The organism is Rhodococcus sp. NPDC078407 (assembly GCF_044542515.1).
Lineage (GTDB): Bacteria > Actinomycetota > Actinomycetes > Mycobacteriales > Mycobacteriaceae > Rhodococcoides.
Genome location: NZ_JBITUQ010000007.1, coordinates 57672 through 114614, shown reverse-complemented (window position 1 = coordinate 114614; position 56943 = coordinate 57672). Strand labels below are relative to the sequence as shown.

58 protein-coding genes, 2 tRNA genes, 1 other RNA gene and 2 pseudogenes (2 of these 63 running past the window's edge) are annotated in these 56943 nt (G+C 64.0%); 41 read left to right on the top strand and 22 right to left on the bottom strand.

Annotated elements, in window-relative coordinates:
- Together ACIGGF_RS10030 and nudC are read left to right on the top strand one after the other, a co-directional pair.
- A protein-coding gene (locus ACIGGF_RS10030; RefSeq protein ID WP_397521272.1) for a potassium channel family protein crosses the window boundary here: on the top strand, positions 1–348 show its end. The gene continues 720 nt to the left of window position 1, outside the view; only the last 348 of its 1068 coding nucleotides appear in the window; the start codon falls outside the window, past its left edge; its stop codon occupies positions 346–348.
- Positions 349–372: 24 nt separating this feature from the next.
- On the top strand, positions 373–1275 hold the full coding sequence (nudC, locus tag ACIGGF_RS10025) for an NAD(+) diphosphatase (protein ID WP_397521271.1): 903 nt from the start codon (positions 373–375) through the stop codon (positions 1273–1275).
- A 7-nt stretch (positions 1276–1282) separates the two neighbouring features.
- Here the strand turns inward: nudC and ACIGGF_RS10020 are convergent, their stop codons facing one another.
- Positions 1283–1552, bottom strand: a complete 270-nt coding sequence (locus ACIGGF_RS10020) for a mycoredoxin (protein ID WP_397521194.1) — start codon at positions 1550–1552, stop codon at positions 1283–1285.
- Between the two features lie 89 nt (positions 1553–1641).
- Between ACIGGF_RS10020 and ACIGGF_RS10015 the strand changes: the two genes are divergently transcribed.
- The 3 genes from ACIGGF_RS10015 (at position 1642) to ACIGGF_RS10005 (ending at position 4709) form a co-directional block, all read left to right on the top strand.
- Positions 1642–3756, top strand: a complete 2115-nt coding sequence (locus ACIGGF_RS10015) for an ATP-dependent DNA helicase UvrD2 (RefSeq protein WP_397521193.1) — start codon at positions 1642–1644, stop codon at positions 3754–3756.
- Between the two features lie 146 nt (positions 3757–3902).
- Positions 3903–4190 (top strand): hypothetical protein, encoded by a 288-nt coding sequence (locus ACIGGF_RS10010; RefSeq protein WP_397521192.1) that lies wholly within the window; start codon positions 3903–3905, stop codon positions 4188–4190.
- 243 nt (positions 4191–4433) lie between these two features.
- On the top strand, positions 4434–4709 hold the full coding sequence (locus tag ACIGGF_RS10005) for a WhiB family transcriptional regulator (protein ID WP_397521270.1): 276 nt from the start codon (positions 4434–4436) through the stop codon (positions 4707–4709).
- A 52-nt stretch (positions 4710–4761) separates the two neighbouring features.
- Here ACIGGF_RS10005 and ACIGGF_RS10000 read toward each other — a convergent pair whose 3' ends face one another.
- From ACIGGF_RS10000 to ACIGGF_RS09990, 3 genes are all read right to left on the bottom strand, one after another.
- The gene (locus ACIGGF_RS10000; RefSeq protein WP_397521191.1) at positions 4762–6072 is read right to left on the bottom strand and encodes an ABC1 kinase family protein; all 1311 of its coding nucleotides are present in this window, start codon (positions 6070–6072) and stop codon (positions 4762–4764) included.
- Between the two features lie 166 nt (positions 6073–6238).
- Positions 6239–7132 carry a hypothetical protein gene (locus ACIGGF_RS09995; protein WP_397521190.1) on the bottom strand — a complete coding sequence of 298 codons (894 nt, stop codon included), beginning with the start codon at positions 7130–7132 and terminating at the stop codon, positions 6239–6241.
- Between the two features lie 123 nt (positions 7133–7255).
- Positions 7256–8683 carry a zinc-dependent metalloprotease gene (locus tag ACIGGF_RS09990; protein WP_397521189.1) on the bottom strand — a complete coding sequence of 476 codons (1428 nt, stop codon included), beginning with the start codon at positions 8681–8683 and terminating at the stop codon, positions 7256–7258.
- A gap of 146 nt (positions 8684–8829) precedes the next feature.
- Here ACIGGF_RS09990 and ACIGGF_RS09985 point away from each other — a divergent pair, with 146 nt between their 5' ends.
- Positions 8830–9855, top strand: a complete 1026-nt coding sequence (locus ACIGGF_RS09985) for a PDZ domain-containing protein (protein ID WP_397521188.1) — start codon at positions 8830–8832, stop codon at positions 9853–9855.
- A gap of 13 nt (positions 9856–9868) precedes the next feature.
- Here the strand turns inward: ACIGGF_RS09985 and ACIGGF_RS09980 are convergent, their stop codons facing one another.
- Positions 9869–10438 carry a PPA1309 family protein gene (locus ACIGGF_RS09980; RefSeq protein WP_397521269.1) on the bottom strand — a complete coding sequence of 190 codons (570 nt, stop codon included), beginning with the start codon at positions 10436–10438 and terminating at the stop codon, positions 9869–9871.
- A 287-nt stretch (positions 10439–10725) separates the two neighbouring features.
- On the opposite strand from ACIGGF_RS09980, the gene ACIGGF_RS09975 reads away from it, so the two are divergent.
- On the top strand, positions 10726–13710 hold the full coding sequence (locus ACIGGF_RS09975; protein WP_397521187.1) for a UPF0182 family protein: 2985 nt from the start codon (positions 10726–10728) through the stop codon (positions 13708–13710).
- Between the two features lie 104 nt (positions 13711–13814).
- On the opposite strand, the gene ACIGGF_RS09970 is transcribed toward ACIGGF_RS09975, so the two are convergent.
- Entirely contained in the window at positions 13815–14399 is a 585-nt protein-coding gene (locus ACIGGF_RS09970) for a transglycosylase family protein (RefSeq protein WP_397521186.1), read from the bottom strand.
- A gap of 490 nt (positions 14400–14889) precedes the next feature.
- Here ACIGGF_RS09970 and ACIGGF_RS09965 point away from each other — a divergent pair.
- A tRNA-Met gene (locus tag ACIGGF_RS09965) sits at positions 14890–14966 on the top strand.
- A 105-nt stretch (positions 14967–15071) separates the two neighbouring features.
- Entirely contained in the window at positions 15072–15605 is a 534-nt protein-coding gene (locus ACIGGF_RS09960) for a putative immunity protein (protein ID WP_397521185.1), read from the top strand.
- Between the two features lie 105 nt (positions 15606–15710).
- Here ACIGGF_RS09960 and ACIGGF_RS09955 read toward each other — a convergent pair whose 3' ends face one another.
- From ACIGGF_RS09955 to ACIGGF_RS09935, 5 genes are all read right to left on the bottom strand, one after another.
- Positions 15711–15896, bottom strand: coding sequence for a hypothetical protein (locus ACIGGF_RS09955; protein WP_397521184.1), 186 nt, complete (start codon positions 15894–15896; stop codon positions 15711–15713).
- A 64-nt stretch (positions 15897–15960) separates the two neighbouring features.
- Complete coding sequence (locus tag ACIGGF_RS09950; RefSeq protein WP_397521183.1) at positions 15961–17256, bottom strand: RNA polymerase sigma factor; 1296 nt, start codon at positions 17254–17256, stop codon at positions 15961–15963.
- A 16-nt stretch (positions 17257–17272) separates the two neighbouring features.
- Positions 17273–17617: a YciI family protein gene (locus ACIGGF_RS09945; protein WP_397521182.1), complete on the bottom strand. Its 345-nt coding sequence runs from the start codon at positions 17615–17617 to the stop codon at positions 17273–17275.
- 184 nt (positions 17618–17801) lie between these two features.
- Entirely contained in the window at positions 17802–19022 is a 1221-nt protein-coding gene (locus ACIGGF_RS09940) for an acyl-CoA dehydrogenase family protein (RefSeq protein ID WP_397521181.1), read from the bottom strand.
- A 44-nt stretch (positions 19023–19066) separates the two neighbouring features.
- A complete protein-coding gene (locus tag ACIGGF_RS09935; RefSeq protein ID WP_397521268.1) occupies positions 19067–20476 on the bottom strand; it encodes an acyl-CoA dehydrogenase family protein in 1410 nt (469 codons plus the stop codon).
- 142 nt (positions 20477–20618) lie between these two features.
- Here ACIGGF_RS09935 and ACIGGF_RS09930 point away from each other — a divergent pair, with 142 nt between their 5' ends.
- A complete protein-coding gene (locus tag ACIGGF_RS09930; RefSeq protein WP_397521180.1) occupies positions 20619–20987 on the top strand; it encodes a DUF1304 domain-containing protein in 369 nt (122 codons plus the stop codon).
- A gap of 53 nt (positions 20988–21040) precedes the next feature.
- Here ACIGGF_RS09930 and hisN read toward each other — a convergent pair whose 3' ends face one another.
- On the bottom strand, positions 21041–21844 hold the full coding sequence (hisN, locus tag ACIGGF_RS09925) for a histidinol-phosphatase (RefSeq protein ID WP_397521179.1): 804 nt from the start codon (positions 21842–21844) through the stop codon (positions 21041–21043).
- 92 nt (positions 21845–21936) lie between these two features.
- On the opposite strand from hisN, the gene prfB reads away from it, so the two are divergent.
- From prfB to ACIGGF_RS09830, 19 genes and pseudogenes are all read left to right on the top strand, one after another.
- Entirely contained in the window at positions 21937–23049 is a 1113-nt protein-coding gene (prfB, locus tag ACIGGF_RS09920) for a peptide chain release factor 2 (protein WP_068045939.1), read from the top strand.
- A 38-nt stretch (positions 23050–23087) separates the two neighbouring features.
- Positions 23088–23987 (top strand): mechanosensitive ion channel family protein, encoded by a 900-nt coding sequence (locus ACIGGF_RS09915; protein WP_397521178.1) that lies wholly within the window; start codon positions 23088–23090, stop codon positions 23985–23987.
- Positions 23984–24424, top strand: coding sequence for a hypothetical protein (locus tag ACIGGF_RS09910; protein ID WP_397521177.1), 441 nt, complete (start codon positions 23984–23986; stop codon positions 24422–24424). Before ACIGGF_RS09915 ends, ACIGGF_RS09910 begins: the two co-directional genes overlap by 4 nt.
- 86 nt (positions 24425–24510) lie before the next feature.
- Positions 24511–25200 (top strand): cell division ATP-binding protein FtsE, encoded by a 690-nt coding sequence (gene ftsE, locus ACIGGF_RS09905; RefSeq protein WP_008717614.1) that lies wholly within the window; start codon positions 24511–24513, stop codon positions 25198–25200.
- A gap of 66 nt (positions 25201–25266) precedes the next feature.
- Positions 25267–26172 (top strand): permease-like cell division protein FtsX, encoded by a 906-nt coding sequence (gene ftsX, locus ACIGGF_RS09900; RefSeq protein ID WP_397521176.1) that lies wholly within the window; start codon positions 25267–25269, stop codon positions 26170–26172.
- Between the two features lie 84 nt (positions 26173–26256).
- Positions 26257–26730: an SsrA-binding protein SmpB gene (gene smpB, locus ACIGGF_RS09895; protein ID WP_027496576.1), complete on the top strand. Its 474-nt coding sequence runs from the start codon at positions 26257–26259 to the stop codon at positions 26728–26730.
- Between the two features lie 8 nt (positions 26731–26738).
- Positions 26739–27593 carry an EamA family transporter gene (locus ACIGGF_RS09890; protein WP_397521267.1) on the top strand — a complete coding sequence of 285 codons (855 nt, stop codon included), beginning with the start codon at positions 26739–26741 and terminating at the stop codon, positions 27591–27593.
- 49 nt (positions 27594–27642) lie between these two features.
- The gene (locus tag ACIGGF_RS09885; RefSeq protein ID WP_397521175.1) at positions 27643–29094 is read left to right on the top strand and encodes an SDR family NAD(P)-dependent oxidoreductase; all 1452 of its coding nucleotides are present in this window, start codon (positions 27643–27645) and stop codon (positions 29092–29094) included.
- Between the two features lie 65 nt (positions 29095–29159).
- Positions 29160–29530: a transfer-messenger RNA gene (gene ssrA, locus ACIGGF_RS09880) on the top strand.
- A 119-nt stretch (positions 29531–29649) separates the two neighbouring features.
- On the top strand, positions 29650–30342 hold the full coding sequence (locus tag ACIGGF_RS09875; protein ID WP_397521174.1) for an alpha/beta hydrolase family protein: 693 nt from the start codon (positions 29650–29652) through the stop codon (positions 30340–30342).
- On the top strand, positions 30321–31610 hold the full coding sequence (locus tag ACIGGF_RS09870) for an NAD(P)/FAD-dependent oxidoreductase (protein WP_397521266.1): 1290 nt from the start codon (positions 30321–30323) through the stop codon (positions 31608–31610). The genes ACIGGF_RS09875 and ACIGGF_RS09870 overlap by 22 nt, the downstream gene beginning before the upstream one ends.
- On the top strand, positions 31601–32380 hold the full coding sequence (locus ACIGGF_RS09865) for a DUF1365 domain-containing protein (protein WP_397521173.1): 780 nt from the start codon (positions 31601–31603) through the stop codon (positions 32378–32380). Before ACIGGF_RS09870 ends, ACIGGF_RS09865 begins: the two co-directional genes overlap by 10 nt.
- A pseudogene (locus ACIGGF_RS09860) lies at positions 32377–33162 on the top strand (class I SAM-dependent methyltransferase). The gene ACIGGF_RS09865 and the pseudogene ACIGGF_RS09860 overlap by 4 nt, the downstream one beginning before the upstream one ends.
- Positions 33159–34484 carry a class I SAM-dependent methyltransferase gene (locus ACIGGF_RS09855; RefSeq protein ID WP_397521172.1) on the top strand — a complete coding sequence of 442 codons (1326 nt, stop codon included), beginning with the start codon at positions 33159–33161 and terminating at the stop codon, positions 34482–34484. The pseudogene ACIGGF_RS09860 and the gene ACIGGF_RS09855 overlap by 4 nt, the downstream one beginning before the upstream one ends.
- Positions 34485–34540: 56 nt before the next feature.
- Complete coding sequence (locus tag ACIGGF_RS09850; RefSeq protein WP_397521265.1) at positions 34541–35272, top strand: DUF1295 domain-containing protein; 732 nt, start codon at positions 34541–34543, stop codon at positions 35270–35272.
- Positions 35273–35358: 86 nt separating this feature from the next.
- The gene (gene pgm, locus ACIGGF_RS09845) at positions 35359–36999 is read left to right on the top strand and encodes a phosphoglucomutase (alpha-D-glucose-1,6-bisphosphate-dependent) (RefSeq protein ID WP_397521171.1); all 1641 of its coding nucleotides are present in this window, start codon (positions 35359–35361) and stop codon (positions 36997–36999) included.
- Positions 36996–38249 carry an MFS transporter gene (locus ACIGGF_RS09840; protein WP_397521170.1) on the top strand — a complete coding sequence of 418 codons (1254 nt, stop codon included), beginning with the start codon at positions 36996–36998 and terminating at the stop codon, positions 38247–38249. Before pgm ends, ACIGGF_RS09840 begins: the two co-directional genes overlap by 4 nt.
- Positions 38250–38316: 67 nt before the next feature.
- On the top strand, positions 38317–39006 hold the full coding sequence (locus ACIGGF_RS09835; RefSeq protein WP_397521169.1) for a DsbA family protein: 690 nt from the start codon (positions 38317–38319) through the stop codon (positions 39004–39006).
- 127 nt (positions 39007–39133) lie between these two features.
- Positions 39134–39206 (top strand) — tRNA-Ala (locus ACIGGF_RS09830).
- Positions 39207–39340: 134 nt separating this feature from the next.
- Here the strand turns inward: ACIGGF_RS09830 and ACIGGF_RS09825 are convergent.
- Entirely contained in the window at positions 39341–39685 is a 345-nt protein-coding gene (locus tag ACIGGF_RS09825) for an Lsr2 family protein (RefSeq protein WP_037190211.1), read from the bottom strand.
- A 531-nt stretch (positions 39686–40216) separates the two neighbouring features.
- On the opposite strand from ACIGGF_RS09825, the pseudogene ACIGGF_RS09820 reads away from it, so the two are divergent.
- Positions 40217–41047: pseudogene (locus tag ACIGGF_RS09820) on the top strand (N-acetylmuramoyl-L-alanine amidase); the annotation flags it as partial.
- 56 nt (positions 41048–41103) lie between these two features.
- Positions 41104–42156, top strand: coding sequence for a CobW family GTP-binding protein (locus ACIGGF_RS09815; RefSeq protein ID WP_397521168.1), 1053 nt, complete (start codon positions 41104–41106; stop codon positions 42154–42156).
- A gap of 5 nt (positions 42157–42161) precedes the next feature.
- Here the strand turns inward: ACIGGF_RS09815 and ACIGGF_RS09810 are convergent, their stop codons facing one another.
- Genes ACIGGF_RS09810 through glp form a run of 3 tightly spaced genes read right to left on the bottom strand, consistent with a single transcriptional unit; the run spans position 42162 to position 44765 of the window.
- Entirely contained in the window at positions 42162–42575 is a 414-nt protein-coding gene (locus tag ACIGGF_RS09810) for a molybdenum cofactor biosynthesis protein MoaE (protein WP_397521167.1), read from the bottom strand.
- Positions 42568–43587, bottom strand: a complete 1020-nt coding sequence (gene moaCB, locus ACIGGF_RS09805; protein WP_397521166.1) for a bifunctional molybdenum cofactor biosynthesis protein MoaC/MoaB — start codon at positions 43585–43587, stop codon at positions 42568–42570. Before moaCB ends, ACIGGF_RS09810 begins: the two co-directional genes overlap by 8 nt.
- Positions 43575–44765 (bottom strand): gephyrin-like molybdotransferase Glp, encoded by a 1191-nt coding sequence (gene glp / locus ACIGGF_RS09800; protein ID WP_397521264.1) that lies wholly within the window; start codon positions 44763–44765, stop codon positions 43575–43577. Before glp ends, moaCB begins: the two co-directional genes overlap by 13 nt.
- Positions 44766–44945: 180 nt before the next feature.
- Between glp and moaA the strand changes: the two genes are divergently transcribed.
- Both moaA and ACIGGF_RS09790 read left to right on the top strand, forming a co-directional pair.
- Complete coding sequence (gene moaA / locus ACIGGF_RS09795) at positions 44946–45995, top strand: GTP 3',8-cyclase MoaA (protein ID WP_397521263.1); 1050 nt, start codon at positions 44946–44948, stop codon at positions 45993–45995.
- Positions 45988–46272, top strand: a complete 285-nt coding sequence (locus tag ACIGGF_RS09790; protein ID WP_397521165.1) for a MoaD/ThiS family protein — start codon at positions 45988–45990, stop codon at positions 46270–46272. Before moaA ends, ACIGGF_RS09790 begins: the two co-directional genes overlap by 8 nt.
- A 22-nt stretch (positions 46273–46294) precedes the next feature.
- Here the strand turns inward: ACIGGF_RS09790 and nadE are convergent, their stop codons facing one another.
- Positions 46295–47140: an ammonia-dependent NAD(+) synthetase gene (gene nadE / locus ACIGGF_RS09785; protein WP_397521164.1), complete on the bottom strand. Its 846-nt coding sequence runs from the start codon at positions 47138–47140 to the stop codon at positions 46295–46297.
- Positions 47141–47201: 61 nt separating this feature from the next.
- Here nadE and ACIGGF_RS09780 point away from each other — a divergent pair, with 61 nt between their 5' ends.
- Positions 47202–47990: a fructosamine kinase family protein gene (locus ACIGGF_RS09780; RefSeq protein WP_397521262.1), complete on the top strand. Its 789-nt coding sequence runs from the start codon at positions 47202–47204 to the stop codon at positions 47988–47990.
- 7 nt (positions 47991–47997) lie between these two features.
- Here ACIGGF_RS09780 and ACIGGF_RS09775 read toward each other — a convergent pair whose 3' ends face one another.
- Entirely contained in the window at positions 47998–48597 is a 600-nt protein-coding gene (locus ACIGGF_RS09775; protein WP_397521163.1) for a TetR/AcrR family transcriptional regulator, read from the bottom strand.
- 102 nt (positions 48598–48699) lie between these two features.
- Between ACIGGF_RS09775 and ACIGGF_RS09770 the strand changes: the two genes are divergently transcribed.
- The 7 genes from ACIGGF_RS09770 to nrdF all read left to right on the top strand — a co-directional run bounded on the left by ACIGGF_RS09770 (position 48700) and on the right by nrdF (position 54546).
- Complete coding sequence (locus tag ACIGGF_RS09770) at positions 48700–49266, top strand: NAD(P)H-dependent oxidoreductase (protein WP_397521162.1); 567 nt, start codon at positions 48700–48702, stop codon at positions 49264–49266.
- Between the two features lie 42 nt (positions 49267–49308).
- Positions 49309–49431, top strand: coding sequence for a type B 50S ribosomal protein L36 (ykgO, locus tag ACIGGF_RS09765; protein ID WP_068421304.1), 123 nt, complete (start codon positions 49309–49311; stop codon positions 49429–49431).
- 403 nt (positions 49432–49834) lie between these two features.
- On the top strand, positions 49835–50068 hold the full coding sequence (locus ACIGGF_RS09760; protein WP_397521161.1) for a redoxin NrdH: 234 nt from the start codon (positions 49835–49837) through the stop codon (positions 50066–50068).
- 24 nt (positions 50069–50092) lie between these two features.
- Positions 50093–50554: a class Ib ribonucleoside-diphosphate reductase assembly flavoprotein NrdI gene (nrdI, locus tag ACIGGF_RS09755; RefSeq protein WP_397521160.1), complete on the top strand. Its 462-nt coding sequence runs from the start codon at positions 50093–50095 to the stop codon at positions 50552–50554.
- A 35-nt stretch (positions 50555–50589) separates the two neighbouring features.
- Entirely contained in the window at positions 50590–52755 is a 2166-nt protein-coding gene (gene nrdE, locus ACIGGF_RS09750) for a class 1b ribonucleoside-diphosphate reductase subunit alpha (RefSeq protein WP_397521159.1), read from the top strand.
- A gap of 33 nt (positions 52756–52788) precedes the next feature.
- On the top strand, positions 52789–53553 hold the full coding sequence (locus ACIGGF_RS09745) for an NUMOD3 domain-containing DNA-binding protein (RefSeq protein ID WP_397521158.1): 765 nt from the start codon (positions 52789–52791) through the stop codon (positions 53551–53553).
- An 18-nt stretch (positions 53554–53571) separates the two neighbouring features.
- Positions 53572–54546, top strand: coding sequence for a class 1b ribonucleoside-diphosphate reductase subunit beta (nrdF, locus tag ACIGGF_RS09740; RefSeq protein ID WP_397521157.1), 975 nt, complete (start codon positions 53572–53574; stop codon positions 54544–54546).
- Between the two features lie 24 nt (positions 54547–54570).
- On the opposite strand, the gene ACIGGF_RS09735 is transcribed toward nrdF, so the two are convergent.
- The 4 genes from ACIGGF_RS09735 to ACIGGF_RS09720 all read right to left on the bottom strand — a co-directional run.
- Complete coding sequence (locus ACIGGF_RS09735; protein WP_397521156.1) at positions 54571–54768, bottom strand: hypothetical protein; 198 nt, start codon at positions 54766–54768, stop codon at positions 54571–54573.
- Positions 54769–54771: 3 nt separating this feature from the next.
- On the bottom strand, positions 54772–55689 hold the full coding sequence (locus ACIGGF_RS09730) for an SPFH domain-containing protein (protein ID WP_222093077.1): 918 nt from the start codon (positions 55687–55689) through the stop codon (positions 54772–54774).
- Between the two features lie 98 nt (positions 55690–55787).
- A complete protein-coding gene (locus ACIGGF_RS09725; RefSeq protein ID WP_397521155.1) occupies positions 55788–56261 on the bottom strand; it encodes an NUDIX hydrolase in 474 nt (157 codons plus the stop codon).
- A 4-nt stretch (positions 56262–56265) separates the two neighbouring features.
- Positions 56266–56943 carry the 3' portion of an ABC transporter substrate-binding protein gene (locus ACIGGF_RS09720; protein ID WP_397521154.1) on the bottom strand. Its footprint extends 423 nt past the window's final position, so 678 of the gene's 1101 nt are visible here — the last part of the coding sequence; its start codon lies beyond the right edge, outside the window; its stop codon occupies positions 56266–56268.

Sequence of the window (56943 nt, the reverse complement as noted above, 5' to 3'; positions counted from 1 at the left end):
GCGAAGATCGTCGCCGCCATCAGGGAAGCGGAGAACACTCATCTGCTGCGTCAGTCCGGTGCCGATTCGGTGGTCGTCTCGTCGGAGACCGCGGGGCGGCTGCTCGGAATCGCCACATCGACTCCGTCGGTGGTGGAGATGATCGAGGACCTGCTGACTCCGGAGGCGGGCTTCGCGATCGCCGAGCGCGAGGTGGAGCGTGACGAGGTGGGTGGATCTCCGCGGCACCTGACCGACATCGTTCTCGGGGTGGTGCGCGGCGGAAAACTGTTCCGAGTCGGTACTCCGGAAGTCGATGCGATCGAGGCAATGGATCGTCTGCTGTACATCCGTCGCGTGGGTGACTAGCCGAGGACCAGTAGGGTCGTGAGCGTGCCGAAATTTCAGCTCGCTCAACCGCCTCGACTGTCCCGATCACCCCTGAACAGGGCAGAGGAGTTGCGGCGAGACACCGCCGCTCTGACGGCAGGTTGGTCGACGGGTCGCATCCTGAGCGTGGACGGCAGCGGCAGATTCCCGGTGGACGAGAGCGGCCTGGTTCTCGGCGCGGCCGTGGACGTCGCCGCCGAACCCACCGACGATGCGGTGTTTCTCGGAATTCACGGTGGTCGACACCTGTGGGCGCGCCGAGTGCAGGTCGTCGAGGGAACGCTCGGCGACCTTCGTACCGACGGCGATCGGCTGGACGGCACCGCGCTGTCTATGGTGACCGGTGCGTTGGCGATCCTCAATTGGCATGCGAGCGCGCAGTTCAGCTCGCTCGACGGCTCTCCGTCGGTTCCGTCGAGCGCGGGGTGGTCTCGCACCAGTACCTCCACCGGCCACGAAGAATTTCCCCGCAGCGATCCCGCGGTCATCTGCCTGGTCCACGACGGCGGCGAGAGAGTGCTCCTGGCCCGCGCACCGGCGTGGCCCGAGCGACGATTCTCGGTGCTCGCCGGTTTCGTCGAGGCCGGCGAATCCCTGGAAACATGTGTGACCAGGGAGATCAAGGAAGAAGTCGGCCTCGACGTCTCCGATATCGACTATCTGGGCAGTCAGCCGTGGCCGTTCCCGCGTTCGGTGATGATCGGCTTCTCGGCCGTCGCCGACCCCGAGCAGCCGTTGCACTTTCAGGACGGTGAAATCGCCGAAGCCCACTGGTTCGATCGAGCAGAAGTCCGCGCCGCTCTCGAGCTGGGCGACTGGGGTTCGCAGTCGCCCTCCCGGCTGCTTCTTCCCGGCTCGATCTCCATTGCCCGAGGGATGCTCGAAGCGTGGGCGGCGACAACCTGACGCTCGATCAGAGCGACAGTGCGCGCTTGACCTCGGCGAGACCGGGATTGGTGGCGGTCGAGCCGTCGGCGAACAAGACGGTCGGCACCACGTGGTTGCCGTTGTTGACGCTGCCGACGAACTCGGCGGCCTCCGGATTCTGCTCGATGTCGATTTCGGCGTAGGTGATCCCCGCTTCGTCGAGCTGGGTCTTGAGTCGGCGGCAGTAACCGCACCACGTGGTGGAGTAGACGGTGAGAGCGGCCGGGGTCTGCGAATTGTTCTCGGTAGTGGTCACGACAACAGTCAACAGGAGCGTCGCCGCGATTGTTCCGACAGGCTCAGGCCCGGGAGGACCTGTCGGTGCGCACTGACACAATGGTCCGCATGGCTGACGACGCGATGACCACCGGACTCGATCCGGAGCAATCCGCGGCGGTACTGGCTCCTCGCGGCCCGGTGTGCGTTCTCGCCGGTGCGGGGACGGGCAAAACCCGCACCATCACCCGACGCATCGCGCACCTGGTCTCGGCCGGCCACGTGTCCTCGGGTCAGGTGCTGGCGGTGACGTTCACCGCGCGGGCAGCCGGCGAGATGCGTGGCCGCCTCCGCGAGCTCGGCGTCGGGGGAGACGGCCCGCCGGTGCAGGCTCGCACGTTCCACGCCGCCGCCATGCGTCAGCTCAAGTACTTCTGGCCGCAGGTGGTCGGGGACACCGGATGGCAGCTTCTCGATCGCAAGTTCACCGTCGTCTCGCAGGCGGCGAACCGCGCCGGGGTGTCGACCTCGACGGACGCCATTCGAGATCTCGCGGGCGAGATCGAATGGGCAAAGGGTTCGCTGATCGCACCCGAGGACTACCCGCGCATCGCGGCGAGCAATCGCCGTGACGTTCCGATGGACGCGGCCAAGGTCGCCGCCGTCTACGCCGGCTACGAGGAGCTCAAGTCCCGCGGCGGCGACGGGATGTTGCTCGATTTCGACGACCTGCTGTTGCACACCGCCGCTGCGCTGGAAGAACATTCGTCGGTGGCCGACGAGTTCCGCGAGCGCTACCGCTGCTTCGTCGTCGACGAGTATCAGGACGTGACGCCGTTGCAGCAGCGAGTGCTCGACGCCTGGGTGGGCGAGCGTGACGATCTCACCGTCGTCGGAGACGCGAACCAGACGATCTACTCGTTCACCGGTGCTTCTCCGCGGTATCTGCTCGACTTTTCACGAAAGTACCCGGAAGCCACCGTGGTTCGGCTCGAACGCGACTATCGGTCGACGCCGGAGGTGGTGTCGCTGGCGAACCGTGTCATCGGTGCTGCGCGCGGTCGCATCGCCGGCACGCGGTTGAAATTGATCGGTCAACGCGAGCCCGGACCAGAGCCGGAGTTCTCCGAGTACGACGACGAGCCGGCAGAGGCCGATGGCGTGGCGCGTGCGATCAAGAGATTGATCGCCAAGGGGGTCGAGCCGGCCGAGATCGCGATTCTGTACCGCATCAACGCCCAGTCCGAGGCGCATGAGCAAGCGTTGACCGAGATGAACATTCCGTATCAGGTGCGCGGCGGCGAAGGTTTCTTCACCCGGCCCGAGGTTCGGCAGGGAGTCAACGCGCTGCGACAGGCAGCCGGCCGTGACGATCTACCCGACGGTGCGCAGGCGGGCGAGGGGTTGCCGGCTCTGGTGCGAGCGGTACTGGCTCCACTCGGCCTCACGGCTACCGAGCCGACGGGTGCACAGGCCCGTGAGAAGTGGGCATCGCTCGGCGGTCTGGTGCAGCTGACCGAAGAACTTCTGGTGCACGAGCCGGACCTCACCCTCGCGAAACTGTTGGGGGAGCTCGCCGCACGCGCCGAGGCGCGGCATCCACCGACGGTGCAGGGCGTCACGCTTGCGTCACTGCACGCGGCCAAGGGGCTGGAGTGGGATGCAGTGTTCATCGTCGGTCTCGCAGATGGAACCCTTCCCATCTCGCACGCCATCGGAAACGACCCCAGCGCCAACAACGAGGCCGCGATCGAGGAGGAGCGCCGGCTGCTGTACGTCGGTGTCACCCGCGCCCGAGTTCACCTCCATCTGTCCTGGGCGCTGGCCCGCAACGAGGGTGGGCGCAAGTCGCGCCGACGGTCGAGGTTCTTGATCGGCCTCGTGCCCGACGATTCGCCTGCCTCGCGTATCGCAGCACCCGCGGCCAAGAAGTCCGGACCCAAGTGCCGGTTGTGCGGAAAGCCGCTGATCGGTACATCGGCGACGATGCTCGGTCGATGCGAAAGCTGTCCGTCGAACGTCGACATCGCGCTGCTCGACGCCTTGAAGTCGTGGCGGCTGGACAAATCCCGCGAGTTGAAGGTGCCGGCATACGTGGTCTTCAGCGACAACACATTGACTGCAATCGCGGAGCAGCAGCCGCAGGACGAGCGCGGGCTCGTTGCCATCCCTGGAATCGGTGCCAAGAAATTGGAGCGATTCGGTGACGATGTACTGGCGGTCGTACGCGAATCGGACAGCTGACCGGGCGGAACGAAATCTCTGCAAAACTGCTGGTCAAAAATAACTTGTGCGGATATCCACAGGGGGCTTAGTCTGTTTCACGTGTCGCAGGAGACCGCACACGTGCCCAGACCGCCTTCGAGACCAGAACAGGAGCTGACAGAGAAATGATCGACATTTTCGACGCCGCCGTTGCCGATGCAACCGTCGCGCTCAGCCCTGTCCTCGTCGCTGCGCCCCTCGGCACTTCTGCCGCAGCAGCAGGCTCGGTTGCGCAGACGTGGGTTCGCTCCTCCGCTTTCGGCCCGACGCACCAGACCGCTTCGGCGGCCTTCGGGACGATTTCCGCCCACGACGCCGTGGCACCAGGAGCGAATGCTGTTCCGGCAGCCCGACGTCACCGCGCACCAGGCGCGTCCGTGGTCGACAGCAGACACCGACTCAACAGTCGGTAGACGCTTCGACAAGCCCCACCAGGCCACGGACCCGCTCTCGCGGACCGTGGCCTTTCTCGTTCAGGTAGTTCCTCTACCCGAGCGTGAGGCCGACAGGTTCGCTTCACCCCTCGAACCGATAACGACGCCGCACGAAAAGTAGAGGAGACCGACGTGTCAACCGCCACGATCCGGACGACATGCCGACCGGAGTCCGAAAGTGCCTATGCTGCACGGTATTCGACAGAACGTTATTCGACAGAACTGGGCCCGGCTGGACTGGGCTCGACAGGGTCTGCCGAACTCCAGCTGTCGGTGCCCTGCCGAGCGGCGAACCCCGACATGTGGTTTGCCGACAGCCCGGCCGAGCTCGAGCAGGCGAAGGCCCTGTGCGCCCAGTGCCCCATCCGGCGAACCTGCTTGGATGCTGCATTGGACCGCGCCGAGCCCTGGGGCGTGTGGGGCGGGGAGATCCTCGATCAGGGAGTGGTGATCGCCCAGAAGCGTCCCCGCGGACGGCCGCGCAAGAACGCGGCGTGATCTCAAGTGCCGCACGAACTCCAGAAACCGATGCCCGGTTTCACCGTACGATTCAATCGGTGAAGCCGGGCATCCACTCGGTGAGGATGGCCATGTACGGCGCGTACGCGTCGAGCTGGGCGCAGATTCCGACCAGTCCACCGAGAACTCGGAAGATCATCACGTACTCGGCCGGCATGTTCAACGCTCGTACCGTACGAAACTGCGCGCTGTTGAAATCTGCTGCAGTACCCGCGGCTTTCTGTAGCCACGCGCGGGTGAAGTGGAACGACTCGGTGTGGATCGGATCGGTGAACGGACGCAGGTAGTCCGCAATTTCCTTCTCCGTCACCGTTCTGCCCGGCACCACGAAACCGCTCTCGGTGAACAACACCACCAGTTCGTCGAACTTCTCGTCCCGCGCGAGCGCCACCATCTTGCCGAGTACGGGTGGGAGACCGTCGGGCATCGGAGCGCACGCACCGAAGTCGATGACGCCCATCCGTCCGTCGTCGAGCATCATGAAGTTGCCCGGATGCGGATCCGCGTGCAGCAACTTCGCGCGAGCGGGGGATACGAACGCGAACAGGGCCAGTAGCTCCCCTGCTCGGTTGCGCTCCTCGGCCGTACCGCTGGTAATGACGTCGGCCAGCGGCCTACCCGTCATCCATTCGCTGACAACAACTTTGGGCGCACTAGCAACAATTTTGGGAATGGCGAACTGTGGATCGCCCGCGAACTCCTTGCTGAAGGCCCGCTGATTCGCTGCCTCGATGCGGTAGTCGAGCTCATCCTCGGTGCGGGCAGTCAGTTCCTCGAGCACCGGCTTGACGTCCGTGCCCGCAAGTACGGTGCTGAACAGGTTCGCGAAACGCGACAGTGTCTTGAGGTCGGACCGCAATGCGTCGTCGGCACCCGGGTACTGGATCTTGACGGCCACGTCACGCCCGTCCGACCAGGTGGCCCGGTGCACCTGGCCGATGCTCGCCGAGGCGATCGCGGTGTCGTCGAAATCGAGGAAGCGTGATCGCCATGCTGTACCGAGTTGTTGATCCAACACACGGTGCACCGTCTTGGCAGGCATGGGTGGACCCTGTGCCTGGAGCTTGGTCAGGGCTTCTCGGTACGGTTCGGAATACTCCTCGGGAACGGCGGCTTCCATCACCGAGAGCATCTGCCCCAGCTTCATGGCACCGCCCTTGAGTTCGCCCAGAACGGAGAACAGTTGCTCCGCGGCTTTCGCGGCCATGTCCGCGTCGATCTCGTCGCGATTTCCTCCCGCGAGCTTCTTACCGAAGCCCATGGCAGCACGCCCCGCCATTCCCAAGGGAATGCTGGCCAGTTTTGCGGTTCGGGTCGATCCACGGCGCGGTATGTCAGACACAGCTCCATCATGGCTGAACCTTCCGACAATTGCTTGGACCGTCCCACTTCGACTCGTATCGGTCGAGGTGAGCTCGCTCCCAGCCGCCTCGTAGATGCCAGAATCACAATCGACGTCAGCAGTCACAGTCAGTGCCGGCAATCGCCCGCAGTGCCGGCAATCGCCCTCAGTGCCAGCAATCACAGTGGGGGTGCTTGGACCACAGTCTCTTGTGCACGGTCGTCTCGCGTGCTGCGAGATCGATTTCCATCGTGCAATCGGCGGTCTCCGGCAACGACGCGTCGGAGCGGCCGATGAGTGGTTCGAGCTGTGCGAATGCGAACGCCGCCGTGGCCATGACCGTCGCGCTGCTGGCGTGTCCGACGGTGCCGAGTAGCTGGGCTGACAGATGCGGCCATTCAGGATCGAGGTCGCAGCGCGTCAGATCCGCGCATCGTAGGCAACTCGTTCTGCCGGGCAGTACGAACGGCCCGACCACACCCTTGCCGTCGCGCAGCCGCACCTGCAGGTGTGGGGTGTGCAGGCGCACCAGATCGGTCACCAGCCGAGGTTCGGCGACCAGATCGTCGGCGAGTACGACGATGTCGTAATTCCACGAGTTGACCGCCGACTGTGGGTAACGCGTGGGCGTCAGGCTCGACCGGCTCACCGCGGCGCTCGTCCGGCCCAGACCCGAGGCCAACGCGTCCGAGATCGGACCCCGCCCGACGACGTGGACGGTGCGCACGATTCCGGGTCCGTCCGGCGGATCGTGTTGCGATGTATCGGCCGCGGCGGGACCGCTCGTGCCGTGCATCAGCAACCCGGACTCCTCCAACTCCCCGAGCATCGCCGATGTTCGATTGGCCGAAAGCCCCAATGTCATTGCATGACAGACGATGTGCGGCCTCGAACGGCCGGCGGCGAGAAGCCGGAGAAGCTCGAGTATCGAACCCGGCTCGGTACCGGGAGGCGGAGTGACGACGACGCTGGTCTCGGGGCTCCAGCCCAATTGCACGGTGCCGTCCCGACGCGGCAGTATCGCTACCGCAGGATCGAGTCGAACGGTCGGTGTGATCATGGAACACACTCTGACAGCGGGCGCTCCGGCGGACGCCCGCCCACACCACGTTATCCACAGGGTGGCGGACCCTCTGACCAGCCGTTCTACGGAGAAAGCAGAACTCGTTCGAAATCTCCCGAATCAGCTGGTGGATGACCCCTTGTCGGAATCACCGTCGCCCTTCTCCGCGTCGTCGCCTTTGGATTCACTGCCCTTGGAGTCGCCTGTGTCTGCGGCCTGTTCGGCTTCTGCGCGTTCCTTGGCCTCCATCGCTTCGAGCTGTGCGATCGGGTCGTCGAAGTTCGACGTTCCGCCGCCGACGACCCGGTCGATGAACGCTGCAGGGTTGTCCAGATCCGACGCGTCGGGCAGCAGGTCGGGGTGTGCCCACACCCCGTCACGTCCCTCGATGTCGGCTGCGGCGAGAAGCTGCCGCCAGAGCTCTGCAGCCTCGCGGACCTTGCGGGGACGCAATTCGAGGCCGACCAACGTGGCGAAGGTCTGCTCCGCCGGCCCGCCGGATGCCCTGCGTCGGCGGATTGTTTCGCCGAGTGCGATGGCACCGGGCAGACGATCGCCCAACGCGGCCGCAACCACGGTCTCGACCCACCCTTCGACCAGTGCCAGCAACGTCTCCAGACGCTCTAGTGCGTGCTTCTGTTCCGGCGTCGTCTGTGGTTCGAATGCACCTTGCTGCAGGATCGCTTCGATCTTGGACGGATCGGTCAACGCGGATGGATCGAGACCGGCCGCTGCCTCCTCGATCGCCGAGAAATCCATCCGGATTCCGCGCGCGTACTCCTCGACCGTGGCAAGCACACGTTGGCGCAACCACGGAATGTGGCTGTACAGCCTCTGGTGGGCCGCTTCGCGAGCGGCGAGGAACACCAACACTTCACGGTCCGGTTGCTCGAGCCCCTCACTGAACGACGCGACAGCCGATGGCAGTAGCGCCGCCGTACCCGAAGGTCCCAGTGGCAGACCGATGTCGGTGGAGGTGAGCACCTCCTTGGAGAGTTGTCCGAGTGCTTGGCCGAGTTGAGAACCGAAGGCCATCCCGCCCATCTGAGTCAGCATGCCCATCATCGGCCCGGCCATCTGCTGAGCCTCGGCGGGGAGACCGGATGTCCACATGCCCGAGATCTGCTCGGCGACCGGGTCACACAGTCTTTTCCACGTCTCGATCGTGTTGTCGAGCCAGTCGACGGGCGTCCATGCTGCTGTCTTGGTAGCACCTGCGGGCAGCGTGGTCGCCCCGTCCAACCAGAGCTCGGCCAGGTGTGCGGCGTCTGTGATGGCCTCGCGCTCGCCCGCGGACACCGGGCTGAAATCACCCATCTGCTGACGAGCGAGCTGCTTGGCAAGGTCGTAGTTCACCGGTCCGGAACCGGCTCCACCGGCAGCGCCCATGCCGCTGAGCATCTGACCGAACTGAGTGAGCATCTGGCCCAGCTGTGCGGGGTCGAAGCCCTCGGCACCGAAGCCGAAACCGGCGGGGTTGCCCGAACCGTCCGGATCCTTCTTCTTGTCCGGGTCGTCGTCGGAGGCACCGAAACCAAAATTGCTCATGTCTCAACGGTACAAGCCCGGCGAAGTCGGAGCGTGGCAGATCGTCACGCTGACGGCGAACAACATTGTCCGCCGGTGTCGACGAGTACGCGTCGAGGCAGGGGCGGACTGAACGGTCGACGGTATCCGGATCTAGTGTCTACCGAGTGAACCGAAGGATCGCGACTCTCGTCGCTGCGCTGGTACCGGTGCTGGTGCTGGGCGTCACCGGATCGGTCGTCACCGTTCCGTTCGCCGCCCTCGGCCCCGGCCCCACGTACAACACTCTGGGAGAGGTCGACGGAGTGCCGGTGGTGCAGATCGACGGAACCGACGTCGATCCGACGGCGGGCAACCTGAACATGACGACGGTGGCCGTGCGGGATCAGCTCAATCTGTTCGAGGCACTCGGTTTCTGGGCGAGCGGTCGTCAGGGTCTGGTTCCGCGCGAAGAGGTCTATCCGCCGGACAGGTCGAGAGAAGAAGTGCAGGAAGGCAATCAGGCGGATTTCGAGGAGTCCGAGTCGAGTGCCGAACTTGCCGCCCTGAACCACCTCGATCTGCCGGTGTCGCTGGCGGTGGCCAGCGTGGCCGAGGATGGGCCTGCTGCTGGAGTTCTGAACGTGGGGGACACGTTCGTGTCGGTGGGCGGTAACCCGGTCGACACTGCGTCGGCGGTACGTGAGGCCGTCAGCGCCCGCGCGCCCGGTGACTCACTCGACATCGAGTACGTGCGCAACGGCACTACGCAGACGAGCGCCGTCGTCCTGGGGGCACGGCCCGACGATGCCACCAAGGGTTACCTCGGCGTCACTCCGGAAGAACAGCCCGACGTCCCGTTCAAGGTGAAGTTCAACCTCGCCGACGTCGGTGGCCCGTCGGCCGGATTGATGTTCAGCCTCGCGGTGGTCGACAAGCTCAGTCCCGGTGAGCTGAGCAACGGAGAGTTCGTTGCGGGGACGGGAACCATCGACGCCGAAGGCACCGTCGGTCCCATCGGCGGGATCCCGTACAAACTGATCGCCGCCCGAGAAGCCGGAGCCACCACATTTCTCGTGCCGGACGCGAATTGCGGTGAGGCGACACAGAACGTCCCCGACGGCCTCGACTTGGTACGCGTCGAATCGTTGGACGGTGCAGTCCAAGCGCTGCAGGCACTCGGTTCCGGCGGCGACGCGCCGTCCTGCAGCTGAGCCGGCCCTGTCGCTAGTCGTCGTCGTCGACGACGTCGAATGTCGCGTAGAGCCCGTGCACGACGTTGGGGGCCAGGTCCTCCGCTATGCGAAGGTCGATGGGAGCGAAGGGGTCTGCGTCCTCATCGGGGTGCAATTGCAGCAGCGTCAACGACGGACCGTCCTTGAGGACCGCGACGATCAATCGAGCATCCCGCTTCTCGGGATGGTTCTCGGCGGCAGAGCGCGCGGCCTCGTCGGCTGCATCGGGATCGGCGAGCAGGGGCATCAAGGCATCGTCGAGGGTCGATTCGGCGGCCGGGGGGAGCACCACGATCTCTTGCACCAGCGCGCACCCCACGACACCCTCGGGCCACGTCGAGGTGGCGAGGAACTCGTCGAGGGCCGGTGAGCCGCCAGTGATGTCCTCGGGCAGCGAGTGCTGTTGGATCGGAGTCAGAGCAGCGCCGTCGGCCAGATCGTCGAGCAAACCGGGTTCGGCTGCGGCGAGCGCTGCGGTGGGAACCAACGCGAACATCTGGGGGGATTGCTGCCAACCTCCGGCATCGACGAAATCCGCCACTTCGCGGGCACATCGCGCCAGCGCCTCGGCCGCGTCGTGCCCACCGGACTCTGGGTCGAACTCGCTAGCGAAATCGTCTTCGCCGGGCAGTCCGTTGCTGTCGTTGCTCACCGCACTATCCTCGCATTCGGATGGTTCGGCGGATGTCGACGCTCCTGACCTGCGATCAACAGCGGCCGCAGCACGGGCGTCGCAGCCGTAGGATCACCTACGTACAGTAGGGCGAAACGGACATGCGGTGCACGAACAGTGCATCGTGCAAGTCATCTGCGGCGCCGTCGGCGTCGCCCGAAGTTGGAGTGTGGCTCGTGGGCATGAGGCCCCCCACCGGTATGCCGTCCTTGTCGCGGCGCAGCCGGATCTTACTTGTTCTGGCCTTGGTAGCGGCAGGTCTGCTGCTCATCGGTCCCCGTCTGATCGACGTCTACACGAACTGGCTGTGGTTCGGCGAAGTCGACTTTCGCGGCGTGTACACGACCACTCTGCTGACACGGTTGATCATCTTCTTCGTCGTCGCTCTGGTCGTCGGACTGATCATGTTCGCGGCTCTGGCTGTGGCGTATCGCAATCGTCCGGTGTTCGTTCCGGTCGCCGGCCCCAACGATCCGATCGCGCGGTACCGCACCACGGTGATGAGCCGGTTGCGCCTGTTCGGCATCGGCATTCCGGTGGTGTTCGGCTTCCTCTCCGGCATGATCGCCCAGTCCAGCTGGGTGACGGTGCAACTGTTCCTGAAGGGCGGCGACTTCGGGGTCACCGATCCGCAGTTCGGCCTCGACGTCGGGTTCTACTCTTTCGACCTGCCGTTCTTCCGGTTCATCCTCAACTGGCTGTTCGTTGCCGTCGTACTGGCCTTCCTCGCGAACCTGGTGACTCAGTACGTGTTCGGCGGAATTCGTCTGGCCGGACGCGAAGGCGCTCTCACCCGTGCGGCACGTATTCAACTGGCCGTCATCGCCGGCAGCTTCGTTCTGCTCAAAGCGGTGGCGTACTGGTTGGATCGGTACACACTGCTCTCGAGCAGTCGGAAAGAACCCACGTTCAGCGGTGCCAGCTTCACCGATATCAACGCGGTGCTGCCCGCCAAACTGATCCTGCTCGCGATCGCCGTGATCTGTGCGATCGCCTTCTTCGCGGCAATCTTCCTGCGTGATCTCCGGATTCCGGCCTTGGCCACGGCATTGCTGGTGCTGTCGTCCATCTTGATCGGTGCCGTCTGGCCGCTGGTGATGGAACAGTTCTCGGTGCGCCCCAACGCGGCCGAGAAGGAAAGCACCTACATTCAGCGGAACATCACTGCGACGCGGGATGCGTACGGAATCGGCGACGACGTCGTGGAGTATCAGGACTACTCGGGCGAAAGTTCCCAGAATCCGCGCGAGAGCGAGGCCGACCGCACGACCATCGCCAACACTCGTCTACTGGACCCGAACGTCTTGTCCCGCACGTTCACTCAGCAGCAGCAGCTGAAGAACTTCTTCGGATTCCCCGACACGCTCGACATCGACCGGTACGAAATCGACGGGCAACTGCAGGACTACATCGTTGCCGCTCGCGAGCTTTCGCCCCAGTCTCTGACCGGCAACCAGACGGACTGGATCAACCGGCACACCGTCTACACGCACGGAAACGGATTCGTTGCGGCTCCCGCCAACAGGGTCAACGCAGCCGTCCAGGATCCGACGGCCGAGGGCGCGAACAGCAACAGCGGCTACCCGATCTACACGGTCAGCGACATTGCGTCCCAGGATTCCGAGCAGGTGATTCCGGTCGATCAGCCGCGCATCTACTACGGCGAGGTCATCGCAGCAGCCGATCCGGACTACGCGATCGTGGGAGCCACAGGCACCGGGGATCGCGAGTACGACACCGACGAATCGAACTACACCTACACCGGTTCCGGCGGCGTCTCGGTGGGTAACTGGTTCAACCGCTTGGCGTTCGCTGCCAAGTACGCCGAGCGCAATATTCTCTTCTCCGGAGCCATCGGCGACGATTCCAAGATTCTGTTCGATCGCGATCCTCGCGACCGTGTGCAGAAGGTTGCGCCGTGGCTGACCACCGACACCGATTCGTACCCGGCGGTCGTCGACGGCAAGATCGTTTGGATCGTCGACGGCTACACGACGCTGAAGGACTATCCCTACGCGCAGCGGGCTTCGCTGGACGGTCTCACAGTGGACAGCGTGGAGTCGACGACAGGTCGTCCGCTTCCCCGCGACGAGGTGTCGTACATCCGAAACTCCGTCAAAGCGACGGTCGACGCATACGACGGTTCGGTGACTCTGTATCAGGTCGACGACACGGATCCCGTGCTGAGGGCCTGGATGGGTGTGTTCCCGGATTCGGTTCAGCCCGAGTCCGCGATCACGGACGAGCTCCGCTCGCACTTCCGATATCCGGAGGATCTGTTCAAGGTCCAGCGAGAAATGCTGGCGAAGTACCACGTGGACAACCCCAACGAGTTCTTCACCAACAACGCGTTCTGGTCCGTGCCGAGCGATCCGACCAGCAACAGCGGCGCTGGAAGTGATCTGAATCAGCCCCCGTATTACGTCCTCATCGGCGATCCCGAGACCGGAGAGCCGTCGTTCCGGTTGACCAGCGCCATGGTTGGGTTCAACCGAGAATTGCTGGCCTCGTACATCTCGGTACGTTCCGATCCCGAGAACTACGGCAAGTTCACGGTGCTGCAGTTGCCGACGCAGACTCAGACCCAGGGTCCGCAGCAGGCACAGAACTCGATGACCTCCGACGCGCGGGTGGCATCGGACAGAACGCTGCTCGAGCAGTCCAACGAGCTGCAGTACGGCAACTTGCTGACGCTCCCGATTGCCGATGGCGGGATTTTGTACGTGGAACCGCTGTACACCTCTCGTAAGAACGCATCGACCTCGACCTTCCCGCAGCTGACCAAAGTTCTGGTGAGTTATCGGGAGCCGGGGCCGGAGGGCGGTGTCCGTGTCGGGTACGCCCCTAGGTTGTCGGAGGCGCTCGACCAGGTGTTCGGAGCAGGAACTGGCCAGGCAGCCACTGCTCCGGGCGGGGCTCCGGAGGATCCGCAATCGGCCGAACCGAGTGACACTTCGGAGGCCGAGACAACGACCCCGACCAGCCCGAGTCCGGCTCCGGCCACGGGCGGGTCGGCTACGCGGGACGCAGCGGTCACCGGGTTGAATGCGGCACTCACCGCCGTGCGCACCGCCCAGCAGAGTGGCAATCTGGCAGACCTCGGCACCGCACTCGAGAACCTGCAGACTGCCGTCGACACGTACAACCAGGCAGGTAACTGATCGATAGGGCCACGGCCCGTTGACACGACCGAAAGAGCCGCCTCACCATATCGGTGAGGCGGCTCTTCCGTTGTGTCACTGCAGTTCGAGTGAACTGCCCGTGATCAGCGTCCGATGGGCGCGAGCACCGGTGCGTTGGCTGCAACCAAGTGCTGGAACTGCGTGCTCAGGCCGTACTGGTCGGCCAGCTTGGACGCTGCGTCGAACGCGCCCTGAGCAGCCTGCGTGGCCGCTGCGACCTCGGGAGCCACGGCCGGCGCGGGCACCGGTGCCGGCGCGGGAGCTGGCTGCGGTGCCGGTGCGGGAGCCGCCTCGGGCTCGGGAGTGGAGGCGGCGGTGCTCAGCTGCTTTCCGCACGTGGGCCATGCGCCCGGTCCCTGACTCTGCAGGGTGTTCTCCGCGACGCGGATCTGCTCGGCCTTGGATGCGTTGGCCGGTGATCCGGTGCCACCGTTGGCCGTCCAGGTGCTCTGCGAGAACTGCAGGCCACCGTAGTAGCCGTTTCCGGTGTTGATGCTCCAGTTGCCACCGCTTTCGCACTGTGCGACCGCGTCCCAGTTGTTCGGGGCTGCATTGGCGGTTCCGGCAGAGACGCCGAGGGGGATCGCTACGGCGGCACCTGCGATGGTGGCCAATCCGAGTGCGCGCCGGACTCGAGTCTGCTTGCCGGCATTGTTCTGAGTGGTCATGCGGGGTGAATCCTTTCCGCGCTCGACTGGCGCGACTGGCCTGTAGTCACCTCGCCGTGATGTGTGGCGTTGGTGACCAGGCGCTTCGTATCGTCGCGGCTCTGCCCCCGTACGTATTGGGGACCACACCCGCGGGGCAGAGCGAAGGAAGCGGCGGGGTGGTGCAGGCCCAGCGGTTTAGGGCCGTCCGTGAAGGTAGTCGACGATTCACCTACCGTCACGGAGCAGGAATGGGATGACGGGCGTCCATATGGTGAGATAAACGGTGGTATTTGCCCAGTTCAAACCGCATCGTCGCACTATCGTTTCACCTTCGTAACCCGAACGTTATGTGACTCGAAACACGCATGAAAAGAGACGCGGAGCACTATTTCGAAGTGGCTCCACCGTGATACGCGCGCATGACGACGCGTGGCTGTGCACTCGCGAGCGCACAGAAGTCACGTGATTTGCATTGGCCGTACCCCTGGGAGTAACTTTGTTGTCGCAACGCGGGGTGGAGCAGCTCGGTAGCTCGCTGGGCTCATAACCCAGAGGTCGCAGGTTCAAATCCTGTCCCCGCTACCACTCGAATAGCCCGAGGCCTTACGGTCTCGGGCTTTTTCGTGTTCTCATGGCTGCTGTGAGTGTCTGTCCGACCGTCCGGTATCCGAGCGCGGACGGCGGCCGCAGATGATCCTGCCCGCCGTCAGGGACCCCCGCCTCGTCACTGTCCGGCGCGGTGGACTGCTGTCCGACGACGACCATCGGAGCCTTGCGCTCTGGGCTGCCGCCTGCGCAGAACATGTGCTCTACCTCTTCGAGGGTGTCGAACCCGACGATCGTCGACCGTGGGAGGCGATCGAGGCCACGCGCGCGTGGGCACTCGGTGAGCTGTCGATGATGGAGACCCGTGCCCTGGGCGGACATGCGATGGGCGCGGCGCGTCCGCTTCGCGGAGCTGCTCGGTTCGCTGCCTTCGCTGCAGGCCAGGCCGCGTGCGTGGCGCACGTGGCCGAGCACGATCTGGGAGCTGCGGCGTACGCCATCAAAGCAGCTCGAGCTGCGGCACCGTCGGGCAGCGAAGCCGCTGCGGCGCACGCCGAAAATCTGTGGCAGAGGAAGCAACTCCCGGACAGCGTCCGGGAGTTGGTGTTGGAGGACCAGTACAGGAGAAACAGCATCTGCTGGCATGTGTTCGAGCCGACGACAGAATCTCGGCAGTAGACATCGTCGATGTGTGAGGAGTGATCTCGGTGGAGGTCCACCGACCGGCCGCGCGTCGTCGTGGACCGGTTGCGTCGATGTGACGCGCAGGGTCCTGTCCCGAGGTCAGTCCGAGACCTGCTCCCGCGCATCGTCACTGGTGACGATGTCGTCGTCGGTGGCCGCAGCATCCTCGGGTTCGTCTGCGGTGAGGTCGACCGTATCTGCGCCCTCGAGAGCCGTCAGTTCCTGTTCTGCCTCCGCAATCAGGCCTTTGGCGTTCTCTTCTACCTTCTTGATCCACTCGGCCATGACAGTCACCCTTCGCTCGGTCGTGTACCACCGGTCTACCAGATTCGAGCCCGCTGACGGCAGATCAGGTGGATTCGGTGCTCTCGGCCTGTGCGCGTGCGTCGGTGACTTCGGCCAGACATCGTGTGAGCAAACGCTTCTCGGGTGTCGTTCGCGCGAAGTCCAGCGCTTGCCGATAGTGCACGGCGGACTCGTCCACTCGGCCGAGTCGGTGCAGCAGATCGGCCCTCGCCGTCGCGAACGGGTGGTAACGGCGCAGGGCCGGTTCGGCGGCGACGGTGTCCAACAACTCGAGGCCGGCCTCGGGCCCCTCGACCATCGCGACGGCAACGGCCCGATTGAGGGCCACGATCGGTGACGGTGTGAGTGTCGTCAGCACGTCGTACAGGGCCACGATCTGAAGCCAGTCCGTGCTGTCGGCGTCCGGTGATTCGTCGTGCAGTGCCGCGATGGCGGCCTGGACGGCGTACGGACCACCCCGGCCGCTGCCAAGGGCCTCGACTACCAGTTGTGAACCCTCCGCGATGAACTCGGCATTCCAGAGTCGACGGTCTTGATCGGCCAACAGCACTATTTCACCGTCCGGGGTGATCCGAGCGTCGCGTCTGGCGTCGACGAGCAGCATCAGCGCCAGCAGACCGGTCACCTCGGGCTCGGATGGCAACGCGGCGCGGAGGAGTCGGCCCATACCGAGCGCCTCGTCGGTGAGATCGACGCGGCCTACGTGGTCACCCGATGTCGCCGAATAGCCCTCGGTGAAGATCGAATAGACCACCTCGAGCACCATCGGTACCCGGCCTGCCAGCTCGTCCGGACCCGGAAGTCGAAACGGTATCCGTGCAGCTCGAATCTTGTTCTTGGCTCGGACAATTCGCTGTGCCGCCGTCGCCGGCGGGATGAGCAGCGCCCTGGCCACCTCGCCGGTGCCGAGACCGGCCAGGCACCGAAGAGTCAGCGCCAACCGGTCAGCGGGGGCGAGGGCCGGATGCGCGCAAGTGAAGAACAATTGCAGCCGGTCGTCGGGCAGACTTTCGTCGAGCGGATTCAGGCTGCTCGGTTCGTTGCGATCCATATCCGCCTGTAGCACTCCGACTTTCGCGGCCAGATTGTGGTCGCGTCGCAGTCGATCGACCGCCTTCCGCCGGGCAGTGGTGACCAACCAGGCGCCGGGCTTGGCCGGGATGCCGTCGATCGGCCAGTGTTTCAGGGCCGATTCGATGGCGTCCGCGGTGACTTCCTCCGCGAGGTCGAGGTCGTGATAACGCTGCACCAGCGAGGCGAGCAGGATCGAGCGCTCGGCTCGGAAGACCGAGTCGAGCGCTCGACGAACCTCGGCATCGGTCACCGAAGAACCCGGCACGTCGGCACTGTGCCGGTCAGAACTCGGCAATGGGGCGCACGATCACCGTGCCACCGTCCTTGGAACCCGGGCACCGGGCCGCCCATTCGAGTGCGGCGTCCAGGTCGGGAACGTCGATGACGTCGTATCCACCGAGAACCTCATGAGATTCGGCGTACGGTCCGTCGGTGACGGTGCGTTCTCCGGTGGAGGCGTCGACGCGCACGGCCGTGGCCGTCGTCAGGTCCGCCATCGCGTGACCGGAGACGTGAACGCCCGCCTCCTTCATCTCCTTCTCGTAGGTCATCCAGTCCTCGACACTGCTGCAGCCCGGAGCTGCGCCCGGTGCGGTGTCGGCGTTGATCAAGAGGATGTACTTCATGGTGCGCTCCTGAGTTCGATATCTCGGTGTGGCGGCGTGATCGGCCGTACACGAAGACGACGTTCGGGAACTCACGATATCGACACCGGCCCAGGATTTTTCTTTCCGGCGCACGAAAAACGGCATCGGACTCGACGTCCGATGCCGTTTCGCGGCACTTCTCGGCTCGATCACGAGCCGAGTGTCACTTCAGTTCTGCCGACGACTTTCCGAGTACGCGGCGGGCAACGATCAGCTGCTGAATCTGCTGTGTGCCCTCGAAGATGTCGAGAATCTTGGAGTCGCGGCTCCACTTCTCGAGCAACGGGCGCTCGGAGTAACCGTAGGAACCGGCCAGTTCCACTGCCTTCAGGGTGATGTCGACCGCCGAGCGACCGGCCTTGGCCTTGGACATCGACGCCTGAAGGGAGTTCGGCTCCTTGTTGTCGGCCATCCACGCTGCGCGCAGTGCGAGCAGGTGCGCCGCTTCCCAGTCCGCTTCCAGGCGCAGGAATTCTGCGGCGGCCGCGTGCTGATTGTAGGCGGGGGTCTCGTAGGAGATGTCGACTCCGGCATCGACCAGGATGGACCGCAACTCCTCGAGCGCCGCTCGTGCCACACCGATCGCCATTCCGGCCACCAGTGGACGCGTGTTGTCGAAGGTCTGCATGACGCCGGCGAAGCCCTTTTCGACGTTCACCTCGGCGGTGCCGAGCAGGTTGTCCTTCGGGATACGGCAATCCTCGAGCAGCAGGGCAGCGGTGTCGGAGGCCTTGATGCCCAGCTTGTGCTCGAGGCGGGCGACCGACAGGCCCGGTGCATCACGCGGGACGACGAACGACTTGATGGCCGCGCGGCCGAGTGACTTGTCCACCGTCGCCCACACCACGATGTGGGTGGAGCGCTCACCGGCGGTGACGTAGATCTTCTCGCCGTTGAGTACCCACTCGTCGCCGTCGAGCACTGCGGTGGTGGTGACTGCGGCGGAGTCGGAGCCGAATCCGGGCTCGGTGATGGCCATCGAAGCCCACACCTTGCCGAAGCGCTCGAGCTGCTCGTCGGTGGAGACCGCCGCGATAGCCGAGTTGCCGAGTCCCTGGTACGGAATCGACAGCGTGAGGCCGACGTCGCCCCAGCAGGTCTCGATCACATTCACCAGAGCGGACATGTTGCCGCCGTTGGAGTTGGCGGTCTTGCTGGGCTTGGCCGACTCGCTGTCCTTCTCACGGCCACCGGCTGCTCCGCCGATTTCGCCGCCGGCATCGGACATGCCTTCGACCATCGACGCCATGGTGTCGAGTTCCACCGGATACTCGTGCTCGGCGAGATCGTACTTGCGGGAGATCGGGCGGAAGATCTCGGCAGCGACCTGGTGAGCCTGATTCGCCTGCGCCCGAAGCTTCTTGGGAAGTTCAAGATTGATCATGGTGTGTGTCCTTGGGTGAGTGCCATGGAATTCGGGGCGGCGAGCTAGATGAGAACGATGCCTTCGGCGACGCCGACGGACCGCAGATCGCGGTACCACCGCTCGACCGGGTGCTCCTTGGTGAAGCCGTGACCGCCGAGCAGCTGCACGCCGTCGGAACCGATCTGCATGCCCTTCTCGGACGCGAGGCGCCGTGCCAGTGCCGACTCGCGAGCGAACGACAGTCCCTGTTCGGCGCGGGAGGCACCACGCAACGTGACCAGGCGCATGCCGTCGAGCTCGATGGCGATGTTGGCAACCATGAAAGCCACGGCCTGACGGTTGCTGATCGGCTCACCGAATGCGACGCGATCGTTGACGTAGGGAATGACGTAGTCCAGAACGGCCTGGCTCGTACCTACGGCCAGTGATGCCCAGCCGAGTCGCGCGAGACCGATGGCCGCGCTGTATTCGGCGGCCCGCTGGTCTGCGTCACCGTCGCCGAGCAGTGCCGACTCGGGAACTGCGACGTCGGTCAGGATCAGGCGACCGAGGCCGGCTGCGCGCAGGCCCATGCTTGGATCAGCTTCGACGACAAGGCCTTTGGAATCGGACTCGACGATGAAGAACGCCGGACGGCCTTCGAGTTCCGCAGCGATGACGAACAGCTCGGAGCTTCCCGCAGCGGGCACGAGGCTCTTGACGCCGTTGAGCTTGTAGCCGCTGGGGGAGCGCACTGCTTTGGTCTGCAGGGCGTACGGATCGAACAGTGCGCGTGGCTCGTTGACGACCACTGCGGCATTGGGCACCTTCTCACCGACGAAAGCCGGGAGGTAGGTCTTCTGCTGTGCGTCGGTGCCCCACTGGGTGAGGGCGACAGCGACGCCGCTGGGCGCGAGGATCGGCAGTGCCAAGCCCATGTCGCCGTGGGCGAGCGCCTCGGCAACAAGAGAGTTGGTGACTGCGCCACGCTCGGAGGCGGCACCGTCCAGTTCCTCGGGAACGTTGATGAGCGTGATGCCGAGCTCGGCAGAACGACGAACCAGATCCTCGGGCGACGAGGCACTGTGGTCCGCGTCGAACGCAGCCGGACGCAGAATCTCCTCGGCGAACTCCTTGACCGTCTCGACGATCATGCGCTGTTCGTCGTCGGGCGTCAGATCGAAGTAGCTCAGATTCTTGGCCGCACCGTCGTCGAGACGCTTGGGCTTGCCGCCGCCGGTGACGCTGGCGAACGTGCGATTGGCGGCACCGAGGGTTTTGAAGCCCGTCTTGGTGCTCTCGTACGTCACGCGGTCGATGGTCTGGCGGAGGTTGTATTTCTCCGCCAGATCCGAACCGGTGATGGCGGTCAGAACGCGCATCGCGGTTCCGATCGCATCTCTCTTGAACGGGTTGAGGCCAACCGCAGAAGTATCGCGGGGCACCTTCGGGCGCTTCGCGTCGACCACACTGTCTTGCTTGCTCATGATCACCAGTTCCTCGGCGTCGGTCACGGACAACACAGACCTTACTCCCGAGTAAGTTAGCTGTCTACTGTCGAGTAAGGACCGGTGTCGTACGACACCCGAGCGCAGTTTCGTACCGTGCGTCGTACTGGTGTGGCACGCTGATTCCGTGCATCCGACAGTTCAGATCTTCGCCGCGCTCGCCGCTGCCCTTCACGTCGCCATCTTCGTCATGGAAAGCGTGCTCTGGTCCAAACCCGCCGTCTGGGCGAAGTTCGGTGTCGCGAGCCAGAACGATGCCGACGTCACCAAACCGATGGCGTTCAACCAGGGCTTCTACAACCTGTTTCTCGGCATCGGCATCGTGGTCGGCCTCGTCATGGGCGGCTCGGCGGGCGACGCCATCGTCTATTTCGCCTGCGCCAGCATCGTCGGCGCGGCCGTGGTGCTCGCCATCGGCGGAGCGAAGTACTTCCGGCCCGCCTTCGTTCAGGGCATCACGCCGCTGATCGCGCTCGTTCTCGCTGCAATTCTGTAGGCCGACTCTAGTTCTCCAGGCCGGCTTCAGTCCTCCAGGTCGGCTTCAGTTCTCTATGCCGGCGTCATGCCATCCGGGAGCAGGTGCCGGAGAACGTCAGGGTGCAGCAGGCCGTTGGTGGCCACGGCGCTGCCGCCGTGCGGGCCCGGGGTGCCGTCGAGTGCGCTGAAGCTGCCCCCGGCCTCGCGTACGAGTACATCGAGCGCAGCCAGGTCCCACAGAGAAACCTCGGGTTCGGCGGCGATGTCGACTGCGCCTTCCGCCACGAGACAGTACGAGAAGAAGTCGCCGTAGCCGCGTACTCGCCAGACTGCGTCGGTCAGATCGAGGAACCGATCTCTGATACCGAGATCCGCCCACCCGCTGAGACTGGAGAAGCTCAGAGACGACGATTCCAACGAAGCGACCTGCGAGACCTCGATCCGGCGCGGGGCGCCATCATTCGATGCCGTCCAGGCCCCCATATCGAGTGCGGCCCACCAACGTCGGTTCAGCGCGGGTGCGCTGACGACTCCTACTCGCGGTACGCCGTCGTCGAGCAGGGCGATCAACGTGGCCCACACCGGAACGCCGCGGACGAAGTTCTTGGTGCCGTCGATGGGATCGACCACCCACTGTCGGCCGCTGAAAGTCGCGGTGCCGCCGAACTCCTCGCCCAGCAGAGCGTCGGCGGGTCGTTGCGCACCGAGTGCGCTGCGGATCGTCGTCTCGACAGCCAGGTCCGCGTCGGACACCGGTGTGAGATCCGGCTTGGAGTCCACCGAGAGGTCCAGGGCCAAAAATCGTCGCCGGGTGATGGCGTCGGCCTCGTCGGCGAGTCGGAGGGCGAGCGAAAGATCGGCGGAGTAGTCGGTCACCGCGTAAGACTAACGACGGTCCGTCGCGGCCACGCCTGCCGATACTCGGGGGCGGTCGGGCGCAGCTTCGCCAGCCGGTAACCTTGACTCTCGTGCATCCCGACGTTTCTGCAGACCTCGCCGAGCTCGATACCACTCTGTCCACCGTCGAGTCGGTTCTCGACGTCGAGGAACTGCGGCGACGCATCGACGAGCTCGAGCACCAGGCCGCATCTCCCGACTTGTGGAACGACCAGGAACACGCGCAGCAGGTGACCAGCCAGCTGTCCCACGCTCAGGCCGAACTGCGCCGAGTCGAGGAGCTCCGTCAGCGCCTCGAGGACATGCCGGTCCTGTACGAATTGGCCGAGGGTGAGGAGGGCGACGACGCTGCGTCCGCCACCGCCGATGCCGATGCCGAGCGGGCGTCACTGCGGGAGGACATTGCTGCCATGGAAGTCCGCACCCTGTTGTCCGGCGAATACGACGCCCGTGATGCCCTCGTGAACATTCGTTCCGGTGCAGGCGGCATCGACGCCGCAGACTGGGCGGAAATGCTGATGCGCATGTACATCCGCTGGGCCGAGAAGCATGGTTACGGCGTCGAGGTCTACGACACGTCCTACGCCGAAGAAGCGGGCATCAAGAGCGCCACGTTCGCTGTCAAGGCTCCGTACACGTACGGCACGTTGTCGGTGGAGCAGGGCACGCACCGGCTCGTGCGGATCAGTCCGTTCGACAACCAGGGTCGTCGCCAGACCTCCTTCGCCGAGGTGGAGGTGCTTCCGGTCGTCGAGACCACCGACCACATCGAGATCCCCGAGAACGACATTCGCGTGGACGTCTACCGCTCGTCCGGGCCCGGCGGCCAGTCGGTCAACACCACCGACTCGGCAGTTCGATTGACGCACATCCCGACCGGCATCGTGGTGACCTGCCAGAACGAGAAGTCGCAGCTGCAGAACAAGGTGTCGGCCATGCGGGTCCTGCAGGCCAAGCTGCTCGAGGTCAAGCGCAAGGAAGAGCGCGCCGAGATGGACGCACTCAAAGGCGACGGGGGCAGCTCCTGGGGTAACCAGATGCGTTCGTACGTGCTGCACCCATATCAGATGGTCAAGGACCTGCGTACCGAGTACGAGGTGAACAATCCGTCTACTGTTCTCGACGGGGACATCGACGGATTTCTGGAATCGGGAATCCGCTGGCGAATGCGGGGGGAGCAGTAGATGATCGGTCACAGTGCAGGTTCTGCTTCGTCGATCCGATGACGGCCTGGCTCAACGTGACGCCCGAGGTGAAGCTCAACGGCCTCGGCATCCTGTTGTACATCCTCGGCGGCTTACTCGCTGCGCGCTTCGTCACGTGGACCGGGTCTCGGATCACTGCCCGAATCGACCAGAACTACCAGCACAGCGACGCGCTGGTGCGTTCCGAGGCCGCGAAGCATCGGCACGCCCTCGCGCAGGTGATCACCTGGGTCGTCGTCACCCTCATCTACATTCTCGTCACCATCGAGGTGTTGCGTCGCTTCGGTTTCGGCGTCGGCGGTCTCGTCGCACCGGCAACGGTTCTCGGTGCAGCGCTCGGCTTCGGCGCGCAGCGTGTGGTGCAGGACATCCTCGCCGGTTTCTTCATCATCACCGAACGTCAGTACGGGTTCGGCGACGTGGTGCAGATCGCGGTTCTCGGTTCCGCCGAGGACGCCGAGGGGACCGTCGAGGACGTCACGCTCCGGGTGACTCGAGTGCGCAGTGTCGACGGCGAGGTCATCACGGTCCCCAACGGACAGATCGTCAAAGCGATCAACCTGTCGAAGGACTGGGCTCGCGCCGTCGTCGACGTACCCGTGCCCAGCACTGCAGATCTGACGCAGGTCAACGCGCTGTTGCGAGCGGTCGGACGCGATGCTTTCGCCGATCCGCACCTTCGTCCGTTGCTACTCGACGAGCCCACGGTGATGGGCGTGGAGAGCATCGAAGTGGGGCAGGTCAATGTGCGCCTGGTAGCACGGACGCTACCGGGAAAGCAGTTCCAGGTGGGCCGCGACATCCGCGTCCGAGTGGCCGCAGCGCTGCAACCCGAGGGCATCAGTGTCGCCCCCGACGTCAGTACTGCCGGTGTTGCCGAGGAAGCGTCGAGACCCGTCAAGACGGAGGGCACATGAACGCACCGGGCACCGGAACCGAACGCCGGCAACGGAACTGGCGGCAGTGGCGAATCCCGGCCAAGATCCACGGTCGGGTGCGGACGTCCACCGTCGCGTTCGGAATCTTCTTCGTGCTCACCGGTTTGTGGTACGGACAGGTCAGCAACGAGATCGCCGAGAGGGACAGCGAACAGATCCAAGGGCCGACAGCCGTCGATCCGGGCGAGCTCACCCCATACACACAGCCGCAGCCCGAGCCGTCCTTGTCGGGCACCTCGACCACGACGCCGACGCCTGTCCCGACAACCGTCGAGGAGCAACCGTCGGACGCCGTCGAGGGCACCGGAGCGCAGTCGACGACAACCGCGCCGCCCACCACGACTTTCGGCCTGCCGCTTCCGCCGGGTATTCAGTCGCTGATACCCACCCAGACGACCCCGACGCCATCTCGCTGACGCCTTCTGCACCGTCTCGCGGGACTCGCCGCGGTGCCCGAGCACTTCCGGCTGTTACCGGCAAGTAGGGACTACACTGGCGACCCGTGATCAGCACCTCGAATGTGTCGAAGTCCTACAAGACGTCCACCAGGCCCGCGCTGGACAAAGTGACTGTCTCCATCGACAAGGGCGAGTTCGTGTTCCTGATCGGTGCCTCGGGTTCGGGCAAGTCGACGTTCATGCGGCTGCTCCTCAAAGAAGAGACGCCGACCTCCGGTGACATCCACGTCGCAGATTTTCACGTCAATCGGTTGGCCGCCCGTCGTGTGCCTCGGCTGCGGCAGAGCATGGGATGCGTCTTCCAGGACTTCCGTCTTCTGCAGCAAAAGACCGTCGTCGAGAACGTGGCCTTCGCGCTCGAGGTGATCGGTAAGCCGCGCTCGATGATCAAGCGCACCGTGCCCGAAGTGCTGGACCTGGTGGGACTCGGTGGGAAGTCCGATCGCCTGCCGAACGAGTTGTCCGGTGGCGAGCAGCAGCGTGTCGCGATCGCACGGGCATTCGTCAACCGCCCGCTGGTCCTGCTCGCGGACGAGCCGACCGGAAACCTGGATCCGGATACTAGCCAGGACATCATGCTGCTGCTCGAGCGCATCAACCGCACCGGAACCACAGTGCTGATGGCTACCCACGACAACCACATCGTCGATTCGATGCGCCGCCGGGTCGTCGAACTGGACAACGGACGAGTCGTTCGTGACGAGGCCCGCGGGGTCTACGGCGTCGGGCGCTGACGCCGCCCCTCGGACAAGACCGCTCAGACTTCTCGACCGAACGAATCGAAGGGCTCGGATTCCGCGATGCGCGCAAGTTTCATCTTCAGCGAGGTCCTCACCGGGCTTCGCCGCAACATCACCATGACGATCGCCATGATCTTGACGACCGCCATTTCGCTCGGCCTGTTCGGGGGCGGACTCCTCGTGGTGCAGATGGCCGGAAAGACCCAGCAGATCTTCCTCGATCGCGTAGAAGTGCAGATCTTCCTCACCGACGACATCTCCGCAACGGATCCCGATTGCGCACAGGACACCTGTTCCACCCTGCGCTCGGACCTCGAGAGCACGCCTTCGGTGGTTTCGGTGCAGTACCTGAACCGCGAGGACGCAGTGAAGGACGCCACCGAGCGGGTGTTCAAAGACCAGCCCGAACTGGCCGAGCTGGTCAGTGCCGACAGCTTCCCGGCCTCGTTCAAGGTGCGTTTGAGCGATCCCGAACGCTTCGGGGTGATCAACGACAACTTCCAGAACCGACCGGGCGTGCAGAGCGTGCTCAATCAGCGCGACCTGGTCGAGCGTCTGTTCAGTGTGCTCAACGGTGTGCGCAACGCTGCCTTCGCGATCGCCACGGTGCAGGCCGTCGCCGCAATCCTGTTGATCGCCAACATGGTTCAGATTGCCGCGTTCACCAGGCGGACCGAGGTGGGCATCATGCGGTTGGTCGGTGCCACGCGCTGGTACACCCAGCTGCCGTTCCTGCTCGAGGCGGTGGTTGCCGCGTTGATCGGCTCTGCGCTGGCGATCGCGGGCTTGTTCACAGCGAAGAACATGTTCATCGACGACGTGCTCTCCGATGTGTACCAAGCCAATATTCTGGCGCGGATATCGAACAGTGACGTCCTGCTCGTCTCGCCGTTCCTCGCGCTGGTGGGCGTCGGAATGGCCGCGGTGACGGCGTACATCACGCTGCGCCTGTACGTGCGCGAATAAATTCGCTTGCCGTTCGGTTCTATGCTGGAGCGGTTGCCCGTGGAACCGCTCCACCCGGCCGAACGCTCGAGAAAGGGCCCTGAAGTGAGAGAGAAGGGCCGCAAGGCCATCGCGACCAATCGCAAGGCGCGGCACAACTACTCCATCCTCGATGTCGTCGAGGCCGGAGTCGCCCTCGTCGGAACCGAGGTCAAGAGCCTGCGTGACGGCAAGGCCTCGTTGGTCGACGCCTTCGCGACCGTCGACGACGGTGAGATCTGGCTACGCGGATTGCATATCGCCGAATACACGCTCGGGAGCTGGACCAACCACGCACCGAGGCGAAACCGCAAACTGCTTCTTCACCGTCGTGAGATCGACCGTCTGGCCGGCAAGGTGAAAGAGGGAAACCTGACGTTGGTGCCGTTGTCGATGTACTTCTCCGACGGCAAGGTCAAGGTCGAACTCGCGCTGGCCAAGGGCAAGCAGGACTACGACAAGAGGCAGTCGCTGGCCAAGCGCACCGCCGAACGCGAGGTCACTCGTGAGCTGGGGCGTCGTGTGAAGGGAATGCGCTGACCGCTGTTCTGCTCGCTCTGGTGGCTGCCGTGGGCTACGGGGTGAGCGATTTCGTCGGCGGTGTCGCGTCCCGCCGGGTCGCGGCCCTACGTGTGGTCATCGTGTCCTACCCGCTGTCGCTGGTGATCGTGCTGCTCGTCGCGCCGTTCGTCGGCGGAACCATCGAGCTTCCGGCGATGCTCTGGGGGCTGGCCTCGGGTGTCGCCGGCGGCGTTGCGGTGTGGTGGTTCTATCTCGCGCTCGCGGCCGGACCGATGGCGGTGGTCTCGCCCGTCACTGCTGTTCTGGTAGCCGGAATTCCAGTGCTGGTCGGTTTGTCGATGGGGGAGCGTCCCGGCCTCGTCGCGTTCGTCGGTATCGCCGTCGCGCTGGTGGCGGTGGTGCTGGTCAGCAAGGAATCTCCGGACGAGGTGACCGGCGAGGTGGCCGGTGGACGAAAGATGAGGTTCACCCGGACGGTCGCCTGGTTGACCGTCGGTTCGGGGGTGACGTTCGCCTTCGCGTTCATATTCCTGCACCAGATCGGGGACGGCAGCGGGCTGTGGCCGTTGGCGGCTTCACGGGCCTCGGCGACCGCGGTGGTCTGGATGGTGGCCTTGTCCTCCGGGCACTTCTCACCTCCGCACGGCAGCGTGCTGAAGCTTGCGGCCTTCGTCAGCGTGCTGGACGTCGTGGCCAATGCAGCGATGATCTACGCCTACCAGGGTGGTCTGCTGTCCTTGGTCAGTGTCATCGCGTCGCTGTATCCGGCGGCGACGGTACTGCTGGCGATGGTGATGCTCGGCGAACGAGTAGGCACGTCGCAAAAGATCGGTATGGCGTTGGCACTCGGTGCGATCGGGATGATCGCGCTCGCGGGTTGAACTGCGCTGGCAGATTGAACTGCGCGGCGGGGGGGTAATGAACTCGTTTATGACTGCCTCCCACTCTGCCTCCGACACCCCCGTGCCCGAGAAGTCGCCGCGCGTCCTGGTCACCGGTGCCACGGGATATCTGGGCGGGCGCTTGGCTCCGCGACTGTTGGACGAGGGGTACAAGGTTCGGGTGCTGGCGCGCACGCCCGCCAAGCTGGACAGCGTCCCGTGGGCGGACGACGTGGAGATCGTTCGAGGCGATCTGAGCGACCGCGAATCGTTGAAGGAAGCGCTCAGCGGCGTAGACGTCATGTACTACTTGGTGCACTCGATGGGAACCGCAGGTCACTCGGATTTCGCCGACACCGAGCGAGACAGCGCCGAGAACGTTGCCGCCGTCGCGGCGGAATGCGGTGTGGGACGCATCGTCTACCTCGGCGGTCTGCATCCGCCGACCGGTGAGCTCTCGCCACACCTGAAGTCACGAGCCGAGGTAGGTCGCATCCTGATCGAGTCGGGAGTACCGACCGTCGTGCTGCAGGCCGGCGTGGTCATCGGATCCGGCTCGGCCTCGTTCGAGATGATTCGGCACCTGACCAATCGGTTGCCGGTGATGACGACACCTCGGTGGGTGCACAACCGCATTCAGCCCATTGCTGTACGAGACGTACTGCACTACCTGATCGGGGCAGCGAGTGCCCCGATCGCCGAATCCAGGACCTTCGACATCGGCGGGCCGGACGTGATGCAGTACGGCGAGATGATGAACATCTACGCCGACGTTGCGGGTCTGCGGCAGCGCCGGATCGTCGTTCTCCCGGTGTTGACGCCCCGGCTGGCCGGTCACTGGATCGGGCTGGTGACCCCGATTCCGCGCGGGTTGGCGATGCCACTAATCGAGTCGTTGCAGTACGACGCCGTCGGTCACGAGATGGATATAGACGCTGTCGTGCCGCGTCCGGACGGTGGTTTGACCGGGTACCGCGATTCCGTGAGATTGGCCCTGCGCAAGATCGACGACGGCGAAGTCGAGACGCGCTGGACCGACGCAACCGGAACCGCGGCGCCGTCGGACCCGCTGCCCTCCGATCCGGATTGGGCCGGAGAGGTCGTCTACACCGACACTCGGGTCGCCCGCAGCAGCGCGCCCTCGAGCGCCATTCGGCCCGCACTCGAACGATTGGCCGACGCCGAGGTGCTCACCGGATGGCACCGTGACGCCACAGGACCCGACGCGTCCGCGTCGGGCACCGAGCACACCACTCGGCTCAAGTCCTCGACTCGTCTACCCGGAGAGGCGTGGCTGGACCTGACGGTCGGCGGAACGGCGAAGCAGCCCACCATCGAGCAGCGGTTGGTGTTCTTCCCACGCGGTCTGGCCGGTCGCGCGGTCTGGTACGCCTCGCTACCGGCACGCCTGGTCATGGCACGTCGACTGTTGCGCATGGTGGTGCAACGAGTCGACGCCGATGCTGCCTCGAATTCCGCGGATCGCGGAGTAGGCCGTTAATGGAATGAATCCTTGCGGGCGAGGCGTTACACTGAACAGCCCGGGCACGGTGTTCGGGAACATACGGGGCTGAACGGTTTCGACTTTGTATGTTGAGTCAGGGGAAGCGTGTCGGTGCAGGCGAGAGACCACCGTAAGCGTCATCGCAACCTTATAAGCGCCGATTCCAATCAGCGCGACTACGCACTCGCTGCCTAAGTAGCGACTGCGTGTCTGTCAGTCCGGGCTTGCCCTCGGCCCGGGTACTGGCATCAGCTAGAGGGCTCACCGATTCATCCGGCCGCGGGATGATGAGGAACATCAAACAGTGGCTGGGATCGTCATCCTGACTTGTTCGCGAGATCGGGAGATCCAAGTAGAGGCATAGCGGACTGCACACGGAGAAGCCCTGGCAATGCAGCAGAGGACCCGGGTTCGATTCCCGGCAGCTCCACCGCAGAAGACCGGGCCGAGAGACACGCTCTCGGCTCGGTCTTTTTCTCTGTGTCGGACAGGTCACAATCGCCCGATCCGTACCGATCCCACCCGAAGAGGCCTCGGTGCCGAATAACCGGCATGAGCAACGAGCCGATTCCAGCAGTGCGGACCGGCAAGCGAGTGTCCGACCCCTCTCTGGTCGTGTTGGTACTCGGTGGCGGCAAGGACGTGAGCCGGGCGCGTAGTAGGCCCTGGCACCTGGCCGGTCTGCGCATGTGGCCGTTCACCTGGATGCTTCGGCGCGCAGGCCGATCGCGCGGAATCTCGGTCCACCAGCTGCAGTATCGGTATCGCGGCTGGAACGCTCCCGAACGGTCCCCGGTCGAGGACGCCCGGTGGGCGCTGAACCGAATCCGCGCGGAGCATCCTGACGTTCGCATCGTGGTCGTCGGCCATTCGATGGGCGGCCGCACCGCAGCTGCCCTGATCGACGACCCTTCTATCCCGGGAGTGGAGCCTGCCGGAACGACCCAGCAAATCACAGGTGTCGTCGCCTTGGCCCCGTGGTGGCCGGAGGGCACGGAGGCCGACGCATTCGGTGCGCGTCACTCGTTGCTCGTCGTGCACGGAACGGCCGACAAGTGGACCGATCCGAAGACCTCGCGCCGCGCGACCGAACGTGCGATGGCGCGGGGGGCGTCCGCTCGCTATCTTTCCGTGCCGGGCGGGCACTTCATGCTCCGCAATCCGCGGCTGTGGTCAAGGGCTACGCGTGACTTCGTTCTCGCTGTTGCCGATGCGAAGGCCGACTGCACGAACAGACCGTCGTGACGCGCCGTCGCATCGCGGTGGTCGGCAGCGGCATCGCCGGTCTGACGGCCGCATACGCACTGTCGAAGACTTCGTCGGTGACGTTGTACGAGGCCGACTCCCGCCTCGGCGGTCACGCGGATACGCACTACGTCAACGGCCCCGACGGTCCGGTGGGCGTCGACACCGGGTTCATCGTGCACAACGACCGAACGTATCCCACGCTGCTTCGGCTCTTCGACGAACTCGACGTTCCCACGCAGGATTCGGACATGAGCATGTCCGTGCGTTGCGACGGGTGCGGGCTCGAATACTCGGGTGGTCAGGGCATGCGCGGAATACTCGCGCAACGCACAGCGGTGTTCAAGCCGCGATTCGTGTCGATGTTGCTCGATGTCAAGCGATTTCACCGGTTGGCGACGGAGCTTCTGGACAACCCCGATACGGTCGAATCAGAGACCACACTCGGCACGTTTCTCGCCGACAACTCGTTCTCGGAGTATTTCGAGTCCCACTTCATGACACCGTTGGTGTCGGCGGTGTGGTCGTGTGATCCGACCACTGCTCTCGCGTACCCGGCTCGCTACCTGTTCTCCTTTCTTCGGCACCACGGAATGCTCACCGTCACAGGGTCTCCCACTTGGCGAACGGTCACAGGCGGGTCGATCGAATACGTTCGTCGGGTGTCGTCGCACATCGACGAGGTATTACTCGATACCCCGGTGCGCGCGCTGTACCGGTCCGGTGACTCCGTACAGATCCGAGACGGTCACGACGACCTACGCACGTTCGACGCAGCTGTGATTGCGGTTCACCCCGGTGCCGCGCTGAAGCTGCTCGCAGAGCCGACACCGCTCGAACACAGCGTTCTCGGAGCCATGCCGTATTCGATCAATCACACTGCCCTGCATACGGACTCCTCCGTCTTGCCGCGAAATACCAGGGCGCGGGCCTCGTGGAACTACCACCTCCCGTCCTGTACTGCCAAGCCCGATCGGGTTCTGGTGAGCTACGACCTGACCAGGTTGCAGCGGTTGGACGGGACCGATCGACGAATGTTGGTCACCCTCGGCGGAGCAGATCGCATCGATCCGAACACAGTGCTCGACCAGATGACCTACGAACACCCGCAATACACCCCCGAATCGGTAGCAGCGCAGCGACGTCTACCCGAATTGGACACCGACACGGTGGCGTTCGCCGGGGCGTACCACGGCTGGGGATTCCACGAAGACGGTGCGTTGTCCGGAGCGCGCGCTGCGCAACGGTTGGGGTCGACGTGGCTCTGACGGCGGTTCTGCCGACCACCCGGGCACACGGAGCGGCGCTGTATCTCACTCGAATCGACCACGTGCGACGCGCGCCGATTCGCAACACGTTCTCGTACAAGAGTTACAGCTGGTTCGTCGACCTCGACGCACTGCCCGAACTGCCGCGGATCTTGCGCTCACTCGCGTCGTTCGATTCCCGTGACCATGTCGGTGACCCGGGTGCGACCATTCGGGAGAACGTCGATGCTTTCTTGGCGGAGAACGGAATCGATCTCGACGGCGGCCGCATCACGATGCTGGCCAGTGCGCGAGTATTCGGGCATACGTTCAACCCGTTGAGTGTGTACTGGTGTCACGACGCGGGCGGAGACCTACGTTGCGTGGTGGCCGAGGTGCACAACACTTACGGCGAGCGATACCGGTATCTGCTGCACACCGACGGGCGTGGCGCGGCGCGGACGACCAAGGAGTTCTACGTCTCGCCGTTCAACGATGTCGACGGCGAATACTCGATGCAGCTGCCCGAGCCGGACGCCGCGCTCCGACTGTCGATCGTCCTCGAACGCCCAGGTGAGCCTCCGTTCGCGGCGACCGTCCGTGGCCGTCGGCGCGAGGTGACGACGCGCTCGATTCTATGGACCGCTCTCGAGATCCCGATCGCGCCGTTGCGAGTGGTGGTGCAGATCCGCTGGCAGGGCATCAGGCTCTGGGCGCGGGGTCTGAAGATTGTCCGCAGGCCTGCCCCCCCGGCAGAACGAAGATCCCCGAAGGAAGAGGCCAGCAGATGACGACTGTGTCGAAATTCGATTCTGTGTCGGATCCGTTCGGTGGCTCCGCCGCGGGTCCGCGCCCGCTGGTCGATGCGCGGGTGTGGCCTCAGATTGCACACGTTCCCGGCGGCATGAAGGTTGCTGCCGCCGCGCCCGTCGCCAATTTCCTGTTCCGTCGTGCGGTCGCGGGACTACAGGTCCGAGTCGCGATGCCGGACGGCGAAGTGATCGGGGCTGGATCGGACGACGCACCGTTGATGACGGTCTATCGGCCGCACAACTTCGCGGCACGGGTCGGCGACAGTGGACTCATCGGATTCGGTGAGGCGTACATGGCCGGAGACTGGGATGCCGAGGACCTCACTGCCGTGCTCGAGGTCTTCGCCCGGCGAATGGCGTCGCTGATTCCCAAATCCCTGCAGCGACTCCGAGGGCTCTACATCCCGAAACCGCCGCGAAGCGAGCGCAATACGACGAAGAACACGCGATCCAACATTTCACGACACTAGTACATCTTCCCCGGCGGGTTCCTGCCGTCGGTGCGGGCCATCGAGGAAGTGACCGAGCAGCACACCTCGCTTCGGGTTCGCGAGCGTCTGTCCATGGGTGACCACTACGCGCGAACCCTCGCGCTGTGGGACGGCCGCTTCCGTGAATATCGGAGCGAGGCAGAAGATCTCGGTTTCGACGAGGTGTTCGCGCGGATGTGGCACTTCTACCTGTGTTACTCGGAGGCCGGATTTCGATCCGGGTACCTCGATGTTCAGCAGATCGTGCTCGACCGAAGGGACAATCGATGACCACCTCGACACTTTCCGTGGACCGGACCGATCGCAGGGTCGGTGTCGCACATCGGATCGCCGAATTGATAGAGCCCTTGGTGGGTGGTCCACTTCCCGTTCGGTTGCAGGCGTGGGACGGATCCGTCGCAGGCGATGCCTCGGCACCGAGAGTGCTGTTGCGGAGCCCGAGCGCTCTTCGTCGATTGCTGTGGAGCCCCGGCGAACTCGGTGCTGCGCAGGCGTACGTCACCGGGGAGTTGGACGTCGACGGCGATCTTGCTGCGGCTCTCGATCACGTGTGGGGTGTGGTGCGTGAGCGTCGACTCTCGGCGGTCCGGCCGGGGCCGGCCTCCCTGTTGCGGTTGGCGAGACTGGCGAAAGATCTGGGAGTGTTCGGCCGCCCACTACCGCCGCCCGTGTCGCAGGCCTCGGTGAAGGGGCGGCTGCACTCGGTGCTCCGCGACCGCGCTGCGATCAGCCACCACTACGACCTGTCCAACGATTTCTACGAACTGGTCCTCGACTCGCACATGGCGTATTCGTCGGCGTATTGGACGTCGGATTCGCCGGACTACACCCTCGATGACGCCCAGCGCGACAAACTCGATCTCGTGTGTCGCAAGATCGGTCTCGACAAGCGCACCGGGCAGCGCTTTCTGGACGTCGGCTGCGGCTGGGGCTCCTTGAGCCTGCATGCGGCTCAGGAGTACGGAGCGAAGGTCGTCGGTGTGACGATCTCGCGTGAACAGAAAGCGTTCATCGACAAGCGAATTGCCGATCGGGGACTGCAGGACAACGTCGACATCAGAATCCAGGACTACCGGGAGATTCCGGACGGTCCGTTCGACGCGGTGGCGTCGATCGAGATGGGTGAGCATGTGGGGGAGGCCAACTACCCGACCTACACCGCCGCACTGCACGCCAACGTCAAGCCGGGTGGACGCGTGCTGATCCAGCAGATGTCGCGGAGAGACGGCGACAACCCCGGCGGCGGAGCATTCATCGAATCCTTCATCGCGCCGGACATGTACATGCGCCCGGTCGGGCGGACAGTTGCCATGATCGAGGAGGCGGGGCTCGAGGTTCGGGACGTGCATGCGCTCCGGGAGCATTACGTGCGAACGGTCGATGTGTGGACCGAGCGATTCGAGGCGCGCTTCGACGAGGTGGTGGCAATGGTCGGCGAAGAGGTCGCCCGGGTGTGGCGGTTGTACCTGATCGGCGGCGGAATGGCGTTCCGGGACAACAGGATGGGCGTCGATCAGATCTTGGCGGTTCGGTCCGAGAACGGATCGTCCGAGATGGAACCGGTTCGACCGGTCTGGGTGCCCGCACGGTGAACTGGTCCGATTTCCTGACCGTATCGCTCGCGAGCCTGGGCGGTACCGCTGTTCTGATGATCGTCACCGCCCTCATCGGTGCGCGTATCGGACGGCACAACGTCGTGGACGTGACGTGGGGCGGCGGTTTCGTGCTTATTGCGCTGATCTCGGCTGTGACCGGAACAGGTGAAGCATGGCGCCGGGTGCTGTTGCTCGTCCTGGTCGGCGTGTGGGGACTTCGTCTCGCACTGCACGTCTTTCAGCGTTCGCGTGGGCACGGTGAGGATCCGCGCTACACCGAACTGCTCTCCAAGGCCACCGGGAACGAAACCGTGTATGCCCTGCGCAAGATCTATCTGACGCAGGCGATCGCATTGTGGTTCGTGTCCCTGCCGGTGCAGGTATCCGCTGTCGCGCACGGATCGGTTCCAGCCGTCGTCGTGCTCGGCGTTCTCATCTGGACGCTCGGCTGGACGTTCGAGGCCGTGGGCGACGCCCAGTTGAAGGCGTTCAAGGCCGACGCGTCGAACAAGGGCAAGATCATGGATCGTGGTCTGTGGTCCTGGACTCGGCACCCCAACTACTTCGGAGACTCTGCAGTCTGGTGGGGATTGTTCCTCGTCTCGGCGTCGGCGTGGCCCGGCGTGTTCACGCTGCCCTCGCCCATCGCGATGACGTATTTCCTCGTGTTCGCCACCGGTGCCCGGTTGCTCGAGCGCAGCATGGAGAAGCGTCCGGGGTATCGCGAATACCAGCAGCGGACCAGCTATTTCCTCCCACGCCCGCCGAAAGCACCCAGCAGGTAGCTCGAGGGTGGGGTAGCGGCGTTAGGGTTGTCGAGGAGTTCGATCCATCGATCGAGTTCGGTTCGACCACAACGAGGAGGCGCATCGTGGCGCACGAGAGAGCTGGAACCACTGCGTTGCCCGAGGATCTGGTGGATCTTTCGCAACTCGTGACGGCGTACTACTCGCGGGTGCCCGATGTGTCGGAGCCGAGCCAGCAGGTGGTCTTCGGCACGTCCGGGCATCGAGGATCGAGCTTGGATTCGGCGTTCAACGAGGCACACATCGTGGCGACAACCCAGGCAATCGTGGAATACCGCGCTGCGCAGGGGATCACCGGGCCTCTGTTCATCGGCCGAGACACCCACGCCCTGTCCGAACCCGCGTGGACGACGGCTCTCGAGGTGCTGGCCGCCAACGACGTCGACGTCCTGGTCGATTCCGAAGGCCGATACACCCCCACGCCTGCGGTCAGCCATGCCATCCTTCGCCACAACGAGTCCGGTCCGGCCGCGAAGGCCGACGGCATCGTGGTGACTCCGTCGCACAACCCGCCACGGGACGGCGGATTCAAGTACAACCCTCCGCACGGCGGGCCGGCCGACAGTGACGCGACGTCGGTGATCGCCGACCGCGCCAACGAGCTCCTCCGCGAGGGTATTTCGGGAATCAAGCGGGTGACCCTCGCGCAGGCGATGGCAGGAAGCGTCTCACAGTACGACTTCCTCGGCACCTACGTGGACGACCTGCCGAACGTGCTCGACCTCGACGCGATCCGCGCTGCCGGAGTTCGTATCGGTGCCGACCCGTTGGGCGGTGCCAGTGTCGACTACTGGGACGCCATCGCCGAGCGTCACAACCTTACTCTGACCGTCGTCAATCCGTTGGTGGACGGCACGTTCCGCTTCATGACGCTCGATACGGACGGTAAGATCAGAATGGATTGCTCGTCGCCGAATGCGATGGCGTCGCTCATCGCTGCACGCGACCGGTTCGATATCTCGACGGGCAACGATGCCGACTCCGATCGGCACGGCATCGTCACACCGGATGCCGGCCTGATGAATCCCAATCACTACCTCGCCGTTGCCATCGACTACTTGTTCACCCACCGGCCGGGATGGTCGCCGACGGCGGCAGTCGGCAAGACACTGGTGAGTTCGTCGATGATCGACCGGGTGGTCGCCGGTCTCGGACGTCGTCTGCTCGAGGTTCCGGTCGGATTCAAATGGTTCGTACCGGGGCTGCTTGCCGGCGAGCTCGGATTCGGCGGCGAGGAGAGTGCCGGCGCGTCGTTCCTCCGCCACGACGGTCGGGTCTGGACCACCGACAAGGACGGCATCATCCTCGCGTTGCTCGCGTCGGAGATCACCGCAGTGACAGGCTCGACACCGTCGCAGCGTTACGGCGAGTTCACAGCGAAGTTCGGCGATCCGTCCTACGCCCGAGTCGACGCACCGGCTACGCGGGAGCAGAAGGCCGTGCTCGCCAAGCTCTCGCCCGATCAGATCACTGCCACCGAGTTGGCCGGCGAAACGATCACGGCCACTCTCACCGAGGCTCCGGGGAACGGTGCCGCGCTCGGCGGGCTCAAGGTAACGACCGAGAGCGCCTGGTTCGCGGCCCGTCCCTCCGGAACAGAAGACGTCTACAAGATCTATGCGGAGTCGTTCCACGGTGAGAAGCACCTCGCCGAAGTTCAATCTGCAGCACGTGACTTGGTGTCCTCTGCACTCGAGAGCTCGTGACCGACTCACCTCCATCCGATCACGACAGCTCGGTTCCCGAGCCGGCATCGAAGCCGGACGGCAAGCTCCCACCCGAAATCTGGGTGCTCGTATCGGCGGCGTTCGTCATTGCTCTGGGGTTCGGCATCGTCGCCCCTGCCCTTCCGCAGTTCGCTCGCGAATTCGGGGTCGGCGTAGCTGCTGCGTCTGCGGTGATCAGTGCTTTCGCCCTGATGCGGTTGGTGTTCGCGCCGGCCAGTGGATCTCTGGTTCAGCGACTGGGTGAGCGACCCGTCTACCTGATCGGACTGCTGATCGTTGCGGTGTCGACCGGCGCGTGCGCGTTGGCCCAGACGTACTGGCAGTTGCTCGTATTTCGCGGCCTCGGCGGAATCGGGTCGACGATGTTCTCGGTGTCCGCTCTCGGATTGTTGATCCGGATCAGCCCACCGAGTAGTCGTGGCCGCATTTCCGGTCTGTACGCGACCGCGTTCCTGCTGGGTACCATCGGCGGCCCGCTCGTCGGCGGTGCCCTCGTCGGTTTCGGCCTGAGAGTGCCGTTCGTCATCTATGCCGTGGCTCTCGTGATCGCCGCGGCCGTCGTGTACTTCACCCTCGGCAATTCCGATCTCGTCAGGCCGGAGAAGGGCTCTGCACCGCCGACGATGTCGCTGCTCGCTGCACTCCGAATTCCTTCTTATCGGGCAGCTTTGGCGTCCAACTTCGCCAACGGATGGGCGGTGTTCGGTGTGCGGGTGGCTTTGGTGCCGCTGTTCGTCGTCGAGGCGATGCAGAGGTCCGAGGTGTTCGTCGGTGTCGCATTGACCGTGTTCGCGGTGGGGAATGCGGTGGTTCTCACCAGTGCCGGTCGCCTGTCCGACGTACGCGGACGAAAGCCCTTCATGGTGGGTGGGTTGGTGGTGTGCGGCCTCGGAACGGTCGTGATGGGGTATGTGCTGGATCCGGTGCTGTTTCTCGTGGTGTCGTTCGTCGCCGGGATCGGATCGGGTCTGATGAGTCCCGCGCAGCAGGCTTCGGTGGCCGATGTCATCGGATCGAAAGCGCGCGGTGGGCCGGTATTGGCCGCTTTCCAGATGGCATCCGATGTCGGCGCGGTCGTCGGCCCCATCGTGGCGGGGCTGATCGTGCAGCAAACTTCGTTCGGTCCTGCATTCGCAGTGACCGGTGCGTTGCTTCTGGTGGCCGGACTCTGGTGGTCCCGCGTACCGGACACACTCGAGGGCGAGCGCACCCCGCGGGCACGTCCGTAGTATTCGCGCTGTGAGTCAGAAGAAGATATCGAGCACGAAGCACACGCCCCGAGCTACGAACAACACCATGACCTACGTTTTGGGCGGTGTCGCATTTCTCGTGGTGGTGATCGTCATCGTGGTTGCGATCATGTGGCAGAGCGGAAGCGACGCCCCACGTAACGACGGCTACGGCACCGTCAAGAACCCCGAGGTCGAATTGGCGTTGCCTGGCGACGGTGTGGTGCAGCTGGCACGCCCGGGAGCAGAGCGTGTGATCGATGTCTTCGAGGATCCGTTGTGCCCGTTCTGCGGCGACCTCGAAGTGAAGCACGGCCAGGAGTTGGCTCAGAAAATCGACGACGGCGTTGTCTCGGTGAAATACCACCTCGTCAATTTCCTCGATGCGCAGTCGGCATCGGGCGACTATTCGACGCGCGCGGTTGCGGCGTCGCACTGCGTCGCGGCGACCGAGAACGCCCGGGTCTACTCCGCTTTTCACGCCGGATTGTTCGACCCTGAATTTCAACCGGAAGAAGGCGCGGACTCCGACAGAACCGATACCGAACTGGCCGAGCTCGCTCGGTCCAGCGGAGCGAGCGAGTTGGCGGTCGACTGCATCGTGAGCGGTGCCCAGCGAGACGCCGCGGCGGAGGATGCCAACACCGGACGGGACGCACTGGCGGCGTCGGGAGCGCGCGGAACGCCAGGGGTCCTCGTGGACGGCCAGGTTGTCGATGCGCTCGGTGACTCGGAATGGCTCGCGTCGATCAACTGATTCCAGGGCGCTGAGGCGGTCGGTCGTCGAGCAATCGGTACCGGCCGCACCAGGTGATTTGTTGCTGCTGCGACCGATGGTGTAACTTCGTTCGAGCAACCGCATGAGCGGTAGCACGCAGTAACTCGGGGCTATGGCGCAGCTGGTAGCGCACCACACTGGCAGTGTGGGGGTCAGGGGTTCGAGTCCCCTTAGCTCCACCGAGATGGCAATCTCTACCTGATAATCAACGAAAAAGCGTCGCCCTCGGGCGACGCTTTTTGCGTTTGTGGGTCACCGACCGCCGAATCGGCCTCCGTGCGTCGTGTCCGGAGCCGATTCGGCTGTCGACGGCTCAGTGTGCGGCGTCGAATGCCTGCTCGACCTCGGCAGGGATTCTGCCTCGCGCCGAGATATTGTGGCCGTTGGCCTTCGCCCATTCTCTGATGGCTTTGGTCTGATTGGCGTCGCGCTTGGCACCGGTTGCGGGAGTGCTCGACTTCTTCGTTCGCTTTCCACCGACCTTGGTGGAGTGCTCGATGTAATAGTCGAGCTTGCGGTGGAATTCCTTTGCGTTCTTGTCGCTCAGGTCGATTTCGTAGCTGACTCCGTTGACCGAATAGGTTATGTGTTCGCCACCGGATTCGATCGGTTTTTCGTCGATGTCATCGACTAGTTGCACATAGACTTTTCTGGCCATGCTGAAGCTCTCCAATGATGCAGGGGATGATGCGGGGATGTCCAGATCGAACTGATGCGACTATACGGCTGAACAAAGTCATAATCTATGCGGGTCGGGGGATTGTTACGCGATTCGCAGAATTGTCGAGAATCGGCTCAGGCGGTTGCCGAAACGCAGAGGTATATGCGAGAACATTGTCCCGATACGATGTCGGTCCTTATCGAAATCAAAGACAGACTGGCCGGTTCGTAGGCGCTTTTCGATCCCCGAGTCGGTTCGCGGTGGTCCGAGTGGGGGAGCCGGCGTATCGATGTACGACGTGGCGGCGCGTTCGCAACGGATCGATTACCGAACGCACTCATTTCACTAACGAAAGATCATCCAGGGCGCGTCGATGACAACATCTGGTTCACTTGGGGCGCAAGTGTCTGCTGTTTCGTGTGTGTCCCGTGGTGTCGGCGACTCGCTCTTATCAGCGCAACCGAGGGGCCGAGAGGGGAGTGAGCAGCTGCTGTGACCGCTGCGCAAGACATTATGAGATCTGCACCGATGACCAACTCGGCTTTGGCGGCGATAATGGGCGCGGGAATACTCGTTGCTGGGGTGCTCGTGTCTGCACCGGCCATCGCCGCACCGTCCAGCGGCGCACCCGCCGTAGGTGAGGAATTGTCCGGCAAGACGGTATTTCTCGACCCGGGTCATCAGGGCACCGCGCATTCGGAGAATGCGCAACGCCAGGTGAACGACGGACGCGGCGGCACGAAGGACTGCCAGACGACCGGAATGACCACTGTCGACGGTGTGCCCGAGCACACCATCAACTGGAAAGTCAGCGAACTCGTCAAAGCTGGTCTCGAGAGCCTGGGTGCAACGGTCGAGACCAGCCGAGTCGACGATTCGGGGTGGGGCGGGTGCGTCGACGACAGGGCTCGCGCGGCCGGCGAGTCCGGGGCCGACGTCGCGGTGAGTATCCACGCGGACTCGACGAGCCCGACGACCGACGCCGGTAAGCGCGGGTTCCATCTGATCGTTCCTACGTTGCCGATTCCGAATGCGGCGGCCGATGCGGCCCAGTCGGATGGGGGACGATCGGCGTCGAAAGCAATGCGGGACTCGTACGTTCGGGCCGGCTTCGAGCCGGCGAATTACGCAGGCGTAGCCGAGGGAATTCAGGAGCGCTCGGATGTGGCCGGTCCCGCACTGACCACTGTTCCGCTGGTGTTCATCGAGATGGGCAACGGATCGAATCCCGACGACGCGGCCCTTCTCGAAAGTTCCGAGGGTCAGTTGAAGCACGCAATTGCAATCTCGACCGGAATCATCGACTACCTGCTCGGGCCCTCACCTGTGTCGAAGACGACCGGCACCGCTGCAACCCCCACTGTCGCTCGAGGCCTGCTGAAACAAAGTTTCGCCACCCGGTAGTCTCGGACGCCGTGGCGCGTCGACGAATTCCGGTGGTGATCGTTGCGGGCTTTCTGGGCGCAGGTAAGACGACTCTTCTCAATCACCTGTTGCGCAACGATTCCGGTGTCCGCATAGGTGTCGTGGTCAATGATTTCGGGGCGATCAACATCGACTCGATGCTCGTGGCCGGCCAGGTGGATTCGATGGTCTCCCTCGGCAACGGTTGTATCTGTTGCGCCGTCGACATCAGCGATATGGACGCGATGTTCGATGCCCTCGCGCATCGACGGTCCGCCATCGACGTGATCGTGGTGGAGGCGAGCGGGCTGGCCGAACCCCGCAATCTCATCAGGATGGTCCGGGGTAGCGAGAACGAGTTCATCGTCTACGGCGGTCTCGTCGGAGTGGTCGACGCGGTGGAGTTCCCGCAGACCCGAGTGCGGCATCCCGAGATCGACCAGCATCTGCAATTGGCCGATCTGGTGGTGCTGAACAAATCCGATGCCGTCTCGGAATCGGACCGCTCCGCAGTCGTGGCCACTGTGCGCGCCGTCGTGGGTGACGTCCCCGTCGTCCCCGTCGCGTTCGGTCGAGTGGATCCGTTGCTGTTGTTCGACCGCTCGGAAGACCGGTCGGTCGAGTCGACGATGGCGGTGCAATTGTCGTTCGAGGAGTTGCTGAGGGAGACCCACACCCACGACCACAACGGGGACCACGACCATCACCTGCACGCGCAGTACTCGCACACCGAATTCGTCAGCACCGATCCCATGGAGCCTCGCCGCGTGGTCGAGTTCTTGGAGAATCCCACCGGGAACCTCTACCGCATCAAGGGCTTCGTCGACTTCGCGATACCGGGGAATTCGCAGAAGTTCATCGTGCATACCGTAGGGCGACACATCAGGTTCGAGGCGACGTCGTGGGCGCGGGGCGAGGTCGAGCAGACCTCACTGGTGCTGATCGGTACAGAACTCGACGCAGCGGCCGTCGAGAGACGACTACGCGCATGCGTGCGGGAGCCATCCGAGCAGTGCGACGCGTCGTCGATGCTGCCCGTCCACCGCTACCTGGACGCCGGGTAGTTCTCCTACAGTCCGACCCATTCGGTACGGCCGCCCTCGAATCCCTGCCGCTTCCAGATCGGAACCTCGGCCTTGATGCGTTCGACCAGTCGCGCGCACGCCTCGAACGCTTCGGCGCGATGGGCCGATCCGACCGCCGCCACGAGCGCGAGGTCGCCGACGCGCAGATCCCCGACGCGATGTACGGCAGCGACGGTCAGCCCGGTCTCGGCCGAGACCTCCGAGCAACAGCGATTCAAGAAGCGTTGCGCGTCGGGGTGGGCGCGGTACTCGAGTGTTTCCACCGCCTGGCCGCCGTCGTGGTCGCGGACGATTCCGCTGAACAGCACTACGGCACCGTGGCGTGAATCCTGCACCGCCGCCTCGACTTCGGCGGTGCTCAGCGGTTCGCTGGAAATACGTGCAACGAGTTCACTCATCGTGGGGTCCTCCTCCGGCGATCTGGGCCAGAACGTGATCGAGTAGTGGATCGAGAACAGCGAGACCGTCCTTGACGCCACCGGGCGAGCCCGGCAGGTTGATTGTCAGCGTGCGCCCGATAAGTCCCGAAACGCCTCGGCTGAGCACTGCGTGTGGCGTGGCAGACGTTCCGCGTGTGCGTATCGCGTCGGCGATACCCGGCATATCGATGTCCAGGAGAGCCGCCGTTGCTTCGGGAGTGGCATCGGTGGGGGAGACCCCGGTGCCGCCGGTGCTCACGATCAACGACGGCTCGCCGCGCAGAGCGTCCTGTAGTCCCGCCGCGATGTCGGCGTCGGCGTAGACCAGCGGACCCCGGACGGTGAAGCCGCGATCGGTCAGCCAGGACGCGATGGCGGGACCGGTGGTGTCCGGCCGAGTTCCGTTGGCACCGCCGGTGGACGCCACCAGAACCGCTGCGGACCGTGAGGACTCGAATGTCAGCGCGGCCGCAGCCTCGCCGGGAACCGCTGCGCCGTCCCGTTGCCAATGGCCGTGCTTCCCGCCGTCTTTGGTGATCAATCGGACGGCGTTCATCGTGGCACCCGGGTCGACGGCTTTGACCATGTCGTGCAGCGTCAGTCCGGCCACCGCGACGGCGGTCAGAGCTTCCATCTCCACCCCGGTGCGTCCGGTGGTGCGGGCCGTCGCCTCGACCGTGATGGACGAGTCGGTGAAGCCGAAGGCAATCTTCACCGACGAGAGAGCGAGCTGATGGCAGAGCGGGATCAGTTCCGACGTCCGCTTGGCCGCCGAGATGCCCGCGATGCGGGCAGTGGCGAGTACATCGGCCTTGGGCATGTCGTCCGCGCGCACGAGCGCGATGACCTCGGCGGTGGTGACGAACTCCCCGGCGGCGACGGCTGTACGCGAGGTCTCCTTCTTGTGTGCCACGTCGACCATGCGTGCGCGGCCCTGGTCGTCGAGATGAGACAGGTGGGATTGCGGGGCGTCTGTGGTCACAGCGGCCATACCTCCACGTCGGATCCTGCAGCGAGTTCGGTTGTGTCGGAGTCGATATCGATCAGAACGTCGGCCCATGCCAGCGCCGCCACCAGATGCGAGCCCGGGCCTGCCACGAGCTCCACGCGGCCGTCGTCCCGCAATCGGCCACGGAGAAGCTGACGCCTGCCGGGCGGAGACACAACGGACTCGTACAGGTGCGCCGTTCGGGACAGGATGGGAGGGATGCCGGCTGCGCGACGAATGATGTTGCGCGCGAACATGATGTACGAGACAACGGTGCTCACCGGGTTACCGGGAAAGCTGAGCACAGGAACACCGTCGAACAGCGTCATGCCCTGCGGCCCGCCGGGCTGCATCCGAACCGACCCGAACTTTCCTCCGAGTGGTCCGAGGACGTCCTTGACCACCTCGAAGTCGCCCATGGAAACGCCGCCGGAGGTGATGACCAATTCAGCCGAACGTGTTGCTTCGTCGAGAATGTCGCGAAAGATTGTCGGCTCGTCGTTGCTGCGCGCAACGGTGACCACTTCCGCCCCGCTGGCCCGTAGGTGTGCTGCGAGAGTGATGCCGTTCGAGTCGTAGATCTGGCCGGGCGCGAGAGTCGCACCGGCGTCGACCAATTCGGCACCGGTGGTCACGACGGCCACGCGGGGACGCGAACGCACGGCCACCTCGGCGAAGCCGACTGCTGCAAGGACCGAGATGTGCCGGGGTTCGAGCACTCGACCGGCCTCGACCAGAACCGTTCCGACGCGGACGTCGCTGCCCTGTTCACGAACGAATTCCCCTGCTGCACGTCCTCGTTCGATCGTCACCGAACCCGCCGTCGGTATCGAGGTGTCCTCGACGGGGACGATGGTGTCGGCTCCGTCGGGAATGGGTGCGCCGGTCATGATCTTTGCCGCGCTGCCCGCAGCCAGAACTGCCGATTGCGTAGGGCCGGCGGCGATGACCGTCGATACCTCGAGTGTCACCGGGGTGGTGGTGACGGAACGAGAGTCGACTGCGTAACCATCCATCTGCGAATTCCGGAACAGTGGCAGATCGACCGGCGACCGTACATCCTCGAATGCGACTCGGCCCAGGGCGTCGGGCAGGTGGATTCGCTGCGCAGTTCTGGTGCCCAGTGCCGCGAGAAGGGTCTCGACCGCGGCAGCGTGCTCCTCCACGGACGCCGCGCTCACTGCGTCGGTCCGATGATCGCCCACGTGTGCTCAGCCGTCATGGGTGCCAATCCTAAGCACGCCGACAACACCGACGAGTGTGGGCTGCGGCATACTGGGTAGTCACGTCCGAGACCAAGGTGTGCGAATTCTACGAAGGCGAGGTACGAGGTGTCGGTGGACAGTGTCACCTCACTCGGGATTCCGGTGTTCGGCGGAGCTGGGTCGTCGCAGGCGAATTCCGTCGAGGATCGGCCGGACGTGCCCCATCTGATCGACCGCTTCGGTCGGGTCGCGCGCGATTTGCGTATCTCTATCACCGAGAAGTGCTCGCTGCGATGCACCTACTGCATGCCGGAGGAAGGTCTGCCGGCCATTCCTGCTGCCAATCTGCTCACGCCCGTCGAGATTGCCCGGGTGGTGTCGGTATCGGTGCGCTTGCTGGGTATTCGCGACGTTCGGTTCACCGGCGGTGAGCCCCTCATGCGCCGCGACCTCGACGAGATTCTGCGGCTGTGTTCCGATGCTGCAGCAGGCGTACCGCTGTCGATGACTACCAACGCGGTCGGGCTCGAGCATCGCGCAGCGGCGCTGGCCGATGCCGGACTGACCCGGGTCAATGTGTCCCTGGATTCGGTGGATCGCGAAGATTTTGCGCGACTGACCCGACGCGACAGGTTGCCGTCGGTGCTGGCCGGTATACGCGCGGCGAAACGAGCGGGCATCGGTCCGGTGAAAGTGAATGCGGTTCTGATGCGGGACACCCTCTCCGGAGCGGTCGATCTGTTGCGCTGGTGCCTGGACGAAGGGGTGGCGCTTCGATTCATCGAGCAGATGCCGCTCGACGCCGACCACGAGTGGGCTCGCGCCAACATGATCGACGCCCAGACCTTGCTCGACGAGCTGGCCACCGAATTCGACCTGCGTGAGGTGGGTCGCGCCGATCCGTCGGCACCGGCCGAGGAATGGAGCGTGAACGGTACCGATGCCACTGTCGGCATCATCGCTTCGGTGACGCGCTCGTTCTGCGGAGAGTGCGACCGCACCAGGGTGACCGCCGAAGGAACCATCCGGTCATGTCTGTTCAGCGACGACGAAACCGATCTGCGCGCGGCGCTGCGGGGCGGTGCCAGCGATGGTGAACTGGCGGCCGTGTGGCGTGGAGCGATGTGGAACAAATGGGCCGGACACGGGATCGACGCAGACGGCTTCGTTCCTCCGGCCCGCAGTATGGGAGCGATCGGTGGTTGAGCTACGGACGTCCAGCGACGCCGAGTCGTCGACCGAGGTCGAGGTGCGGTATTTCGCTGCGGCAGTGGATGCGTCTGGATGCGAATCGGAGTACGTCACCGTCCCGGTGGGAGCCACTCTGGCCGACCTTCGAGAGGTGATTCGGTCCCGGCACGGCGCGCCGATGGACCCGATCCTGCGAGTGTCGGCCTATCTCGTCGGAGAGGACCTCACGCGCGATCTGGACCGCGCGATCGGGAGCAGGGTCGACGTGCTGCCGCCGTTCGCGGGCGGTTGATCGCCGAACCTGCTCCGCGTCCTCAGCAGGAACGTGTCCACCAGTCCTCGAACGGCGTCACCGGCACCGTCCGCTTGTGGCGGGTCGCCATGAACATGTTCTCCAGCTTCTCGGCCACGTCGTCGTCGACTTCTTTTCCTTCGAGATAGTCGTCGATCTGTGCGTACGTCATCCCGAGGGCCTCCTCGTCCGGCAGCGCCGGACGGTCGTCCTCGAGATCCGCGGTGGGCACTTTTCGCCAGGTGCTCTCCGGTGCACCGAGTTCGCGAAGCAGTGCGGCACCCTGACGCTTGGTGAGGCCGGTGAGCGGAGTCAGGTCGACTCCGCCGTCGCCGAACTTGGTGAAGAAGCCGGTGACCGCCTCGGCGGCGTGGTCGGTGCCGACGACGAGGTAGCCCAGTTCTCCGGCGATGGCGTATTGCGCGACCATCCGCTGCCGGGCCTTGATGTTGCCTCGAACGAAATCGCGAACCTCGTCGGTTCCCAGTGCTTCTGCAGCGGCGGCCGCCGACGCGTCTGCGGCGGGCTTGATGTCGACCGCCACGGTTCGATCGGGGTCGATGAACGCCAGCGCGATCGACGCGTCGTCTTCGTCGGCCTGTACGCCGTAGGGGAGTCGAACAGCGACGAACTCGGCCTCCTTGCCGTCGGCCCGCAGTTCTGCCGCGGCCTGCTGCGCGAGCTTGCCGGTCAGTGTGCTGTCTTGTCCGCCACTGATACCGAGTACGAAGCCCGTAGCCGGGGTGGACGACAGGTACTCCTTGAGGAAGTCCACCCTCCTACGAATCTCGGTGACCGGATCGATGGTCGACTGCACTGCCAGCTCGCGCATGATTCCCGTGCGCAATTCCGAGTTGATGTGTCCCATCACGACATACTAGTGACGCCACCAGGTCTGCCGCTGCGCACACGCGTCGCGCGTAAGGTCGATTCTCGTGAGCGGATCCTCCGATACCTTCGTCAAACGAAACCCGAAGGCGCACCGCGACTTCTTTGCTGCCGAGGCCGCAGGTCTCCACTGGCTCGGCGAGGCGGGCGCGCCGGTTGTCCGAGTTCTGGAGTACGGGCCGACGCACATCGAACTCGAGCGTTTGACTGCGGCGAATCCGACGCTGTCCGCGGCGGCAGGATTCGGCCGAGCGTTGGCGCGAATGCACGACGGCGGAGCAGCCGGATTCGGCGCGCCGCCGGTCGACTCCGACGGTGCGCCCTTCTCCGGACAACTGTTCATCGGGGCTCGGCCGATGAGCAATACGGTGCATCGGACGTGGGGTGCCTTCTATGCTGCCGAACGAGTGTTGCCGTTCCTGCGGATCGCAGTCGATGCAGGCACCGTGACGTCCGCAGAGGCTGCGACCGTCGAATCGGCGTGCCGACGCATTGCGGACGGTGTCTTCGGCGATGCGGAGCCACCGAGCCGGATTCACGGAGATCTGTGGAGCGGCAACGTGTTCTGGACCGACACAGGTGTGGTGCTGATCGATCCAGCGGCGCACGGCGGACATCGGGAGACCGATCTCGCGATGTTGGCGCTCTTCGGGTGCCCGCTGCTGGACGAGATCATCGAAGAGTACGAGTCAGTGCGGCCGCTACGAGACGGATGGCGAGAGCGCGTGTCGCTGCATCAGCTGCACCCGCTCGCCGTTCATGCGGCGGGCCACGGCCGTTCCTACGGTGTTGCGTTGCACACCGCTGCGGCAGCGGTCGAGAGGCTGTGAGGGCGATCTATCTGTCGCGAGTCGCTCTGCGTACCAAGTCTTCCCAACCGTCGGCCAAGCGGTCCATCGGTATACCCAGATCGCGGTACTGGTGCAGTACCAAGGTGGCCTCCAACGGTGTGAGGAGCCAGTGCGTCAGCAGTGGGAGATCGCCGTCCACGTCGGCTGCACGGAGCAATGACAGGACGTGCGTGAAGTTGACCATGTGGGCCGGGGCGGAGTAGCGAGCGTCTGCCGAGGTTTCGGCAGCGCGCAAGACTTCGCCCTGGACGTTGACGAACTCCAGGCGCGCCCGGCCGAAGGCGACGAGTCGGTCGATCGGATCCGCCCCTGGGCCCAGCGGCGGCTCGCCGAACATGAAGGAGCGTTGCAGCTTCTGCTCGGTGTGATCGAGCAGTGCGCGCATGAGTCCGGCCCGGTTGCCGAATCGGCGGAACACCGTCCCTTTGCCCACTCCGGCCTTGGTCGCCACCGCGTCCATGGTGATGGCGTCGGCTCCGATGGTGGCCACCAGATCCGTTGCGGCGTCGAGTAGCAACCGGCGGTTGCGCGCTGCGTCACATCGCTCGGAATCTTCGCCCGCAATGGGCAGCATGGGGCCGGTCACGTGTTCAGCCTACCTGCGGGGAACATAAGTGGACCACGGTCCGTTTCAATGGTATGAATTGACGCGGCGATCACGTCAACCGAACTTCAGAAGGAATATTCCATGTCAGACGCTCACGTACTCGTCCTCGTCGGAAGCCTGCGCGCCGAATCGGTGAACAAGCAGATTGCCGAGACCGCCGTCACCGTGGCACCGTCCGATGCCGAGGTCGTGGTCTACGACGGACTCGGAGACATCCCCTTCTACAACGAGGACATCGACGTCGAGGGATCGATCCCCGCCGCCGCTCTCGCTCTGCGTGCGGCCGCCGGTAAGGCGTCGGCGCTGTTGCTGGTCACACCCGAATACAACGGCACCATCCCGGCCGTGCTGAAGAACGCGATCGACTGGCTCTCGCGTCCGTACGGTGCGGGTGCCATGGTGGGCAAGCCGGTTGTGGTCATCAGTGCGTCACCCAGCGGTAACGGTGCCAAGTGGGCACACGAGGACACGAGCAAGGCCGTTCGCATCGCCGGTGGGTCGGTGCTCGAGGACGTTCAGCTTTCCATCGGTGGAACCATGGACAAGTTCGGTTCGGCGCATCCGCGTGAGAACTCCGAGGTGTCCGGTGAAATAGGCCATGTGGTGGCGGAGTTGGTCAAGGCCTCGAATGATCTCGTGACCGCCTGACCCTCGATGGTTACGGTAATCGTTTTCATGTAGCCTGGGCGCATGAAGGTGAGAAACTCTCTGAAATCGCTCAAGGACAAGCCGGGTGCCCAGGTGGTGCGGCGTCACGGCAAGGTGTTCGTCATCAACAAGAAGGAGCCGCGTTTCAAGGCGCGTCAACGCTGACGAATGCGGACCTCCGCGACGGCCCCTCGGATTCGTTCCGAGGGGCCGTTTTCGCTGTGGACGGGCCGTTGGGGGACGTCACTGTCGATGTCGACGTCGCTGGTGACGAACAACACCGACGACCTGTGACGTGCGACACGCCGGAGCGGTGTGCCGTAACGGCGACGGCAACGCCGTGACCAGCGAATACCACGCATGTTGTTCGCAACATCTCGTGTTGTAGGCATATGTCGGACACTAGGTGTAGTGTTTGACCGACCGAGAGGCCACAACTCGAAGACCGTGTGAATGCGGGTTGGAGCAGGTCGAAGTCGCCCTGAGCGGGAGATGTTCTCGGTGCTACACGCAGAGCACATCGGTCGCCGTCGGTGCATCCGATGGCGACAACGGAAAGAGGGACACCATGAGCATCACCGTTTACACCAAGCCCGCCTGCGTTCAGTGCAATGCAACCTACCGCGCCCTCGACAAAGCGGGCATCGAGTACTCGGTCGTCGACATCTCGGAGGACCCCGAGGCTCGTGATTACGTCATGGCTCTGGGCTACCTGCAGGCACCGGTCGTCGTCGCCGGTGACGATCACTGGTCCGGTTTCCGTCCCGACCGCATCAAGACCCTCGCAGTGAACGCTGCTTGAACAGAACGGGAAAGTGAGTGAGCGGTGAGTTCGCAACCGCAGTCTTCCCACTCACTGGTGTATTTCTCCAGTGCATCCGAGAACACGCATCGCTTCGTCTCGAAGCTGAACATCCCCGCGACGCGCATCCCGCTGCGTGATCCGGAGGGCACATTTCGCGTCGACTCGCCATACGTTCTGATCGTGCCGACGTACGGCGGAGGAAGCACGTACGCCGGCCGCGATACCAACTACGTACCCAAGCGCGTGATCAAGTTTCTCAACGACAAGCACAATCGTTCGTTGATCAGAGCTGTCATCGCTGCCGGAAACACCAATTTCGGTGATTCCTTCTGCTTCGCCGGAGACGTCATTTCGCAGAAATGCGCAGTCCCGTATCTCTACCGCTTCGAATTGATGGGTACTCCCGAGGACGTAGTGCGAGTCCGCGAGGGGTTGGAGGACTTCTGGGAACGTGAAGTCCGCCGAGCTGCCCACACGCACTAGAGCATCACCCACCACATACCTGTAGGAGCATCGCCGTGGCACCGACCATCACCGACGCAGCACCCGCGCCCGCAACCATTCGCGGCGACGGAGATATGGACTACCACGCGCTCAACGCGATGCTCAACCTCTACGGCCCCAACGGCGAGATCCAGTTCGAAAAGGACCGCGAAGCCGCCAACCAGTACTTCCTGCAGCACGTCAACCAGAACACGGTGTTCTTCCACGATCTGGACGAGAAGCTGGATTACCTGGTCGAGGAGAACTACTACGAGCCCGAGGTTCTCGATCAGTACTCCCGTGAGTTCGTGAAGTTCCTCATCAACCACGCGTACTCGAAGAAGTTCCGGTTCCCCACGTTCCTCGGAGCGTTCAAGTACTACACCTCGTACACACTCAAGACGTTCGACGGCAAGCGCTACCTCGAGCGGTTCGAAGACCGGGTGTGCATGGTGGCGTTGACGCTGGCCGCCGGTGACGAGGCGTTGGCCACCGATCTCGTGGACGAGATCATCGCCGGTCGGTTCCAGCCCGCCACACCCACTTTCCTCAACTCGGGCAAGAAGCAGCGCGGCGAGCCCGTCTCGTGCTTCCTGCTCCGCATCGAGGACAACATGGAGTCCATCGGACGGTCCATCAACTCCGCCCTGCAACTCTCCAAGCGCGGCGGTGGAGTGGCGTTGCTGCTGAGCAACATTCGCGAAGCGGGTGCGCCCATCAAGCGCATCGAGAATCAGTCGTCCGGTGTCATTCCGATCATGAAGCTGCTCGAGGACTCGTTCTCGTACGCCAACCAGCTCGGAGCGCGGCAGGGTGCCGGCGCGGTGTACCTGCATGCGCATCACCCCGACGTCTACAAGTTCCTCGACACCAAGCGCGAGAACGCGGACGAGAAGATCCGTATCAAGACGCTGTCTCTCGGAATCGTCATCCCGGACATCACGTTCGAGCTCGCGAAGAAGAACGAGGACATGTACCTGTTCTCGCCGTACGACGTTGAGCGCATCTACGGAGTGCCGTTCGCCGACATCGACGTTTCCGAGAAGTACTACGAGATGGTCGACGACAAGCGAATCCGCAAGACCAAGATCAAGTCTCGTGAATTCTTCCAGACGCTCGCCGAGCTGCAGTTCGAGTCGGGATACCCGTACATCATGTACGAGGACACGGTCAATCGTGCGAACCCGGTGAAGGGGAAGATCACTCACTCCAACCTGTGCTCGGAAATTCTTCAGGTCTCGACGCCGTCGACGTTCAACGACGACCTCTCGTACAGCCATGTCGGCAAGGACATCTCGTGCAACCTGGGCTCGCTGAACATTGCCAAGACGATGGATTCGCCCGATTTCGGTAAGACCATCGCGGTGGCGATCCGTGGTCTGACTGCGGTGTCGGATCAGACCCACATCTTCTCGGTGCCGTCGATCGAGCAGGGCAACAACGATTCTCACGCAATCGGTCTCGGCCAGATGAACCTGCACGGATACCTCGCTCGCGAGCGAATCCACTACGGCTCAACCGAGGGAATCGACTTCACCAACATCTACTTCTACACGGTGTTGTTCCACGCCATCCAGGCCTCGAACGAGCTGGCCAAGGCGCGCGGCCAGTACTTCAAGGGCTTCCCGGATTCCAAATACGCCTCGGGCGAGTTCTTCGACAAGTACACCGACCAGGTGTGGGAGCCGGCGACACCCAAGGTCGCGAAACTGTTCGCCGACTCCGATGTCGCCATCCCGACGCAGGCCGACTGGACCGCGCTCAAGGCCTCGGTGCAGGAATACGGAATCTACAACCAGAACCTGCAGGCCGTTCCGCCGACCGGCTCGATCTCGTACATCAACTACTCCACCTCGTCGATTCACCCGGTGGCGTCGAAGATCGAGATTCGCAAGGAAGGCAAGATCGGTCGCGTCTACTACCCGGCACCGTATCTGGACAACGACAACCTGGATTACTACCAGGATGCGTACGAGATCGGCTATGAGAAAATAATCGACACCTACGCTGCCGCAACGCAACACGTCGATCAGGGCCTGTCGTTGACCTTGTTCTTCAAGGACACCGCCACCACTCGCGACATCAACCGCGCGCAGATCTACGCATGGCGTAAGGGCATCAAGACGCTCTACTACATCCGTCTTCGTCAGATGGCCCTCGAAGGCACTGAGGTGGAAAACTGCGTTTCTTGCATGCTTTGATGCCTGGAGGATCCGTTTTGGGATTGGAGCAGCATGGCACTCGACTCGGGTGGTGTGATCTACGGGGTGCGGTTGCGCTCGGCATTCGACTACCGATACGTCGGTCTCACCACTAAGTCGGCGGGCGTTCGTTTGCGCCAGCACCTCAAAGTCGCGAGCACTGGCCGTAAAACGCCGTTCTACGACTGGTTGCGCAAGCAAGACCGGGCTGAAGTGATCGCTGACGAGCTCCATTGGGTCGAGACTCTTGTCGAACTCGGTCGAGCCGAGGCAGATTGGATTGCCTATCTGAGGCGAGACAGTCAACCTCTGCTGAACTTGACGGATGGTGGACTTGGGCCGACCGGTGTCGTATGGACGACAGAGATGCGAGAGGCGGCTCGTATTCGCTCGACTGGGCGGCCTGGGATCAGCCGGTTCGCCGAGGAAAATCCGTTTCACGGCCGTACGCATTCCGCTGAGCAGCGCGAGAAGTGGTCCCGTGAGCGTAAGGGAACTTACGGGGGCTCCGAAAATCCGAATTTTGGTAAGTTCGGGGGTGCCCACCCGAGCTTCGGTCGGGAGATGTCGGAGGAGTCGCGGGCACGGCTGTCCAACCAACGCCAGGGTGCCGGTAACCCCAATTTCGGTCTCCGAGCCAGCCCGGAGACTCGAGCAAAGATGTCTGATGCGCAGAAGGGACGGCCGAAGCCGTCCAGCAAGCGGAGCGCGCATACCCGGCATCACACGAACAAGGGGGTCTTCAAGGACTCCTGTCAGCACTGCATCGCGGACGCGACCAGAATCAACGACGAGTAGAAGAAGGCGACTGTTCCCATGAGCCAAAAGTTCAAATTGATCGATCGCGTCTCCGCAATCAACTGGAACCGGGTCCAGGACGACAAGGACTCCGAAGTCTGGGAGCGCCTCACCAGTAATTTCTGGCTGCCCGAGAAGGTGCCGGTGTCCAACGACATCCCGTCGTGGGCCACTCTGACTGCGGTCGAGAAGCAGCTGACGATGCGGGTGTTCACCGGTCTGACCTTGCTCGACACCATTCAGGGGACGGTCGGCGCGGTGAGCCTCATTCCCGACGCCATCACTCCGCACGAGGAAGCGGTGTACACCAACATCGCGTTCATGGAATCGGTGCACGCCAAGAGCTACAGCTCCATCTTCTCCACCCTGAGTTCCACCCGCGATATCGACGATGCGTTCCGTTGGTCCGAGGAGAACGTCAACCTTCAGCGCAAGGCCGAGATCGTGCTGAACTTCTACCACGGTGACGACCCCCTCAAGCGCAAGGTCGCGTCGACGCTGCTCGAGTCGTTCCTCTTCTACTCCGGCTTCTACCTGCCGATGTACTGGTCGTCGCGGGCCAAGCTGACCAACACCGCAGACCTGATCCGTCTGATCATCCGGGACGAGGCCGTCCACGGGTACTACATCGGTTACAAGTTCCAGAAGGGCCTCGAGACGGCCAGCGAGGCGCGGCGGGAAGAGCTCAAGAACTACACGTTCGAGTTGCTGTTCGAGTTGTACGACAACGAGGTCGAGTACACCCAGGATCTGTACGACGAGATCGGTCTCACCGAGGACGTCAAGAAGTTCCTGCGCTACAACGCCAACAAGGCACTGAACAACCTCGGCTACGAGGGACTGTTCCCGAAGGACGAGACGGATGTGAACCCGGCGATTCTGTCGGCACTGTCACCGAACGCCGACGAGAACCACGACTTCTTCTCCGGCTCGGGATCGTCGTACGTCATCGGAAAGGCCGTCAACACCGAAGACGAGGACTGGGACTTCTAGAGACTTGCTCGCGCGCCGGGCCGCTCACTCTTTCGGTGGGCGGCCCGGCGCGCGAATCTCTTCGGCCTCTTTCGGCATGCGGCCCTTGTCGCTCAATGCTCGACGTAACAGGAACTCGATCTGAGCGTTGGTGCTTCGGAGTTCGTCCGAAGCCCAGCGGGCGAGGGCGTCGTGCACCGCAGGGTCCAGCCGAAGCAGAATTTTCTTACGCTCGACGGCCATGGCTCACTGGTACAGCGATCCGGTGTTGACGACCGGTTGAGTATCGCGATCGCTGCACAGTACGACGAGCAGATTCGACACCATCGTCGCCTTCCGCTCTTCGTCGAGTTCGACGACGTGCTTCTCTTCGAGCTTCGAGAGTGCCATTTCCACCATCCCGACCGCGCCCTCGACGATCTGCTGACGGGCCGCGATGACCGCTCCGGCCTGCTGGCGTCGCAGCATGGCCTGGGCAATTTCCGGCGCGTACGCGAGACGGTTGATTCGGGTCTCGATCACCTCGACGCCGGCCGAGCGAACCCGCGCGTGTACCTCCTCCGACATGGCGGCTGTGATCTCGTCTGCGTTCTCCCGCAACGACATTCGTCCTTCGGCGTCGTACGGGTAGCTACCGGCGATGTGGCGAACCGCAGATTCGGTCTGGACGGCCACGAATTCCTCGTAGTCGTCCACCTGGAACGACGCCAGGGCGGTATCGGCAACTTGCCAGACGACGATGGCGGAGATTTCGATCGGGTTGCCGTCGGCGTCGTTGACCTTCGATTGGCCGGTCTCGTGATTGCGGATGCGCGTCGAGATGGCCCTGCGGTAGGTCAGTGGATTGGTCCAGCGTAGCCCCGGTGTGCGCAGCGTTCCACTGTACGAGCTGCCGAGTAGCTGCAGAACGCGAGCTTGATTAGGTTGCACCAGAGTCAAACCCATCAGTGCCGGCAGTGAGAGCACGAACAATACGACTCCGCCGGCTACCAACCCCGCCACGGAGAAGACGAGACCGAGAACGAAGACGGCGATCCCGCCGAGGAACAATGCGAGACCGACACCGAGCATCGACCATCCGGGTAGATCCCAGCCGGTGCGCTCGGCGATGGTGGTGGTCGGTGTACCCGTCGGCTTCTCGGCGACGGTAGTGGGTGCTGACATGGGAACCTCCCTCTCGATGGTGATACTAAAGTGATATCACATTACGGAGCGATGGATGGCTGGTCGATGCATCTGTGCCCGCGGCGCGGGTGGGGGAGTCAGCGTCGAAACCAGGCCGACGGGTCGTCGGCGATGGCTTTCTCGATGCGCAATCGAGATGTGGCAGTGAGGTTTTCGGGTAGTTCGTCGAGCGCGAACCAGGCCACGTCGAGGTTTTCGTCGTCGGCGACGTGAGGATTGCCGCCGGTGTAGCGGGCCAGAAACGTGATGTCCAGATACTGCGCGACGTCGCCGTTGGGATAGGTGATCGGCTCGGTCACATCGACGCTCGTCAGGCGCACGATCGTGGCGTCCACTCCGGTCTCCTCACCGATCTCTCGCAGAGCGGCCGGTGCAGGTTCTTCGCCGGGCTCGAGGATCCCGGAGACCACGGCCCAGGTGTTGTTGTCTGCTCGCAGGGTCAGCAGCACTCGACGGTCGTCGTCGAGAACGACGGCACTGACACCGGACAACCAGAGGGGCGACGTACCGACGACGCTGCGTAGCGCTTGCACGAACTCGGGAATGGGCATCGCGCTAGGACACGTAGCCGTTCAAGGAAGCGGACAGGTCGTCCAGGATTGCCCGCGCCGCGATGATCCCGCTGCCCGACCACACGGTGTCGTTCACGGCGAAGATGCGGCCGTCGGTGACGGAGCCGAGCGCATACCATGCGTCACTGTCCATCACCTCGCGCCCGAACGTCTCGCCGTCGGGGCCGGCGAATCGCACATAGACGATGTCGCCCTCGACTGGCTCGAGGTTGTCGGGGTCGACGGATACAGGGCCATCTCGTTGGCTCTGCGGCCGCGCTACCCCCACCTCGGCGAGCACTTGGCCGGCGAACGAGTTCGGGCCGTCCACCTCGATGGAATCGGCATCGAACCGAATGACCGACGCCTGAGTCTGGGATGCATCGATCTCGCGACCCGTCTGTTCGGCATCCGCAGAGAACGATGCGAGTGCGTCGAACCCGGCCTGCCCTCGACCCAGCGCTGCGGCCGATTGCAGGAAGGTGTCCTTCCATCCCTGCCCGGTGGCGGTGAATACGGTCGGTGCGATCGCCGTCAACGAGTCGTAGGTGTCGGATCCGAGCGAGTCGGCACCCAGAATCAGATCGGGGTCGAGAGCGGCGATGGCGTCGATGTTCGGTGCACCCACCGGACCGACGGACGGGACGGACGCCAACCCGGTGCCCAAATAGAGAGGTTGATC

Coding starts and splice junctions, on each gene's coding strand:
- ACIGGF_RS10015 (WP_397521193.1), top strand. CDS start 1,642: ATGGCTGACGACGCGATGACCACCGGACTCGATCCGGAGCAATCCGCG.
- ACIGGF_RS10010 (WP_397521192.1), top strand. CDS start 3,903: ATGATCGACATTTTCGACGCCGCCGTTGCCGATGCAACCGTCGCGCTC.
- ACIGGF_RS09995 (WP_397521190.1), bottom strand. CDS start 7,132: ATGATCACACCGACCGTTCGACTCGATCCTGCGGTAGCGATACTGCCG.
- ACIGGF_RS09990 (WP_397521189.1), bottom strand. CDS start 8,683: ATGAGCAATTTTGGTTTCGGTGCCTCCGACGACGACCCGGACAAGAAG.
- ACIGGF_RS09970 (WP_397521186.1), bottom strand. CDS start 14,399: ATGACCACTCAGAACAATGCCGGCAAGCAGACTCGAGTCCGGCGCGCA.
- ACIGGF_RS09960 (WP_397521185.1), top strand. CDS start 15,072: ATGATCCTGCCCGCCGTCAGGGACCCCCGCCTCGTCACTGTCCGGCGC.
- ACIGGF_RS09955 (WP_397521184.1), bottom strand. CDS start 15,896: ATGGCCGAGTGGATCAAGAAGGTAGAAGAGAACGCCAAAGGCCTGATT.
- ACIGGF_RS09945 (WP_397521182.1), bottom strand. CDS start 17,617: ATGAAGTACATCCTCTTGATCAACGCCGACACCGCACCGGGCGCAGCT.
- ACIGGF_RS09940 (WP_397521181.1), bottom strand. CDS start 19,022: ATGATCAATCTTGAACTTCCCAAGAAGCTTCGGGCGCAGGCGAATCAG.
- ACIGGF_RS09915 (WP_397521178.1), top strand. CDS start 23,088: ATGACGGCCTGGCTCAACGTGACGCCCGAGGTGAAGCTCAACGGCCTC.
- ACIGGF_RS09910 (WP_397521177.1), top strand. CDS start 23,984: ATGAACGCACCGGGCACCGGAACCGAACGCCGGCAACGGAACTGGCGG.
- ftsX (WP_397521176.1), top strand. CDS start 25,267: ATGCGCGCAAGTTTCATCTTCAGCGAGGTCCTCACCGGGCTTCGCCGC.
- ACIGGF_RS09885 (WP_397521175.1), top strand. CDS start 27,643: ATGACTGCCTCCCACTCTGCCTCCGACACCCCCGTGCCCGAGAAGTCG.
- ACIGGF_RS09875 (WP_397521174.1), top strand. CDS start 29,650: ATGAGCAACGAGCCGATTCCAGCAGTGCGGACCGGCAAGCGAGTGTCC.
- ACIGGF_RS09855 (WP_397521172.1), top strand. CDS start 33,159: ATGACCACCTCGACACTTTCCGTGGACCGGACCGATCGCAGGGTCGGT.
- ACIGGF_RS09850 (WP_397521265.1), top strand. CDS start 34,541: ATGATCGTCACCGCCCTCATCGGTGCGCGTATCGGACGGCACAACGTC.
- ACIGGF_RS09835 (WP_397521169.1), top strand. CDS start 38,317: ATGACCTACGTTTTGGGCGGTGTCGCATTTCTCGTGGTGGTGATCGTC.
- ACIGGF_RS09825 (WP_037190211.1), bottom strand. CDS start 39,685: ATGGCCAGAAAAGTCTATGTGCAACTAGTCGATGACATCGACGAAAAA.
- ACIGGF_RS09810 (WP_397521167.1), bottom strand. CDS start 42,575: ATGAGTGAACTCGTTGCACGTATTTCCAGCGAACCGCTGAGCACCGCC.
- moaCB (WP_397521166.1), bottom strand. CDS start 43,587: ATGGCCGCTGTGACCACAGACGCCCCGCAATCCCACCTGTCTCATCTC.
- nadE (WP_397521164.1), bottom strand. CDS start 47,140: ATGGGACACATCAACTCGGAATTGCGCACGGGAATCATGCGCGAGCTG.
- ACIGGF_RS09770 (WP_397521162.1), top strand. CDS start 48,700: ATGTCAGACGCTCACGTACTCGTCCTCGTCGGAAGCCTGCGCGCCGAA.
- ykgO (WP_068421304.1), top strand. CDS start 49,309: ATGAAGGTGAGAAACTCTCTGAAATCGCTCAAGGACAAGCCGGGTGCC.
- ACIGGF_RS09760 (WP_397521161.1), top strand. CDS start 49,835: ATGAGCATCACCGTTTACACCAAGCCCGCCTGCGTTCAGTGCAATGCA.
- ACIGGF_RS09745 (WP_397521158.1), top strand. CDS start 52,789: ATGGCACTCGACTCGGGTGGTGTGATCTACGGGGTGCGGTTGCGCTCG.
- nrdF (WP_397521157.1), top strand. CDS start 53,572: ATGAGCCAAAAGTTCAAATTGATCGATCGCGTCTCCGCAATCAACTGG.
- ACIGGF_RS09735 (WP_397521156.1), bottom strand. CDS start 54,768: ATGGCCGTCGAGCGTAAGAAAATTCTGCTTCGGCTGGACCCTGCGGTG.
- ACIGGF_RS09730 (WP_222093077.1), bottom strand. CDS start 55,689: ATGTCAGCACCCACTACCGTCGCCGAGAAGCCGACGGGTACACCGACC.
- ACIGGF_RS09725 (WP_397521155.1), bottom strand. CDS start 56,261: ATGCCCATTCCCGAGTTCGTGCAAGCGCTACGCAGCGTCGTCGGTACG.